We start from the raw sequence: 49,032 nt of genomic DNA, 5'->3' as shown, positions 1-49,032 counted from the left end.
TCGTCTGCGCTGGCTCAGCTTGCCGCCTCGCCGCCGCCCCGTCTGGCGTCCCGATCAGCGCCTCAGCGCCGCCGGTGAGGGGGCTTTTACGGATACCCACCGGGACCCGCAAGCGGTTTTTTCAGATTTTCGGATCTTTTCTTCAGCCGACGCGGCGTCAGCCGTGCGGCGCGGGTTTTGAAGCCCTTGTTTTGCTCAACTTAGGCCCGCCGCACCGCCCGTCCAGGAGGCGGCGCGGCGGGATTGGCTCATTCCTTGATCAGCATCTTGCGGGGAATGTCGCAGAAGACCTCGGGCGCACCGTCGGTGATGGCGATGGATTCCGTGGTCTCATAGCCCCAGCTCTCCATCCACAGGCCGGTCATGAAGTGGAAGGTCATCCCCGGCTGCAGTTCGGTCTTGTCGCCGCGGCGGATCGACATGGTGCGCTCGCCCCAGTCCGGCGGGTAGCTGAGACCGATGGAATAGCCCGCGCGGTTGTCCTTCTCGATGCCGTATTTCTCGAGCGTGCCAAAGAAGGCCTTGGCAATGTCCTCGCAGAGGTTGCCCGCACGCGCAGCTTCGAGACCCGCATCCATCCCCTCGAGCACCGCCTTCTCGGCATCCAGAATCTCCTGCGGCGGTTTGCCGAGGTAGATCGTGCGCGACAGCGGCACGTGATAACGCTGGTAGCAGCCGGCGATCTCGAAAAAGGTCCCCTCCCCCGACTTCATCGGCAGATCGTCCCATGTAAGATGCGGCGCGGCGGCATCGGGGCCCGAGGGCAGCAGCGGCACGATGGCCGGATAGTCGCCGCCAAGGCCGTACCATTCATCATAGCGCAGTCCGGCGTCATAGATCTCGGCCACCAGATCGCATTTGCGGATGCCCACCTCGACCTTGTCGGCGATGCGGTGATGCATGCGCTCGACGATGCGCGCGGCCTGACGCATATATTCGAGTTCCTTTTCCGACTTCACCGCACGCTGCCAGTTGATGAAGCCGGTGATGTCCTTGAGCTTGGCGTCGGGCAGGCCGCTGCTCAGACGCTCATAGGCGCGGGCCGAGAACCAGTAGTTGTCCATCTCGACGCCGATATTGCCCTTGTCCCAGCCCAGTTCCGCGAGCTTCGAGCACAGATACTCCATCGGGTGGCGCTCGGTAGACTGCACATAGTGGTCGGGATAACCGATGACGTATTCGGGCTGCATCCAGACCGTGCGATAAGCGCCATTGGCATCTTGCCCGCGGCCGAACCAGACCGGCGGGCCGTCAGCGCCGACCAGCACGCATTGATGCACATAAAAGGACCAGCCGCCGTAGCCCGCGACCCAAGCCATGTTCGACGGGTCACTGAGGATCAGCAGGTCGAGGCCCTCGCGCTCCATGCGGGCGCGGATTTTCACCAGCCGGGCTTCGTATTCTTCGGTCGTGTAGCGCTCTGGGGTTCTTTGGAGTTCGGGCATTCGGACCTCTTTCGACAATGCGGCGGACGCATCGGTTGCAGTTGCGCGGTCGCGCGTTGGTTCGGACCGGCTCGGCGCTGGCGAGCCCGGTGAGGGCGACCGTCGCCCAGAGGTTTCTCGATGTCCAGCGTTGTGGACCGGGGCGGCTTTGGTCGTGACCGACGACGCCCGACAACTGTGCACCCCGCGCCCCCTGCCCCGGCAAAGATTGACAAAACGCCGGATCGCCGGAACAAGCGAGGGATGGACTCCACCCGCCTCGACACCCGAGATATCGCCATTCTCGCCACGCTCAGCCGCGAAGGCCGCATCGCCAAGACGGAACTGGCGGCGCGGGTGAACCTGTCGCCCACCCCCTGCTGGGAACGGATGAAGCGGCTCGAGAAGGCCGGGCTGATCACCGGCTATCGCGCCGAGATCGACCTCGCCGCGCTTGGGCCGCATGTGCAGGTCTTCGTCACGGTAGAGCTCGACAGCCACCGCGCCGAAAGCTTCCAGCTGTTCGAGCGCACCGTCGCGCGGATGGATGAGATCACCGGCTGTTGGGCCATCGGCGGCGGCTATGACTATCTGATGCAGGTGGTCACGACCGATGTGGCTGCCTTTCAGGACATGATGGACGGGCTGCTGGAAAGCCGCGCCGGGGTGCGGCGCTATTACAGCTATATCGTCACCAAGCCGGTGAAGAGCGATCCGCCCGCGCTCGGGCTGTTGCGCGGCTAGTCCGGCCTTCAGCCAGAGAGTTTCTCTGCCCCAGACCCAAAAGGCAGAGAAAATTTCTTGCCCAACAGGAAACTTCCCGAGAAATTTCTCTGCCTTCGCCCTCATGCTTGTCGCAACAAGGAGGTGCGCAAGCATGAGCGATCTGTCGAACAGACCGACTTTCGGACTTACCGATCCGGGCCTGCTGCCCGGCAGCGGTGATTTTGCAGGCGAGGGCCGCCTCGCGGTCCGGGACCCCGCCACCGGCGCGCTGGTGGCGCAGGTCGCGATCAGCGACGCGCGCGGCGCGCGGCAGGCTGTGGACGCCGCCCATACCGCTTTCGACGGCTGGGCCACCACGTTGCCGCAGGACCGCGCGGCAATCCTTCATCGCTGGCACGCGCTGATCATGGAGGCGAAAGAGGATCTCTCACGCATCATGGTCGCCGAGCAGGGCAAGCCGATCAGCGAGGCGCGGGGCGAGATCGATTACGCCGCCAGCTTCGTGCAGTTCTACGCCGAAGAGGCGCTGCGCCCGAACATCGAGGGCGTCACCAGCCATCTGCCCGACGCCGAGATGGAGCTTTGGCGCGAGCCGGTGGGTGTGGCGGCGCTGATCACCCCGTGGAATTTCCCCTCGGCGATGATCACCCGCAAGGCCGCCGCCGCTCTGGCCGCTGGCTGCACCGTGGTCATCCATCCCTCCGCCGAGACGCCACTGTCGGCGCTGGCGCTGGCGGAACTCGCCCGCCGCGCCGGTTTCCCCGAAGGCGTGGTCAACACCGTGGTCGGCGATGCCGCCGCGATCGTCGGGGAATGGACCTCGGACAAACGGGTGCGGGCGCTTTCGTTCACCGGCTCCACCGAGGTGGGCCGCCTGCTTTACCGCCAGTCGGCGGATACGGTGAAACGGCTGGTGATGGAACTGGGCGGCCACGCGCCCTTCATCGTCTTCAAAAGCGCCGACATCGACCGCGCGGTGACCGAGGCGATCAAGGCCAAATTCGCCACTTCGGGGCAGGACTGTCTCGGCGCCAACCGCTTTTACATCCAGCGGCCCGTCTACGAGGAATTCTGCGCCAAATTCACCAAGGCGGTCGAGGCGCTGACCCTCGGGCGCGGCATGGATGATCCCGACATCGGCCCGCTGATCCACGAACGCGCCATCGACAAGCAGCAGGCGCATGTGGAAGACGCCATCGCCAAGGGCGCAAAGCTGCTCACCGGCGGCGGTGTGGACGAAGACCTCGGCAAGCTCTTCTACAAGCCCACCGTGCTGGCCGACGTGCCGGACGAGGCCGCGATCATGTCCGAGGAAACCTTTGGCCCGGTCGCGCCGCTCACCGCATTTGATGACGAGGCAGAGGTGATCGCCCGCGCCAATGCCACCGAATACGGGCTGGTCGCCTACGTCCACAGCCAAGACCCGCGCCGCATCTACCGCCTGACCCGCGCGCTGCAGTTCGGCATGGTCGCGGTCAACCGCACCAAGGTCACCGGCGCGCCGATCCCCTTCGGCGGCACCAAGCAATCCGGGCTGGGCCGCGAGGGCGCCCGTCAGGGCCTCGAGGCCTTCACCGACATCAAATACGTCTGCCGCGATTGGGGCTGATCCCGCGCGACCAATCCCTGCGGCAACCCGACAGGACATATAAGGAGATGACATGCTGACCAACGACCAACTCGCCAAATGGGACCGCGAGAGCTTTTTCCACCCCTCGACCAACCTCGGCCAGTTCGCGCGCGGCGAAGGCCCGCAGCGCATCGTCACCGGCGGCAGCGGCGTGCATATCACCGACCGCGATGGCAACCAGCTGCTCGACGGCTTTGCCGGGCTCTACTGCGTCAACGTCGGCTATGGCCGCACCGAGATCTCCGAGGCCATCGCCAAACAGGCGCATGAGCTGGCCTATTATCACGCCTACGCAGGCCACGGGTCCGAAGCCTCGATCACCCTGTCGAAGATGGTCATGGACCGCGCGCCCGAGAACATGGCGCGGGTGTATTTCGGCCTCGGCGGCTCGGACGCCAATGAGACCAACATCAAGCTGATCTGGTACTACAACAACATCCTTGGCCGTCCCGAGAAGAAGAAGATCATCTCGCGCTGGCGCGGCTATCATGGCTCGGGGCTGATGACCGGCTCGCTGACTGGGCTGGAACTCTTCCACAAGAAGTTCGACCTGCCGCTGGCGCAGGTGATCCACACCGAGGCACCCTATTATTACCGCCGCCCCGACCTGAACATGACCGAGGCCGACTTCACCGCCCATTGCGTCGCCGAACTCGAAGCGCTGATCGAGCGCGAGGGCGCCGACACCATCGCCGCCTTCATCGGCGAGCCGGTGCTGGGCACCGGCGGCATCGTACCCCCGCCCGAAGGCTACTGGCCCGCGATCCAGAAGGTGCTCGACAAGCACGACATCCTGCTGGTGGTCGACGAGGTGGTGACCGGCTTCGGACGGCTCGGCTCGATGTTCGGCTCCGACCACTACGGCGTGAAGCCCGACCTGATCACCTCCGCCAAGGGCCTCACTTCGGCCTACGCGCCGCTCTCGGCCTCGATCGTCGGGCAGCGCATGTGGGACGTGCTGTGTCAGGGCACCGACGAATATGGCGTACTGGGCCACGGCTGGACCTATTCGGCGCACCCGATCGGCGCGGCGGCGGGCATCGCCAACCTCGAACTGATCGACAAGCTGGGGCTGGTCGACAATGCCGCCAAGACCGGCGCCTATCTGGTGAACACCATGCGAGAGGCCGTGGGCGCGCACGTCAACGTCGGCGAAGTGCGCGGCGAGGGCATGCTCTGCGCGGTGGAACTGGTGGCCGAGCGTGACGGGCGCAAGTTCTTCGACGCCTCCGAGGGCAAGGGCGCCAAGGTCGTCGCCGCGATGCTCGAGCGCGGGGTGATCGCCCGCGCCATGCCGCAGGGCGACATTCTCGGCTTCGCGCCGCCGCTCTGCCTGACCACCGACGAAGCCGACAAGATCGTCTCTGTCACCAAGGACGCCATCACCAGCGTTCTGGGCTGAGCCTGCACCTCACGCGCCGCGCGCCAAACGCGCGCGGTGCCCCCATTCAAGGCGGTCGGGACGCCGCGCCACGATAGCCGATCCGCGCCATGAACCTTTCCATCTCCTGCTGCGGCGGGCGCTTTCCGGTGTAGATTTCCACGTAACTCGGAAAGCGTTCCAGACGTTCCGCCAGCGGCTCTTCCACCCGCATCGAAATATAGCCGACCTGCACGAGATAGATGGTCCGCGCCCGCACGTCGGCATCCTCGGCCCCGTGCCCCCAGCGCTCCAGCATCTCCCGCAGCGCCGCCAGCCGCTCGGCGTCGGCGCGTTGCAGCCGCTCCAGAACCTGCGGATCCTGCTGTGCCCAGGCCCGCACCGCGATCTCGAGCCTCGTGTCGAAAAGAACATCCGACAGGAAGGTGCTGATGACATTCAGCATCGCCTCGGTCTCGGTCGCCGCGTAGTCGCGGCTGGCAGCCACCAGCGCGCCGGTGGTGCTGGCCTCCCAACGATCGAGCAACATGCCCAGCAGCTGTTTTCGGTCTTTGAAGAACCAGTAGAAACTCGTCCGCGACAGCTGCAGCGCATTGGCCAGCGGCAGAATCTTCACCGCATCGACGCCCTTTTCCACAAGCGCCGCATAGGCCGCGTCCAGCCAGACGTCCTGCGATCCGCGCCAGCCGCGGTCGGTCGAAGAATTCTCGGTCATGTCCTGCGCCTTGATGGTCGGTGCCCCCCTTACCTGATCCCCTTGTCTACAAAATATGCACTACTGTCCAGATTTACTCACCGTCGCAATGATCATTGGTGAACTATTTCTTGACAGGTGTGCACATTTTGGAATTCTGGCGCGCAGGCACCCCATCCGCAGAAGGCACCACGCATGTCGAACGATCCGCTTTTGCAGCCCTATCAGCTCAAGCATCTGACGCTGAAAAACCGCATCATGATCACCAGCCACGAGCCCGCCTACCCCGAGGACGGCATGCCCAAGGACCGCTACCGCGCCTACCATGTAGAGCGCGCCAAGGCCGGGGTTGCGCTGACCATGACCGCGGGCTCGGCCTCGGTCTCGCGCGACAGCCCGCCGGTGTTCAACAACGTCCTCGCGTGGAAAGACGAGGTGGTCGGATGGATGAGCAAGCTGGCGCAGGAATGCCACGACGAGGGCTGCGCGGTGATGATCCAGCTCACCCACCTTGGCCGCCGCACCCGCTGGGACAAGGGCGACTGGCTGCCGGTGATCTCGCCCGGGTACGAACGTGAGCCCGCGCATCGCGCCTTCCCCAAGAAGATGGAAGACTGGGATATCGCGCGGGTGATCGAGGATTACGCCGAGGCCGCAGAGCGCATGCAGGCTGCAGGGCTCGACGGCATCGAGCTTGAAGCCTACGGCCACCTGATGGATCAGTTCTGGTCGCCGCTGACCAATGATCTCGAGGCGCCCTACGGCGGCGATCTCGACAACCGTCTGCGCTTTGGCTTCGACGTGCTGCGCGCCATCCGCAAACGCTGCGGCGAGGAGTTCATCGTCGGCGTGCGCTACACCGGCGACGAGTGCCTGCCCGGCGGCACCGGCCGCGAGGAGGGTCTGGCGATCTCGCACAAGCTGAAGGACTCGGGGCTTGTCGATTTCCTCAACGTGGTGCGCGGCCATATCGACACCGATCCGGGCCTCACCGATCTGATCCCCATTCAGGGCATGGCCGGCGCACCGCATCTCGACTTCGCCGGAGAGATCCGCGCCGCGACGAACTTCCCCACCTTCCATGCCGCCAAGATCCCCGATGTCGCCACCGCGCGCCACGCCATCGCCAGCGGCAAGCTCGATATGGTCGGCATGACCCGTGCCCATATGGCCGACCCGCATCTGGTGCGCAAACTCACCCAAGGCCGCGAAGACGACATCCGCCCCTGCGTCGGTGCCAACTATTGCCTCGACCGCATCTATCAGGGCGGCATGGCGCTGTGCCTGCACAATCCCTCGACCGGGCGCGAGATCGAAATGCCCCACGCCATCGCCAAGGCCGAGACACCGAAGCGCGTGACCATCGTCGGCGCCGGACCGGCTGGGATGGAGGCCGCCCGCGTCGCCGCCGAGCGCGGCCACGCGGTGACCGTCTTCGAGGCGGCGGACCAGCCCGGCGGGCAGATCCGCCTCACCGCGCTGCAGGAGCGGCGGCGCGAGATGTCCTCGATCATCGCATGGCGTTTCGAGCAATGCGAAAAGCGCGGGGTATCCTTCCGCTTCAACGCCTTCGCCGATGAAGCTGACGTTCTGGACACGGCACCCGACGAGGTGATCATCGCCACCGGCGGGCTGCCGCATACCGAAGTGCTGACCGGGGGCAACGATCTGGTGGTCTCGGCATGGGACATCCTGTCGGGCGACGTCAAACCCGGCCAGAACGTGCTGGTCTATGACGACGCGGGCGATCACGCGGGGCTACAGGCTGCCGATGTGATCTCTGCCACCGGCGCGCGGGTCGAGATCGTCACCCCCGACCGCGCCTTCGCGCCAGAGGTCATGGCGATGAACCTCGTGCCCTACATGCGCGCGCTGCAGACCCGCGACACCACCTTCACCGTCACGTGGCGGCTGCGCTCGGTGTCCCGCGACGGCAATCAACTGCGCGCCGTTCTGGGCTCGGACTATGGCGATGTGACACGCGAGCGGCAGGTCGATCAGGTTGTGGTCAACCATGGCACCCGCCCGCTCGACGAGCTCTATTTCGCGCTGAAGCCGCTGTCGCGCAATCTCGGCGAGGTCGATTACGAGGCGCTTTCCACCGGCGTCGCGCAGAGCGTCGAGCGCAATCCCGGCGGCGGGTTCCGTCTGTTCCGCATCGGCGATGCCGTGGCCGCGCGCAACACCCACGCGGCGATCTACGACGCGCTGCGGATCACACGAGACCTCTAAGCACGGGCAATTTTTCGCCGCGCCAAAGATTGTCTCTGCGGGTCGATGAGGGGCAGTTCGGATGTCAAATGGCACCCGAGCTGCCCTACGCCGATTGGCCTCACCTCACTTGACCCAAATCAAGGGACCTCCAGGCCGAAACGGTAAGATATCGCTGGAACTTCCTTCATATTCACATTAAAGAATATGAATACTCAGGATCGCCACCTGACCACGAGGGACTGCCATGCGATTTTCCGTCCTACCGATTTTCCTGCTCACCGCCGCCAGCGCCGCGCTGGCCGAGACCGGTGCGCCCCCCGAACCCTTTGTGGCGACCCCCGAGACCATCACCGAATGGAAGCCGGTCTATGGCGAGGTCGAAACGCGCAACGAGCTTCCGGCGCGGGCCCGTATCGCTGGCACGCTGGTGGACCTGTCGGTGACAGAGGGCGATCACGTCGAGACCGGGCAGATCGTCGCCACCATCGAGGATGAGAAACTCGGCGTGCAGATCGACGCGCTCAACGCGCAGGCCGAGGCATTGCGCGCGCAGCTGAGCAATGCGCAGGCCGATCTCGACCGTGGCAAGACCCTGCAGCAAAGCGGCACGATCTCGGCGCAGCGGCTTGATGCACTGCAAACCTCGGTCGATGTGCTGACCAATCAGATCACCGCGACCGAAGCGCAGCGCCGGGTGATCCAGCGGCAGATCGAGGAAGGCGGCGTCACCGCCCCCGAGGCGGGCATCGTGCTGTCGGTTCCGGTCTCGCGCGGTTCTTTCATTGCGCAGGGCGAGACCGTCGCCCTGATCGGCAGCGGCGGCGCCTTCCTGCGGCTGTCCATCCCCGAACGCTTTGCGCAATCGCTGGCGGAGGGTGACAAGATCGAGATGGACAGCGGCGAAGGCACGATTGCCAAGCTCTACCCGCAGATCGAAGGCGGGCGGTTGCAGGCGGATGTGGAAGTGGATGGGCTCGAAGAGCGCTACGTGGGCCTGCGCCTGCCGGTGCGGCTGCCAGTTGGCACGCAAGACGCGATCCTTGTCCCCGAGCGCGCGCTGTCGCGGGGCGGCGGTCTCGACATGGTCACCTTGGAGACGCCCGAGGGACCGGTGCAACGGATCGTGGTGCCGGGCCGCGAGGTGATCCGGGACGGTGCCCCTTGGCGCGAAATCCTGACCGGGCTCGAACCCGGCGAAACGGTGCTTCAGTCCGATGAGTGATCATGACACCGGGCCCAGCGGGGCCCTCGGTCTGGCCGGGCACCTCACCCGCGCCTTCCTGAACTCTCCGCTCACCCCGCTCTTCCTGATCGCCTCGCTGGCGGTGGGGCTGATCGCCCTTGCCGCCCTGCCGCGCGAGGAGGAGCCGCAGATTTCCGTGCCGCTGGTCGACATCCACGTGCAAGCCAACGGGCTGCGCGCTGGCGACGCGGTCAAGCTGGTGACCGAACCTCTCGAGACCGTCGTAAAAGGCATCGACGAGGTCGAACACGTCTATTCCGAGACCCGCGACGATGCGGTCATGGTCACCGCGCGCTTTGACGTCGGCGTCTCGTCCGACACCGCGATCCTGCGGGTGCGCGACCGCATTCTCGCCAATATGGACCGGATCCCGGTGGGCATCCCCGAGCCGCTGATCGTCGGGCGCGGCATCAATGACGTGGCCATCGTGGCGCTCACCCTCTCGCCTGCCGAAGGGCAGACCGTGGTCACCCCCGCCGACCTGACCCGCGTCGCGCGCGAGGTCGAGGCACGGCTGGCGGCGATCGAGGATGTGGGCCTCACCTATGTCATCGGCGGCACCGAACCGCAGCTGCGCGTGAACCCAGACCCGGCGCGGCTGGCGCTATACGGGATCACCCTGCAGCAGCTTTGGGGCAAGATCGAGGGTGCCAACACCTCGCTGCCGCTCGGCACTCTGCGTGAGGGCGGCAGGCAGGTCGGGCTTGTGGTGGGCGAGACGCTGACCACCGCCGCAGAGATCGGCAATCTCGAACTGACCGCCCGCGACGGGCGCACCGTCTATCTGCGCGATGTGGCCGATGTGACGTTAGAGACCGACACCGGCTCGGACTATGTCAGCACCGTCACCCACGGACCGGAGGGCCTTGAGAGTCGCCCCGCGGTGACGCTGGCGCTGGCCAAGCGCGCCGGGGCAAATGCGGTGATTGTGGCCGAGGAAATCCTGCACCGGATCGAGGCGATGGAGGGCGAGATCATCCCCTCCTCCATCGAGGTCGAGATCACCCGCGACTATGGCGAGACCGCCGATGAGAAGGCCAACGAGTTGCTCTTCCACCTCGGGCTGGCAACCATCTCCATCGTCATCCTCGTGCTCTTTGCCATCGGCTGGCGCGAGGCCATCGTGGTGGCCATCGTGATCCCGGTGACGATCCTTCTGACGCTCTTCGCCGCATGGATCATGGGCTATACGCTGAACCGCGTGTCGCTCTTCGCGCTGATCTTTTCGATCGGCATCCTCGTCGATGACGCCATCGTGGTGATCGAGAACATCGCCCGCCACTGGGCGATGAAGCGCGAGGGCCAGAGCCGCTTTGGCGCCACCGTCGCGGCGGTGGCCGAAGTTGGCAACCCGACCATCGTGGCGACGCTGACGGTGGTGGTGGCGCTGCTGCCCATGCTTTTCGTGTCGGGCCTCATGGGCCCCTATATGAGCCCCATTCCCGCCAATGCCTCGGCGGCGATGATCTTTTCCTTCTTCGTCGCGGTGATCATCACGCCGTGGCTGATGCTGAAAATCGCGGGCCGCGCGCCGCTCCATCACGGAGCCGAGCACGGCGCGGCGGGCGGGGCACTAGGACGCATCTATGCCGCCGTCGCGCGCCCGCTGCTGGCGCATAAATCCGTCTCGGCGCTTTTTCTGCTGGTGGTGGCGGTGCTCTCCTTCGGCTCGCTCGCCGCGCTCTACACCCGCGACGTGACGGTCAAGCTGCTGCCCTTCGACAATAAGTCCGAGCTTTCGGTGGTCATCGACCTGCCCGAGGGCAGCGCGCTGGAAACGACGGCTGCCGTGGCGCAGCAAGTGGCGCGCGTGGCGCTGTCCCTGCCCGAGGCGATCTCGGCCCAGACCCATGCGGGCACCGCCTCGGCCTTCAACTTCAACGGGCTGGTGCGGCACTATTACCTGCGGCAGATGCCCGAGATGGGGGACGTGCAGATCAACCTCGCGCCCAAGGCCGAGCGCGACCGCACCAGCCATGAGATCGCGCTCGACCTGCGCGAAAAGCTGACCGCGCTCGACCTGCCCGAGGGCACGGTGCTGAAGACCGTCGAGCCGCCCCCCGGCCCGCCGGTGATCTCGACGCTCATGGCCGAGGTCTATGGCCCCGATGCCGAAACCCGCCGCATGGTCGCCGAGCGCGTGCGCGCCGCCTTCGACGAGATCCCCTATGTGGTCGACGTCGACGACAATTACGGCGTGCAGGCGCCGCGCCGCCGGGTGGTGCTCGATCCTTCGGCGCTGGATTTCTACAAGGTGCAGGAAGCCGACGCATTGGGCACGCTCTCGCTGCTCTACGGCGAGGGAACCGTGGGCTATTCGCACCGCGGCGGCGAGCGTCGGCCCATCCCCATCGTGCTGTCGCGGGACCGCTCCGACCGGGTGATGGATGCCACCGCGCTCTCGACGCCCGTCCCGGCAGACGCCCTGCCCGGCGGGCGCGGCGTGGTGGAACTGGGCGATGTGGTCACCCTGCAGGACGAGCTTACCTCCTACCCGATCTTCCGCCACAACGGCATCGAGACGATCATGGTGATGGGCGAAATGGCGGGAGAGTTCGAGTCGCCGCTCTACGGCATGCTCGCCTCGGCGGATATCTTGGATGGGCTCGACTGGCCCGAGGGTGAACAGCCCGCCATTTCCATGCACGGCCAGCCGCAGGACACTTCCGCCCCGAGCATCCTGTGGGACGGCGAATGGGAGGTCACATGGGTCACCTTCCGCGACATGGGCGCGGCCTTCGCCGTGGCGCTTTTGGGCATCTACATCCTTGTGGTGGCGCAGTTCGGCAGCTTCCGTCTGCCGCTGGTGATCCTGACGCCGGTGCCGCTCACGTTCCTCGGCATCATGTTCGGGCATTGGCTCTTTGGTGCACCCTTCTCGGCGCCGTCGATGATTGGCTTCATCGCGCTGGCGGGGATCATCGTGCGCAACTCGATCCTGCTGGTGGATTTCATCCGCCACGCGGACCCAGAAAGACCGCTCGACGTGGAGACGCTGATCGAGGCGGGCGCGACGCGCTTCAAGCCGATCCTGCTGACCGCGCTGGCAGCGATGATCGGTGCGGCGGTGATCCTGATGGACCCGATCTTTCAGGGGCTCGCGATCTCGCTGCTGCTCGGACTGCTGACCTCTACCGCGCTGACGGTTCTGGTGATCCCGGCGATTTACCGGCTGGCCAAGACCTGACCGGGCATCCTTCGCGGCGCCAATCGCCTGTCACGGCTCACGAAATCGTCAGACCTGAAACTTTCTGCGACGGAACTCCGCGCCCCGCGCGTGGAATACCTCTATGTGACAAGACCAAGAACAAGCGAAAGTTTCAGACATGACGCATAGCCACGACCACGATGACCACGACCTCGGCTTCTCTCACGATCTGCCGCGGATGATCGGGCGCCGCAAACTTCTCAGCATTCTCGGCGGTGTCGGCCTTGCTTCGGCATCCGGTCTGCCTGCGCTGGCGGCGCAATGCGTGGCACTGCCGTGGGAGACCGCTGGCCCCTACCCCGCCGATGGCAGCAACAGCCGCGACGGATCGGTGGTCAACGCGCTGACCCAAGAAGGCGTTATCCGCGAAGACCTGCGCCCCTCGTTCGGCGACATGACCGCCGAGGCCGATGGTCTGCAACTGGATCTGGAGCTGACCTTGGTCGATGCCGACGGCTGCACGCCGCTCGCCGGGCACGCGATCTACGTCTGGCATTGCGACACGACGGGGCTCTACTCGCTCTATGACACGCCCGAGGCGAACTATCTGCGCGGCGTCGGCGTCGCCGATGACGAGGGTAAGGTGAAGTTCACCACCATCGTGCCGGGCTGCTACGACGGGCGCTGGCCGCACATCCACTTCGAGATCTTCGAGTCCCCCGAGGCTGCCGTCAGCGGAGCCGAGCCGGTGCTGACCGCGCAGATCGCCCTGCCGGAAGACGAGGCCGCCAAGATCTACGAGCAAGACGCACGTTATTCCAACGGCACCCGCAACCTTGGCCGGATCACCATCCCCAGCGACAACGTGTTCGGCGACAACACCGATGCCGAGATCGAGCAGCAGACGCTGGCGATGAGCGGCAGCGCTTCGGAGGGCTACACCGGCACGCTGACCATCCCGGTCGGTTTCGACGCCGAGAAAAGCACGATGGCCGCGCCGCCCATGGGCGGCGAAGGTGGCCCCGGCGGTCCCGGCGGACCCGGTGGTGACATGCCGCCGCCGCCCAAGAACTAAGGACAACAAACGAAGGGCCCGGCACTCCTGCCGGGCCCTTTTGCAGTTTTGGGGAGCGCGGTCGCCCCGGCGGCTCAGAGCGTCTCTTTCACCCGGTCCCAAGTGTTGGTGAGATGGCGCGACATCACATCGCCGAGCCGCGCGCCATCGCGCGCTTCCAAGGCGGCGATCATCTCCTCATGCTCGCCCACCGCATCGGCCCAGAACGTCTCGGTGCCATTGCCGACAAAGCGGATGCGTTTGAGCCGTCCCTGAATGTTCTGCTGAATCTCCTGCAGCGTCTCATTGCCCGACAGCGCCGCCAGCCGCGAATGAAACTCCTGATTGAGCTTGTAATACGGCAGCCGATCGCGCTTGCGGTAATGCTCCAGCATCTCTTCGTGCAGCGCGCGCATTCCGGCGATGTCTTCGTCGCTGGCCCGTTCGCAGGCGGTCTGGCCGGCCAGTTTCTCCAGATGGCCCAGCACTTCGAGCATCGAGAACACATCCTGCGGCGACAGCTTGCGCACCGTAGCCCCGCGCGAGGGCTGGATGACGATCAGCCCTTCGGCGGCCAGAGTGCGCAACGCCTCACGAAATGGGGTGCGTGACACCCCCAGTTGTTCGAGCAATTGCACCTCGTCGATCCGGCTTCCCGGCTCGAGATGGCCTTCGATGATCAGGTCCCGGATCCGGTTCGCGACCTGATCGTGAAGGGATTCCTTCTTGATTTGCAATGGCATGGCCGAAGCTGAAGACAGGTCCATGACACCTCCGCAGTGACTGTTTCGCCTAGGTTAGCAAGATTTTCCTTGCCACGCGATACCGTATTGGAACACAAAATATACAAAATACATGTGGAGGAGAATCGAATATGCGAGTGGCATTGGCGATCGGGGATGCCGCCGGGATCGGGCCTGAACTGGCTGCGAAGATCGTGGCGGATGCGCAGGCGAACCTTGGCGATCTGATCGTCATCGGGGATGCACGCCTGCTGGCGAAAGGCGCACAGATCGCCGGGGTGAAGGTTGACCTGCCGATGATCTCCACCGCCGATCTTGCAAAGCCGCTGCCCGAAGGCACGCTGCTGCTCGACCTGCACAATTGCGATCCGGCCACCGTGCCGCCGGGCAAATCCTCGAACGCCGGGGGCCGCGCCTCGCTGCAGAATTTCGCCACGGCGCTGCTGCTGGGCAAGGCCGGGATCGCGGGCGTGGTCGCCTTCACCCCGTTCAACAAACACTCCATGCGCCTCGCCCGTTCCAGCTATGTGGACGAGATCGGCTTTGTCGACGCGGTGATCGAGGCCGAGCAATCGGGCCGCGAGTTCAACGTGCTCGACGAAGTGTGGAACGCCCGGGTGACCTCGCATATCCCGCTGAGCAAGGTGGCAGCCACCATCACCACCGAGCGTGTGGCCAACAGCCTGAAACTCACTGCCGACGTGATGAGTGCCGCGGGCATTCCGAACCCGCGCATCGGCGTCGCGGCGCTCAACCCCCATGCCGGGGACGGCGGAAATTTCGGCCATGAGGATGACGAGGTGATCGCCCCGGCCATCGAAATCGCGAAATCCCAAGGGATTAACGTGACCGGCCCCGTGCCCTCGGATACCGTCTTTGTGCGGGCCATCAAGGGGGGAGAGTTCGACGCGGTGATGACCATGTATCACGATCAGGGACAGATCGCGATGAAGCTGATCGGCTTCGACCGGGGGGTGACGCTGATCGCGGGCTACCCGTTCCCGATCGTGACCCCGGCGCATGGCACCGCCTTCGACATCGCGGGCAAGGGCTGCGCCGACACCGGCGCCACCTTCAATGCAATCGCTCTCGGCCGGAAGCTGGCCGGGCTGCAGCCCCGGCCGCCGGCCACGGAGGAGGACCGCATGCATGCGGCCGGGGCCATCGCGGCGCTCACCGAACCGGAGGTTCTGGCCGGCTGAGCCCACCCCCACCAACAGGACCAAGCACTCAGGGAGGAGACACACTTGGAACTCAAGCATATCGCACTGATCGGAGCCGTCGCAGCGACGCTGCAGGCCGCGCCCGCGCTGGCGCAAACCGAGATCATCTTCGGGATCAGCGCCGCCGACGGCTCGCTGCAGGATCAATCCGCCGAGGAATTTGCCCGCCGCGCCAACGAGAAACTCGGCGACAAAGCGGTGGTGAAGGTCTTTGACAGCTCGCAGCTGGGCAAAGACAAGGACATGCTGCAGAAGATCAAGCTGGGCACGATGCACATCACCCTGCCCAGCTCGACCATGCCCGAGATCGCGCCGGAATACGCGCTGTTCGATCTGCCCTTCCTCGTGGCCGACCGCGCGCACTTGGCGAAGATCGACGAGGCGCTGTTTGACAGCGTGCTGCTGCCCGCCGCCGAAGCCAAGGGCTACAAGCCGCTGGCGATCTGGGAGAACGGCTTTCGGCAGATCACCAACTCCAAGCATCCGGTGACCACGCCTGCCGATCTTCAGGGGCTGAAGATCCGCACGCCGAATTCGAGCTGGCGCGTGGCGATGTTCAAGGAATACGGCGCCAACCCGACGCCGATGCCCTTCTCGGAGCTTTTCGTGGCGCTGCAGACCGGCGTGGTCGACGGGCAGGAAAACCCGATGACCAACATCTACGGCGGCAAGCTCAACGAGGTGCAGGAGTATCTCTCGCTCTCGGGCCACGTCTATTCGCCCGCCTATCCGACGGTCGGCATCAAGGCGTTTGAAAAGCTCGACCCCGAGGTACAGCAGATCATCGAGGAGACCGCCAAGGAAGTCGCCTTCTGGGCGCGCGAGACGGGCGCGGCGCAGGATGAGGAACTCGTGGGCAAGCTCGAAGAGGGTGGCCTCAAGGTCAACAAGACCGACCGCGACGCCTTCGTCGAAGCCTCCAAGCCGATCTACGAAAAGTTCGCCGCCGAAGTCGCAGGCGGACAGGAGATGATCGACAAGGCGCTCTCGCTGGCAAACGGCTCGGGGTCCTGAGCCATCCCGGCGGCGCGGCCCTGACCGCGCCGCCCCATCCCCCCAATTCATACGGAGGCAAACGTGCTGTCCCGTTCCATCCGCTGGCTTGATCGCGCCCTGCAGATCGCCACGATCGCGATGATCGTCGTGCTGGCCCTCGTGGTGCTGCTCGGCGTCGCCTATCGCTACACCGGCCAGTCGCTGATCTGGTACGACGAAGTCGCCGCCGCGCTGCTCGCATGGATCACTTTCACCGGCGCCGCGCTGGCCGTGGTGCGCAACTCGCACATGGGGTTCAACGGGCTGATGTTCGGCCTGCCCGGCCCTGGACGTTTCGTGCTCTTCGGCATTGTCGAGCTGCTGTTCCTGACCATCTGCGCCATCGTCACATGGGCGGGCTGGGCAATCCTCGAGATCTTTGGCGATGAGGTGATGACCACCGTGCGCTTCGTGCCGCGCGCCGTGCTGCAGGGCGTGCTGCCGGTGAGCTTTGCGCTGATGTTCGTCGGGCGGCTCCTGACGCTGCCGCAGCGTCTGCAGGCGGTCCGCGACGGCGTCGATCCCGATACCGCCGAGATCGAGCATGAGATCGCCCGCGCCGAGGCCGAACTGGCACAGGCCCGCGCCCATCCCCCCCATTCCGCGCCCCGGGAGGCCACGCAATGATCGAAGCCGGCATTCTGCTGTTCATGTTCGTGCTGATCGCCGTCGGCATGCCCATCGCCTTCTCGATCCTCGGATCGGCACTCTTGGGCGTCTACCTGCTCAACGGCGAGCTTGGCTTTCTCAACGCCGCGCTGTCGCTCTATGACGGAGCCACCAGCTTTCCGCTGATCGCCATTCCGCTGTTCATCCTCGCAGGCGCGCTGATGAACACGGGCGGCATCTCGACAAGGCTCATCGCCTTCGTCTCGGCGCTGATCGGCTTCGTGCGCGGCGGGCTGGCGATGGTCAACGTCGGCGTGTCGATGTTCTTTGCCGAGATCTCCGGCTCCGCCGTGGCCGATGTGGCCGCGACCGGATCGGTGCTGATCCCGGCGATGAAGGAAAAAGGCTATACCCCGCGCATGGCGGCGGCGATCACCTCCTCCTCGGCCTCGCTGGCGATCATCATCCCGCCGTCGATCCCGATGATCCTTTACGGCGCCATGTCCGACACCTCGGTGGTCAAGCTCTTCGTCGCGGGCATCGTGCCCGGCGTGCTTGGCGGCGGGCTGCTGATGGCGCTCTGCTACTACATGGCCCGGCGCTACGATCTGCCGCGCGACGAGGCCTTCTCGCTGCGCCGCCTCGGCGAGACCGCCAAAGAGGCGTCCTGGGCGCTGATCTTGCCGGTGGTGATCCTGGGCGGCATCTTCGGCGGCGTGGTGACGGCGACCGAAGGCGCGGCGCTGGCGGTGGTGGCGGCGCTGTTCATCGGGGTCTTCATCTACCGCGAGATCGACCTGCGCCATCTCTATCAGGCGCTGGTGGACGGGGTGCTGCAGACCTCTGTGGTGATGTTGATGGTCGCCGCCTCGGCGGTGCTGGGGCTCTACCTGACCGAGACCGAGATGCCGCAGCGGCTGGCCGCAGGCATCACGCAGATCACCACCAACCCGTTTGCCGTGCTGATGATCATCAACCTCTTCCTGCTCTTTGTGGGCATGGTGCTGCATGGCGCGGCGGCGATCATCCTGACGGTGCCGATCTTCATGCCGCTGGTGCATGAGCTCGGGATCAACCCCATCCAGTTCGGTATCCTGCTGACGCTGAACATTGCCCTTGGCCAGCAGACGCCGCCGGTTGCGAGCGTATTGATCACCTCCTGTTCGATCGCGCGCACCGACGTGTGGCGCACCTCCATCACCAACCTGCCCTTCGTGGGGGTTCTGGTGCTGGTGCTGCTGCTCGTCACCTATGTGCCGGCTGTGTCTCTCTCGCTGGTGGATCTGGTCTACGGACAGTGACCGGACCCGCGCGGGCTGGCTCTCCCCGGGGCTGGCCCGCGCGCAAAATGACAACGCCGGCCCTTTGCGGGGCCGGCGCTTTTTCATGGCGGATGGTGAACCATCAGGCCGGGGAATGCAGACCGAAGGCCGCCTCCAGCACCTCGCCCGCTTCGAGGCAGATATCCTCGCGCCACGGCGGGGCCACAAGCTGCACGCCGCAGGGCACGCCTGCCTCGACCCCCGAGCAGATCGAGACCGCCGGAAGCCCCAGAACCGGAATGCCGATCTGCGGCACCTGCGCCTCCCAGAGCCGGGCGATGGCCTCGGGGCCGTTCAGGTCCTCGTCCTGCGCGAAGGGCAGTTCCGACGAGACCGGCATCAGCACGATCGGATAATCGACGAGGAACGCCCGCCACGCCCGGATCAGCCGCGAGCGGCGGGTGAAGAGCGCGCTGAACCCGGCCACATCGATCGCCTTGGCGCGTGCCTCGTAGAAGCTGAGCAGCGCGATGGCACCGGGATCGCCCTCGAGCTTTGCCGCCGCCAGCTTGTCCGAATGCGCGTCCGACAGCCAAAGGTCGATCTGCACGTCCACCGCCTCGCGGATGTCGGGCACCTCGGTCGGTTCATCCACCTGCCAGCCCGCCGCGCGAAGGATCGCGGCGGCGCGTTCGAGATCGGCGATGATGCGCGGATCGGTGTCGATGCCGCCGGGCCGTTTCACCAGCGCGACGCGGCGCGCCAGGCTCGGCCCGATCAGCGGCATCGGCGTGCTCCACGCGTCGTCGGGCGCGTAGCCGGACATTGCCTCGAGCCCCAGCCGCAGATCATCCACCCGCCGTGCAAGCGGCCCTGCGACGGCCATCAACTGCGGGCCGATGGCGCGGTCGGGCCCGGTGTTGTTCTGCGCGGGCACCCGCCCCGGCGTCGGACGCAGCCCCTGCACACCGCAGGCATAGGCGGGGTAGCGGATCGAGCCCGCAATATCGGTGCCATGGGCGATATGCCCCAGCCCCGCCGCGGTCGCCGCCCCGGCCCCGCCGGACGAGCCGCCCGGCGTCAGCGCCGGGTTGTGCGGGTTGCTGGTGGTGCCATGCAGCTTGTTCGAACTGAACCAGCGATACGAGAACGCCGGGCAGTTGGTGCGCCCGATGACGATGGCGTCCTGCGCCCGCATGTTGCGCAGAAAGCCCGCGTCCTCGGTGGCGATCAGATCCTTGGCCAGCGTGGTGCCATTGGTGGTGGCATAGCCCTTCTGATCGGCGATCACCTTCACCGTCACCGGCACACCGGCGAGCGCCCCCACCGTCTCGCCCGCCGCGATGCGCGCATCCAGCGCCTCGGCCTCGCGCATGGCGTCTGCACTGCAGTCCTGCACGATGGCGTTGATCGCCGGGTTCTCGCGCGCCACACGGTCAAGCGAGCTGCGGATCACGTCCTGAGCGCGCATCCGGCCACTGCGGATCGCCGCCGCAAGATTGCGGGCGGAAAGGTCGTTGGGGTCTGTCATGGAAGGGCCTTCGGAAGGTTACAGGGAAGAGAGCCGCTCGCGGATCGACTGCACGACGAAGCGCCGCTCGGGGATGCTGGCCACATGCGGGGTGATGAGCACCTTGGGATGCGCCCAAAGCGGATGCTCCTGTGGCAGCGGCTCGGTCTCGAAGACGTCGAGCGAGGCCCCCGAGAGATGCCCGCTGTCCAGTACCGCCATCAGCTCGTCCTCGACCACCTGACCGCCGCGACCGATCTGCACCAGCGCCGCGCCCTGCGGCAGCTTTTGCAAAAAGCCCGCGTCGATCATCCCGCGTGTGGTGCTTGTCAGCGGCAGCACATTGATCAGGATGTCGGTCTGAGCAAGGAAGTCATCGAGCCCGTCGCCGTGGAAATGCTGCACCCCCGGTTCCGCCGGATCGGGCGCGCGGCGCGAGTACCCCGCCACCGCATAGCCCAGCCCCATCAGCCCCTTGGCGATGGCGCGGCCCATATGGCCAAAGCCGAGCACGCCGACGCGGCGGTAGCTGGGCGAAAGGCCGGTCACGGTGCGCGACCATTTGCCCTGCGCCTGCTGCGCGACGTAGCGGCCCATGTCGCGGTGATGCCAGAGCACGTGGAAGGCGGCAAAGCCCGCCATCTGCAGCGCCTGATCGGCGTCCTCCACCCGGTAGACCGGCACGCTTTCGGGGCGCGACGGGCAAGCCATGATCGCATCGGTGCCCGCCCCCGCCGAGAAGATCGCCTTGAGCCCGCGCATACCCTCGAACACATCGGCGGGCGGGATGAAGGTAAAGACGAAATCCACCTGCGCCGGATCGGTGATATCCTCGCGCCGCATGACGGTCAGCTCGGGCGCATCCTTGGCGAAAATCTCGCTGTAGTGCGGCCAGAGATCGACACCGCCGCTGGTGGTGATGACGCCCCTCATGCGGCGCCCTCGCTGGCCCAGTCGGCGCCCGGCACGGCCGCCAGAAGCTGCCGCGTATACGCTTGCGCCGGATTGAGGAAAATGTCGTGCACGGTTCCGATCTCCACCAGTTTGCCTTTCTGCATCACGGCGATCCTGTCGCAGAGTTGCGCCGCCACCCGCAGGTCGTGGGTGATGAACAGGATCGACAGATCGAAACGCTCGCGCAGATCGCGCAGAAGGTCCAGCACCTGCGCCTGAATAGAGACGTCCAGCGCCGAAACTGCCTCATCGGCGATGATCAATTCGGGGTCCATGGCCAGCGCGCGGGCAATCCCGATACGCTGGCGCTGGCCGCCCGAGAACTCATGCGGAAAGCGGCTGGCGGCATCGGCGCCAAGGCCGACGATCTCGAGCAGTTCCTTCGCCCGCGCCTGCGCCTGCGCTTTCGGCACGCCCTTGGTGATCGGCCCATCGGTCAGCGCGCCCATAATCCGCTGGCGCGGGTTGAGCGAGGCATAGGGATCCTGAAACACCATCTGCACCTTGTGGCGCTGCTTGCGAAGCTCTTCTTCCGACAGGGCCGCCAGATCGGTGCCGCCGACCAGCACCTGCCCGCCGTCCGGCGTGACCAGCCGCACCGCGGTGCGGCCCAGCGTCGACTTGCCAGAGCCGCTCTCGCCGACCAACCCCAGCACCTCGCCGCGCCCGACGGTGAGCGAGACATCGTCCACCGCGCGCACTTCGCGCACCGGGCGGAACATGCCGCCGCCGGTGCGGTAGACCTTGCGCAGTCCTTTGATCTCCAGCGCCGGAACGTCGCGCGGGGCACGGGCGGGCGGCAGCTTGCCGGTAGGGATCGCGTCAAGCAGCCGGCGGGTGTAATCGTGCTGCGGGTCGGTGAGCACCGAGGCGGCGCTGCCGCGTTCGACCACCTTGCCCTCGCGCATGACGATCACCTGATCGGCGATCTCGGCCACCACGCCGAAGTCGTGGGTGATGAACATCACCGCCATCCCGTGCCGCTCGCGCAGGTCGAGGATCAGCTTGAGGATCTGCGCCTGCGTGGTCACATCAAGCGCCGTGGTCGGCTCGTCGGCGATCAGAAGTTTCGGCTCCAGCGCCAGCGCCATGGCGATCATCGCCCGCTGCCGCTGCCCGCCCGAAAGCTGGAACGGATAGGCGCGGATGATCTTCTCGGGGTCCGGCAGGCCGACCTCACGGATCAGGTTCAGCGCCTTCTCGCGCCGCTCCTGCTGGCTGAAGCGGTTGTGCGCGGCAAAGACCTCGGCGATCTGCTCGCCAATACGCATCAACGGGTTGAGCGCGGTCATCGGCTCCTGAAAGATCATCGCGATGCGTTCGCCGCGCAGCGCCTGTTTTTCAGGCTCCGGCAGGCGCAGGATGTCGCGCGCCTCGAACATGGCGCGCCCCGTCTTCACCGTCACGCCCGGCGGCAGCAGCCCCATCAGCGCGTTGGCAGTCATCGACTTGCCCGAACCGCTCTCGCCGACGACGCAGAGGATCTCGCCCTTCTCGATGGCAAAGGAGATATCCTCGACCGCGAAGGCCCGGTCGGCGCCTTGCGGCAGGCCGATGCTGAGGTGTTCGATGGAGAGCGCGCTCATGCCTTGCCCTTCCGGCTGAGGTGGGGGTTGAGGGCGTCGTTCAGACCCTCGCCGATGAGGTTCAGCGCCAGCACCGTGATGACGATGGCGATGCCCGGGAAGAAGCTGAGCCACCACGCGCTGCGGATCACCGTGCGCGCCGCGCCGATCATGTAGCCCCAGCTCATCGCGTTGGGATCACCGAGGCCAAGGAAGGACAGCGAGCTTTCCAGCAGGATCGCCGTGGCGACCATCAGCGAGGCCATGACGATGATCGGCGACACGGTGTTGGGCAGCACCTGCGTCATCAGGATGCGCGGGCGCGACAGGCCCGCCAGCCGTGCGGCATCGACGAACTCGCGCTTGCGCACCGACATGACCTCGGCCCGCACCAGACGCGCCACCGGCGGCCACGACACGATGGCGATGGCGATGGTGATCGAAGCCAATGTGGGCTGGAAGATCGCCACAAGCACGATGGCCAACGCGAAGTTGGGGATGGTCTGGAAGAACTCGGTGAAGCGCATGGCACCCTCGTCCACCCAGTTGCCGTAAAAGCCCGCGAGCGCCCCCAGCGGCACGCCGATCAGCAGCGCCACCAGCGTCGACACAAGGCCCACCAGCAGCGACACCCGCGCGCCATAGGCCAGCTGCGAGGCGACGTCGCGGCCCAGAGTATCGGTGCCCAAGGGAAGCCCATCCATGGTGAAGGGCGCAAGGAAGGGCCGCTGCACCATCTGCCACGGATCGTGGCTGAACAGCAGCGGGGCAAAGATGGCGATGGCGATCACCGCCACCAGAAGCACCACGCCGATCATCGCGCCGATGTTGGAGGAAAACCGTTTCCACATGATCAAAGCCCTCCGTTACGCGCGCGCGCCGATGCGCGGATCGACAAGCCGGTAGACGATGTCGGTCACGATGTTGAACAGGATCACCATGGCCGCCGACACGAGGAAGACGCCGAGGATGGTGTTGTAGTCGCGCGCCGCGAGGCTCTCGAACATCAGCCGCCCGATGCCGGGCCATGCAAAGACGGTCTCGGTCAGCACCGCGCCGCCCACCAGTTGGCCCGCCTGCAGGCCCGCCAGCGTCACCACCGGCAGGATCGCGTTGCGCAGGATGTGGCGGCGGCGGATGGCGGGGCCCGAAAGGCCCTTGGCCTTGGCGGTCTTGACGAAATCGAGCTGGCTCACCTCGAGCATCGAGGCGCGGGTCATGCGCATGTAGACGGCCATGAAGAAAAGGCCCAGCGTCAGCGCTGGCAGCACGAGGTGCTTGGCGATGTCGATCACCCGTGCCATGCCGGTGTAATCCGCCCCCACCGTCTCATAGCCGAAACCGGGCAGCCAGCCGAGCCAGACCGAGAACACCAGCACCGCCATCAGCGCCGCCCAGTAAAGCGGCGTGGCGTAGAACAGCAGCGCCAGCGTGGTCAGCAGGCTGTCGGAGGCTTTGCCCACGCGGGCCGAGGCAGCAACGCCGAAGGCGATGCCCAGCACCAGCGAGATCACGAAGGCGGTCAGCGTCAAGAGCAGCGTCGCGGGCAGGCGCTCGGCGATCAGCTCGGCCACGGGCGCGCCTTGGCGGAAGGAATACCCCAGATCGAGCGTCAGCACGCTGCCGACGTATTTGCCCAGCTGCACGTAGAACGGCTGGTCGAGGCCGAAGCGCTGGCGCAATTGCTCGATCATCTGCTCGTCGGCGGCCCCGGCCTCGCCCGCCAGCACCACCGCCGGATCACCCGGCGCCGCGTGCAGCAGGCAGAAGTTCAGGACCGCGATGGCCAGAAGCGTCACGAAGGCCTTGAAGGCCCGCGACAGGATGACTGTGAATATGCTCATTGGCCCCCGTCGACACAGCGGTCGTCCCGTTGGTTCCTGCCCCCTCTGGCGATCCTGCCGGGGAGCGGTTTGAGGGCGGGCCGCCGGGGCCCGCCCCATTTGCGAGGATTACTCTTCGACCCAGGCGTCGCGGGTGCCGTCGTTGATGCCGATCGCGGTGGTCACCAGATCCTTGACGTCGCAGCGATAGATGGTCGGGAACTCAAGCTCCTGCAGCCATGCCACCGGCACGTCGTCGACGATCTCTTTTTGGATCTCGGCGTAGGCCGCGGCGCGTTCCTCGGGGGTGACCATCGTGGCCGCCGCCGCCCATTTGGCGTCAAGCTCGGGGTTCTCGTAGCCCTCGACGTTGTTCCACGGGCTGCCCTTCTTGATCCGGTCGGCGGTGTAGTTGCGCGACACGCCAAGCGCCGGATCGCCGTACTGATAGAGATAGGTGAAGGCCAGATCGTAGTCCCACTGCGAGGTCTTCTCGTTCCAGCCCGCCACATCGGTGCTGTCGATCTCGGCGTTGATGCCGACCTCGGAGAGGTTCTGACGCACCGCCTCGGCCCAGCGTTGCCACGTCTCGCCATAGGGCAGCGGCAGAATGCGGACCGGCGCGCCGTCATAACCCATCTCCTCGAGCAGCGCTTCGGCTTTCTCGGGGTCGTGGGTGTATTGGGTGACGTCGTCGCTGTAGAAGTTGGTTGCCGAGGCGACCGGGCCGGTGGCGACCTTGCCGAAGCCGTTCCACACCACGTCCTTCACGAACTCGCGGTCCATGGCGTACATCACCGCCTGACGGAAGCGCACGTCAGAGGTCGGCCCTTCGCGGTTGTTCATCCACATCCAAGCCAGCGGCGCGAAGAACTCCCAGCCAGCGCCGGTGGAGCAGACGCCCTCCATCTCGGTCAGGCGCGGCACGTCCCAATTCTCGACCGAGCCGCCGGGCAGCACGTCCACTTCGCCGGTCTCGAAGGCCACGGCGCGGGCGGCGGCATCGGGGATCACGCGGTAGTAAACCTCATCGAGGTAGGGCTTGCCGTCGAGGTAATAGTCCTCGTTCTTCACGAGGTGGATGTAGCTGCCCTTTTCCCATTTCTCGAACTTGAACGGGCCGGTGCCGATGGGCGTCGCGTTCATCTCGTTGGTGGCGTAATCCGTGCCCTCATAGATGTGCTTGGGCACGATCGGCATGGTGCCGACCTCGAAGGCGTTGATGAACGGGCCGAAGGGCTCTTTCAGCTGGAACACCACGGTGGTGTCGTCAGGCGCGGTGATGCTGTCCACATAGGCCAGCGAGGCGCGCAGACGGGCGTGGGTCTCGCGCAGGAAGACATCGGCCGAGAACACCACATCCGCGGCGGTGAAGGGCTCGCCGTCGTGCCAAGTGACGCCGTCATGCAGCTTGAACGTGTAGGTCAGACCGTCGTCCGAGATTTCCCAGCTTTCGGCAAGGCTCGGCTGCGGTTCCAGATCCGAATTGTAGCGCAGCAGGCTCTCGTAGATGTCGCCCGCCACCAGCTGCGTCGGGCCGTTCTGCACGAGGCCGAGCATCAGCCCCGGCGGTTCCGGCTGCACGACGATGTCGAGGCGGCCGCCTTCCTGCTGCGCGGCAAGCGGCGCGGCAAGGGCGGCGGCGATCAGGAAAGTGGTCGCTCTGAGTTTGTTCATGGTGATCCCTGTCGGTTTTGATTGTCTGCTTTTCTTTGAAAGTCAGGCCCCGTTCACTGCCGGGGCGCGCAGTGGCTCAGCCCCGGTAGTCCGGGGCGTGAGCGTCGAGCCGTCGCAGTTGCGCGGCCCATTCCGGATCGGGCTTGCCGCGCTCTTCGACACCGTCATAGGCGCGCTGATATTGGCTGGCAGTATGTTCGGCCACGGCCTCGGGCAGCACATCCGCCGTCAGCCCCATGCCGAGCGCGGCAACCTGCGCCTTGCACGAGCGCTCAAGGTTGAGCGCCAGTTTCACCGCCTCGGCCACCGAACGGCCCAGCAGCAGCGTGCCGTGGTTGCGCAGCAGCATGACCTGCTTTTCGCCAAGGTCGGCGACGATGCGTTCCCGCTCGGCCAGATCCAGCGCGATGCCCTCATAGTCGTGATAGGCGATGCGATTGTGGAACTGCGCCGACCATTGGTTGAGGCTGAGTAGCCCTTCCTTGACCGACGAGACCGCAACGCCCGCCACGGTGTGGGTGTGCAGCACGCAGACCGCATCATGGCGCGCCATATGCACAGCCGAATGAATGGTGAAGCCCGCAGCGTTGACACCAGCCCCATAGGGATCGTCGATCACCGCGCCGGTCTCATCCACCGTGACCAGATTGGCGGCGGTCACCTCGTCGAAGCGCAGACCAAAGGGGTTCAGCAAAAACCGCTTCTCGCCACCGGGCCCATCGGGCAGCCGCGCCGAGATATGGGTGTAAATGCCGTCGTCCATCCCCTCGAGCGCGATCAGCCGGTAGGCGGCGGCAAGGTCGCGGCGAAGGTCCTGCACCTCGGGGGGTGTTGTGCCATCGGGCATGAGAGGCTCCCTAGGATCGCTCACCTCAGAGGCGAGTCATTCTGCTGCATTTACAGACAGACTAAGGGCAGCGCCCCCATCTCGGTCAAGTGAATTGTCGACAATCGTCAAAACGACAATTACTCTGGAGAAAATTCGGGCAGCAGACCCTCAGAGTATCTCGCAGCGTAAAATGGCCAAATCTCCACAAACACCCGGCTTTCAGCCGCTCGACCGCGAAGGACTGGTGCAGCAGGTCTCGACCCTGCTGACCAAGGCCATCGTCACCGGCCAGCTTGCGCCGGGCGCGCGCCTGTCCGAATCCGTCGTCGCGCGCGAGTTGGGCGTCAGCCGCGCCCCGGTGCGCGAGGCGGCACGGCTGCTCGAGAACTCCGGTCTGGTCACCTATCACGCCAATCGCGGCTTCTTCGTGCGCGAGACATCTGCCGAGGCGCTGAGCAACCTCTATGAGCTGCGCATCGTCATCGAGACCGCCGCCGCGATGCGGGTCATCCGCCACGGGCTTTCCGAGACCATAGACCGGCTGGCAGCGCAAATCGACGCGCTGCACGAGGTTGCGCAGCAAGGCGCCGACATGCTGACGCAGGTCGAGGCGGACATGGAATTTCACCGGCTGCTCTGCGCAGGCAGCGGCAACCCGAAATTCCTACATGTGTTTGAACAGATTGCTACCGAGACCGAGTTTTCGATCATGGTCATCGGGCGGCTGTACGACGATCCGCATAAGATCGCGGAAACCCACGAGCCTATCGTGAACGCCCTGCGCCGCGGCGACGAGGCCGGTACCCGCCACGCGATCGGCTATCATATCGGCGTCGCGCAGGATCTGGTGACCGAACAGTTCCGCAGGCTTGAGAGCGGAAGCGCCGAGCCCTGACGGGCCCGGCAGAGAGGCTTACGCCATGCCGAGCGCGGCCTTGTACATCTCGAGCACCGCTTCTTCTTCGGCGATGTCGTCCTGATCGCGCTTGCGCAGCGCGATGACCTTGCGCATGACCTTGGTGTCATAGCCGCGGCCTTTCGCCTCGGCCATCACCTCTTTCTGCTGGTCGGCGATTTCCTTTTTTTCCATCTCGAGCCGTTCGAAACGCTCGATGAACTGCTTGAGCTCGCCCGCTGCGACGCCATAGGCGCCGGAATCATTGTCCTGCATCACATCATCTCCTGCCGGTATCGGGCGATTGACTACCCCCCCTACCCGCGCCCATCAAGGGGTTGCGGCGCGGGGGGCGATGCAGTACCCGGCGCCGCATCTCAATGCGCATCACATTCAGGGGATTTGCGGCATGGAATGGCTGATCTGGACCGGCGCTGCGGTCTCTCTCGCGGGGCTGCTTGGCCTTTTCTGGTGCATCTTCCGCGTCTGGAGCGCGAAACGCGCCGGGATGGACGACGAGGCGCTGCGCGCGGTGATGCGCAAGATCGTGCCGATCAACATGGGCGCATTGCTGCTGTCGGTCTTCGGCCTCGTGATGGTCCTGATCGGGGTTATGCTCGGCTGAGCCAGCGCCCCGCGGTCGGCGCGCCTGCGCCCGCCGCCACATCCCAATCACCGCCCGCGGCGGCCAGCGCCTGCCATGCGGGATGCGGCGCCCAGATCTCGCGGTCCGGATGCATCATCTCCGCCAGTGCCTTGCGCAGCGCAGCCGCGCCAAGCTCGGAAGCCGCATGCATCGGACCGCCGCGCCAGCGCGGTAGGTCCAGCACCTGCAGCGCCACGAGGTCGATGTCCGAGGCGCAGCGCGCCATCCCGGTCTCGAGCATTCGCGCGCCTTCATTGGCAAGCGCCGCCAGCAGCAAAGCGCGCAGTCGCGCCGCAGGCATGGGATCCGCCGCGGGCCGTTTCTCGTTCAGAAGCGCCTCTACCGCCGCGCTGGCATGCGGCTTTCCCGCCGCGTCCCAATCGTAAAAGCCCGCATCGCCGCTGCGCCCCGGTCGGCCCGCGCCTGCCAGAACGCTGGCCCAATTTGCCGCGTCCGGCCCGCGCTGCTGCGCGCCGAGCCGGTCGAGCCCCATTTGATCGCGCCGCACGAAGGGGCCGCGCCGCCAGCCCCAGACCCTGCAGGCCGCGTCGATGGCGTCGGGGCTCTGCCCGAGATCGACCAGCGCATCCGCCGCACGGCACAACACGTCAAAGAGACGTCCGCCGAGGCTCTCGCCACCGGATTGCACACGCAGCGCGAGCTTCCCGAGACGCAGCGCCAGCGCCTCGACCTCGGCCAGACGATCGGCGCGCGCGCCGGGGCCCGCGATGACCTCGACCAGCCGGGGGGCGACCGGCGTCGGCGCGAACCGCAGGCCAATGCCATCCACCCGCGCGGGATAGGCGATGACGCGGATGGCGTCTTCGGGGATCGGCACGGCGCGCTGCCCCGGCCCCGCAAGCAGCACGATCCGCGCCGCAGCAGCCATCTCAGCGGGCGCGCCGACCCGCAGCCGCTCCAGCGGCGAAGTCTCGTCGTCACCGTCGGTCTGCGGGCCAAGCCGGTCGCGCAGCGCGATCACCCCGGCGTGCAGCGCCTCGGGCGTATCGCAGCCCCAGTCGACCTCTTCCCCGGCGGCGAGCAGTCCCTGCACCATGGGCACCGCGAGCGGCCCGTCGCCCAGCACCGCCACATGTCCGCGGCGCGCTAGGCCACGCGGCACAGCCTCGAAAGCCGAGCGCTCGGCAGCAGCACAGGCACGCAGCGCGCGCCCCGCTTCGGAGGCGCGGCAATCCTCATAAGCGTCCGCTTCGAAGGCGAGACCGGAGGCGAAGGGCAAAAGCTGCGCCGCTTCCACGGCGGCGACGATCTCGCGACGCGCGGGGTTTGGGTCTTTGGCCGTCTCGGCCCGGCGCGCGGCGACGGCGCGCTGATACTCTGCCGGATCGGCGAACCCCTCGCGCCTTGCGGCGGACGGGCGTGGACCCAGCCCCTCGGCGCGCAGTTCAGCGCAGAAGGCGCGAACCTCCTCGTCGAGCGGGCCTTGCGCAAGACGGTCAAGCAGCGCCGCCTGCGGCGCCGCATCGAGCAGAACCGCCTTGCCAGAGAGCAGCAGATCAAGCGCCGGTCCGGCGCCAAGCAGCCGCGGAAGGCGCTGCGTCGCGCCCGCGGCGGGCGGCAGCCCGAGCAGGTGATTGGTGAGGCCAAAGCGGGTACCGGGAGAGGCAACGCGGTAATGCGCGGCCAGCGCAAGCTCGGCCCCCGTGCCAAGCGCCGCACCCTGCAGCGCCGCGATCACCGGCTTGCTGCAGCGCTCGATACGCAGGCAAAGGTCAGCGGCGCCCGGCAGTGCGCGCGTTTGCGGGGCGAGCTCCTCCAGCTCGGACGGCAGCTCGCCCTTGGAAAAGCAGCCATCCGCCCCGTGCAGCACGATGCAGGCCACGGCGGCATCCGCCTCCGCCCGCTCAAGCGCGGCATCTAGCGCGGCGCACAGAGACGCGGTCAGACGGTTTCCGTCCCGGCCCGAAAGACCAAGCCAAGCGATCCCGTCCTCGATCTGCTCGTCGATCCCTTCAAGCGTCGCCGCGCCGTCCATCCCCGCCATCTGCCTGCCCTTCCCGACCGGGCGCAGCCGCGCCCCCTGCCCGTTGCTCCTGCCATCTCGGCATCACAGCGAGCTAGTGGGTTCCAGCAGGTACGGCAAGCAAAGAAATGGGACGCTCGCCTTACGGTAGCGCGGGGCGGCGGGGGCCGCCCGTCAGATCGGCATATTGTCGAAACGCGCCTCGATTTCGGCGTCTTCCTCGCTGCGCAGAAGCTCGCGCAGATGCGCTGGCATGTGCTGGCCACGCGCATGCAACTCTTCGGCGAGCCGCTGAAGCTCGGCCACCAGCGCCGCGTGTTCGGCCCCGGAAACCTCGCCCAATGCGACGTCAATCGCGTCGATCCGCCGCTTCAATCTGTCGTCCATGCGATGTGTCTCGGTCATGTGCCTTCTCCTCCATGTCCCAGCCCTGGTCCCAGCCTTGGTCCCACCCCGGCTGCGCGTCACGATAATCACGGCAGGCCGCCCAGAGCGGGCGTCGGCAATGCGTGCCTAAGAGCCGCCAGATGCCAATGGTCCCACGGCAGTCCGACAGCCGAGCCTGTGCGTGAATCATGCACCTTAAGCGTGAGCTTCACCATGATATGGGTCAATCGCAACGAATCCTTGAATACACATTCAGGTTTATCTATATGAGTTTCAAATCGGAGGATCAGACCATGATGTCACCTGAAGTTTCCGCCTTTTTCGACGAGGCCACCAACACCATCTCTTATGTCGTGCGCGACCCGTCGGGCACCGCCTGCGCGGTCGTCGACAGCGTGCTGGACTTCGATTACGCCTCCGGCCGCACCGACACCCGTTCCGCCGATGCGATCATCGCCTTCGTGAAGGAGAAGGGTTATAAGGTCGAATGGCTGTTCGAAAGCCATGTCCACGCCGACCACCTTTCCGCCGCGCCCTATATCCAGCGCGAGCTTGGCGGCAAAATCGGCATCGGCGAGCGCATCACCGTGGTGCAGGACACCTTCGGCAAAGTCTTCAACGAAGGCACCGAGTTCCAGCGCGACGGCTCGCAGTTCGACCGGCTCTTTGAAGAGGGCGACAGCTTTCACATCGGCCAGCTGCGCGGAGACGTGCTGCACACGCCGGGCCATACCCCGGCCTGCCTGACCTATGTGATCGGCGATGCCGCTTTCGTCGGCGACACGCTGTTCATGCCCGACTTCGGCACCGCCCGCTGTGACTTCCCCGGCGGCTCGTCCGAGACGCTCTTCGCCTCGATCCAGAAGATTCTAGCGCTGCCCGACGACACCCGCATCTTCGTGGGCCATGACTATAAGGCACCGGGCCGCGACGAATACGCGTGGGAGACCACCGTGGGCGAGCAGAAGGCGCTGAACATCCACGTGGGTGCTGGCAAATCGGCCGAGGAGTTCGTGCAGATGCGCGATGCGCGCGACGCCACGCTGGCGATGCCGAAACTGATCATCCCGTCGCTGCAGGTGAACATGCGCGCCGGGCAAATGCCGCCCGCAGACGAAAAGGGCGACGTCTTTCTGAAAGTCCCGGTCAACAAACTCTGACCGGACGCCTCATTTCCGCTCACGGACGGGGCGCGTGCCTCCGCAGACCTGCGGAGGCACGACACATTGTGCAGTGCAGGGCCGCACCAAGGCGGCCGAACGACAAGGAAACGCGCGAATGCAACCAGATTGGATTTGGGGCCTCATCGGCGGCCTGCTGATCGGCACCGGCGGGGCGGTCTATCTGCTCGTCAACGGCCGCATCATGGGAGCCTCGGGGATCATCGGCGGGCTGGTGGACGGATCTGCCGGTTCGACGAAATGGGAAAAGCTGAGCTTCATCGTCGGCGTCATTCTGCTGCCGATCCTGCTGCTGCCGCTCTATGGCACGGTCGACACCCATATCACCGACAACATCCCGGTGCTGGTCGCCGCAGGCCTACTGGTCGGCGTCGGCACGCGGCTGGCCAATGGCTGCACCTCCGGCCACGGGGTCTGCGGCATGTCGCGGCTCTCGGTGCGCGGCTTCGTCGCCACCTGCTGCTACATTCTCGCCGGCGGCGTCGGCGTGGTCCTGTTCCGCCACATCCTTGGAGTGATCTGACATGGGCAATTCCTCTGCAGCCCGCCTTTTCTTTGCTCTCGTCGCCGGGGGCCTCTTCGGCGCAGGTCTTTTCATCTCGGGCATGACCGACACCGCGAAGGTGCAGGGCTGGCTCGACGTCTTCGGCGCATGGGACCCGACGCTGGCCTTCGTGATGGGCGGCGCGATGATCCCCATGGCGCTGGCATGGCTCTTTGCCCGCAAGCGCACGATCTCGGCGCTCGGCACACCGCTGCCGCCCAAGCCGAGCACGCAGATCGACCGCAAGCTGGTCATCGGCTCGCTGCTGTTCGGTGTGGGCTGGGGCCTTGCGGGCCTGTGCCCGGGTCCGTCCATCGCCTCGCTGAGCTATGGCGGCACGGGTCTGTATATTTTCGTGGCAGCGATGCTCACCGGCATGGTCGCGGCGCCGTTGCTGCGCAGGAGACTCGACAAGCCGGTGGCGGCGGAATAATCCCAAGGCCATGGATCTGAACCGCATCACCCCCCGCTACACCGTCTCGCCGCAGATCGCGGTGGAGGATGTCCCCGCCCTCGCAGAAGCAGGGTTCAAACTGGTCATCTGCAACCGCCCCGACGCCGAGGTGCCGCCCGAACTGCAGGCCGAGACCATCGGCGCGGCGGTAACGGCAGCCGGCATGGAGTTCGCCGTGCTTCCCGTCACCCATGACGGGCTGACGCTGGATCTGATCACCCAGCAGGCCGAGCTGATCGAGAACGCAGACGGCCCGGTCTTCGCCTACTGCCGCTCGGGCACCCGCTGCGCCACCGTCTGGGCCATGGGTCAGGCTGGCAAACAGCCGGCGGATGACATCCTGCTGGCGACCGCCAAGGCGGGCTATTCGCTGGACGGGCTGCGCCCCACGCTGGCCGCCATCGCCGAGCGCGGCGGCGCCTAAGCCGCCAGCCCCACCCTCGAACGCACGACATGCGCTGCCCCTCTCGGGCGGCGCATGTTTGCATTTGCCTAAGCGATCTTTGTCTGAGCGCGCTTCCGCGGCGCGGCCGCGCCCGTGGGATCGGCTATTCCCTCCTGCGCCGCCCGCAGGTTAGGCTGCGGCAAAACAAGACCGGCAGACAACGCCACAGGCAGCGAGGGCACCCCATGAACGGCACGAGCAGCACGAACCACCGATGACGAGGGTCGGCATACAGCGCAGCGCCAAGCTGCCGGACGATTTGCGCGTCGCCCGCTCGCTCAGCGCGCCGCACCTCGGGCCGCGGCTGCTGTTCTTCAGCGGGGGCAGCGCGCTCAACCAGATCTCGCGCGCGCTGAAAAGCTACACCTACAACTCGGCGCATCTCATCACCCCGTTCGACAGCGGCGGCAGCAGTCAGGTGCTGCGCGAGGCCTTCGACATGCCCGCCGTCGGCGACCTGCGCAGCCGCCTGATGGCGCTGGCCGACGAGAGCGATCTGGGCCAGCCCGACATTTTCCGCCTGTTCAGCCACCGCCTGCCCAAGAACGGCGACGCCGAGGCGTTGCGGCAGGAGGTGGCGGCGCTGGTCGCGGGCAAGCATCCTCTGTTGAAAGCCATCTCCACGCCGATGGGGTTGCTGATCCAAGATTTCCTGAACGCCTTCCACGCCGCCGCGCCGACAGATTTCGACTATCGCAACGCCAGCATCGGCAACCTCATCCTTGCGGGCGGCTACCTCGGCCATGGGCGGCTTCTCGAGCCGGTGCTGTTCCTGATGTCGAAGATGGTGGATGTGCGCGGCACGGTGCGCGGGGTCGTCGATTGCAACCTGCACCTTGGAGTCGAACTGGCGGACGGGCGCAAGATTTTTGGCCAACGCGAGATCAGCGGCAAGGAAGCCCCGCCCATCGACACGCCGATTGCGCGCCTGTTTCTGAGCGAGCATGGCTGCGAGGTGCCCGCCGATTCGGTGCCGCTGCCCAAACGCAACCGCAAGCTCATCCGCCGCGCCGATCTCATCTGCTATCCGCCCGGCAGCCTGTTTTCTTCGGTGATCGCCAACCTGCTGCCCGCGGGCGTGGGGCGGACCATAGCGGCGAGCGAGGTGCCCAAGGTCTATGTCCCCAGTCTTGGACATGACCCGGAAGCGCTGGGGCTGAGCCTCGCCGACCGCGTGGCCGCGATCCTAGCGCCGCTGCGCGCTGATGCCGGGATGGACACGCCCGCGACGCGGCTGATGACCCATGTGCTGTGTGACAGCGCCGAAGACCCGAGCGCCTGCGCCGAGGTCAGCCAAAGGCACGGCATTCCGTGCCACCGCCTGCCGCTGCGCGGCGACGAGCCCGACCGCTACGACCGCAGCAAAGTCTGCGCGGCGCTGGTCTCGATGGTCTGACAGCGCGGATTGCGCGGGAGGCGCAGCCGCCCCCCACAACCGCTCTGCCAGATCAGCGGTAGCGCTTCTCAGTCACCTCGAAGGCACCAAGCTCTAGATCGCGGCAGAACATCTCGTGGTCCCGGCGCAGACGCTCGACCGCCTCTTCGGCAAAGCAAAGCATGTCGTCGATGAACAGCTCCCCCGGCTCCATCGCCTGCAGGATTGCCGGTTCGATGTCATAGTCGAGTTGCCCCAGATCGTCCGAGCGCGCATGCGCCTGCGCCAGCACGTAGCCGCAGGCATGAGCGTAGCGCTTCCATTCCTTCTTCGAGAAATCGTCGAGATCGGCGTCATTGCGGAACGGCGCGCGCTCGCGCGACATAAAACTTTCGCCCTCAATCTCGACGTTGCCGTAGAAGACGTCGCCCTGCGCCAGATGCACCGATTGACCGTGGGCGATGCGGTCACCCTGATCCCCGGCGTTGAAGTCATGCGCCGGAACCAGCCCCTCTAGCGCCGAGCGGCGGGCCTTCTTGAACTCGATGATGATGTCGTCGGTGGCATTCTCCGACGGCCCCTCGAGCAGAACGTAGAACCGCGGCAGACCCAGCGATGCCGTGCCCTGTCCGTGACGCATCGCCACGTCCTTCACCTTCAGCGGACCGTGCCGACCGCCCGGCTCGATGCCGTTTTGCTTGGCCAGCTTGTCGACCAGCTTCTGGAACTCGTCGCGGCGGCTCGACACCGGGGTCAGCTCGTCATTGGCGCGAAAACCGAGGCCGGTCTCTTCGAGATAACGCCCCTTCAGCCAGTCCTCGCGCGAACGGCGCACCTTCTTGAACAGCGGGCGGATGATGTCCGGGCAATTGTCCTCGCGCATCTCGCTCTGCTGCTCGGTGTTGTGCTCGGCAAAGAACTCCATGCCCTCTCGATAGCCCTCGAGGAATTTCTTGGCGATCTTGCGCTGCTTCTTGCGCCCCAGATCGCCCTCCTCTTCCGCCGCGATCAGAAAGCCCACGGCGCCACGTTTGAGGTCCCACACGAAGGGCGCATAGATCACATCGTCAAAATCGTTCACACCGAAGATCGGCACATTGTCGGCATTCGGCATGACCCCGAAATTGTCGGGATGCACGTCGCCGAGGCACAGCACGGTCGGCATCCGCGCATCATCCCCCGCCATGTCGCGGTGGAACAGCAGCGAGGTGCCCCGGAAAAACGAGAAGAAGCTGTCCGCCAGCACGTTGAACTTCTCCTCGGCGCCCGCCGCTTTCTGGTCGATGCGCACGGCGTGATCCTCGATGATCGTGCTGCGCACATGCAGACGCCGCGCCTGACCGGAAAGGTCGCGCGGACGGAAAACCACCGCCTCATCGTCCACACGCCGCGCCAGCGCCGCATAGTCCTGCGTGCGGCGCTGCATCGTGGTGACCGGCGCATTGGCGCCTGCGTCTGCCATCTTGGTGTTGCCGGTCTCGCCGCGCGGCTGCGATTTGCGGCTCTTGGACTGCGTGGTCTTGGACTGGGGGCGTTTGCTTTTCTGCGCGGTGCTCATCTCGGTCCTTTCGAATATCTGGCCATATCTGGGTTGCCTTCCCAACCGACGCAGCGACGCAGAGGTTCCCCCCAAAGCGTGTCGCGACAGGTCAGAGCCGAGGCTGCGTCTCCACGCAGGCGCTAAAGATGCATATCGAATGTATGATAAACTTCCGCGAGTTTCGGCTACGCTGCTCCCGTTATCCGAGCTGAATTGTTTTTCGAATCAAGTGTTTTGAACGCGCGCCAACGCGGCCCTTCGCGGCACACGCAGGCAGGCTCGCCCGCGCATCCACGGATGGCTCTGGACAGTTGGCGTGCCGATCCGCCGCAGGTGACCGATATGGGGATCCATCGCATGACGCCGCGTTTCAACGGCCTCCGGGCAGCCGAAACCCTGCGCCGCGATGTCCTGACCACAGCCAGCGGCTTTTCCTTCGCGCATCCGCGCGACCCATCCTCGGCGCCTTCGCGCGCCACCACCGAGGAGACCTACTCATGAGACATTTCCCAAGTATCGCCGCCGCCCTGCTCTTGGCCGCACCCGCGCTGGCGCAGGAAACCACCGGCGAGGCCATGGCCGAAGGCGGCAATGCGCTGGTCGGGCTGATCATCACGCTGATCATCGGCGCGGTGATCGGCTGGATCGCCAGCATCATCATGAAGGGCGGCAGCTCCGGGCTGGGGATGAACATCATTCTCGGCATCGGCGGCGCCTTGCTGGCCGGGTTCATCTTCCCGCTGCTGGGGATTTCCTTCGGCGCTGGTTTGATCCCGACGATCATCGCCGGTGTCATCGGTGCGATCATCCTGATCCTCATCGTCCGCCTGCTGCGCGGCGCGACCTGAGGCCACGCAGCGGCCAGTTACCCTCAGAAGACCGTTTTCAGACCAAAGGGAGAGACCCATGACCATTTTCGCGACGCCCGCCCGTGCCATGTTCGGCCTCGCTGCGCTTGCCGCACTTGCCGCCTGCGGTGGATCGGAACCCTCCGAGCCGAACACCCGCCCGGCCACCGATGCCGAGGCGGCCTGCCTGCGCGACGTGGCCGAGATGGCCGGAACCACCGACGTCACGCTGATGGGCAACTCCCTGACCGCCGACGGAATCCTCGTGCAGATCGGCGTCGGCCCGGACCGCGCAAAATGGTCGTGCCTCGCGCGCTCCGACGGCAGCACCAGCGAGATCATGTCGACCACCGACGAAGGCGCGATGTAGGGCGATCGGACGCCTGCCATGCGCGCTGTGCTGACCGGGCTGATCTGGGGGATGCTGCTGGCCTATGCAGCGGCGCTCGCCCTGTTTCTGCTCGGTCAGTTCGGGCTGATGGGCGTCGAGAGAGACCCGCTGTCCGGTGTCTTTCTGATCCCGCTCGGCCTGCCGTGGAACCGCATGATCGACGTCTTCCCGCAGCCCAGTTGGCCTTGGCTCGCGGCACTGGCGCCGCTGCTCAACATCGCCCTGCTGATCGCCTTGCGCGCACTTCTGCCCCGCCCCTCCCAAGCCCGGAAATAGCTGTTTGCCCCGCATGCCTTCTCGCCCCCTCCGCCCCGTGCCACAGCGCGGGATCAACGGCCCCGCCCGCACCGACAAACGCACGCCGCCGCTGCTGACCCGGCGCGGGCTGCTCTGCCTTGCCGCGCTCTCGGTCAGCCCCGCCGCTCGCGCCCAGCAACTGCCGCTGGAGATCGCGCGCATGATGCCCGGCGAGTTCACATGGCATCCAGAACGCGCGCCGCAAGGGGCGGTCGCCGTGATCATTTCGCTTCCCGAGCAGAGGGTGCATGTCTACCGCAACGGCGTGCGCATCGCGGTCTCGACCTGCACCACCGGGATGGAGGGCCATGAGACGCCCACCGGCGTGTTCACCATCCTGCAAAAGGACGTCGACCACCATTCGTCGATCTACAACAACGCCCCCATGCCCAATATGCAGCGCCTCACCTGGGACGGGATCGCGCTGCACGCGGGCAACCTGCCGGGCTATCCTGCGTCGCACGGCTGCGTGCGTCTGCCCTACGCGTTTTCCAAGCTGCTCTTCGGCATCACCCATCTCGGCACGCCGGTGATCGTCTCGGGCCACAGCAGCGACCCGTGGGAGCTCATTCATCCGGGGTTCGTGCTGGCGCGGCTCAGTCAGGCCGAGCTTGATGGCGCGGTGCGCGAGCTTGATGTGCGGCAGCGGCCCTCCGACTGGCCCGATGAATGGGACGAGGCCGAGCCCTATCCGATCACCACCGCGCTCGTCACCTCGCCCGACCGGCGCATCACCCTGCTGCGCGACGGGCGCGAGGTACTGACCGAAAGCTTTCTGCTCGACGACGACCGCCCCCTCGGCGAGCACGTACTGGTGCTGAGCGCCGCCGAGGCGGGCAAGTTGCGCTGGCTCGGCGTCACCCATCAGCCCGACCCAGAGCGCCCGCTGCAGCCCGAGACCAGCATCCTCGACCGGCTGATCCTCAACTCCGCCACCCGCGAGCGGCTGCTGACCTTCGCCCATCCGGGCCTGACGTTGGTGATCTCGGATATCGCCGCCAGCCCCGACCGCCGCTCCGAGCGCGGCTTCGTGATCATGCAAAGCGGCCTGCTCCGCTCGCCGCAACCGCAGGAGGCGCCGCGGCCATGACCCCCGCCCTCCTTTTGCGCGCGCTGATGGTCCTGCTGCTGCTCACCGAGATGGCGCAGGCGCAATCGACGCCGCAGAGCGCCCTCGTCTATGTCACCAGCCAGAGCAGCCTGCGGATGCGCGGCGGCCCCTCGACCGAGGCTTCGGTGATCGCCGAGTTGGACCCCGGCGCGCTCTTGCGCAATCTCGGCTGCGTTGAGGCGCCTGAGCCTTGGTGCCAGATCCAGAGCCTCGACGGGGCGCGCGCGGGCTGGGTTGCGGCAGACTATCTCGCGCCATTTGCCGGGGCCGATCCCGCCGCCCTCAGCAGCCCGGCGGTGCCCGCGACGGAACTGCGCGACCTCGATCTGCGCCCCGGACTGATTTATGGCACATTGGCCGCGGGCGGCATCCTCGATCTCGTCACCAGTGCGCCCGCCGATGAGGCCGTCACCCTGACGCTCGACGCACCCGGCAATATCGCCCTCGCGGCCTTCGTCCGCCCGGCGACCCTGCTGGCGCGCGGCGACGCGGGAACGCCCGTCACGCTGGTGATGCCCGAAGGCGGCGATCTGCTGATCCGCCTTGCCGACCGCAGCGGCGCGGGCGGCGACTGGCAGCTTCTCCTCGCCTTCGACTGATCCCGTTCATCTCGTCATACGCGCACGCAAGGGTTGACGGCCCCACCGCGCTCCGAAAGGATCACATCAAACGCTTTGCGCCGCCCAAGTCGTTTTCCGTCATATATTTTTCACTTCGGGATCGCCCATGATGCCCCTGCTTCGCGCCGTCCTTCTCCGCTCGCTGACCCTGTGCCTGCTCACTCTTCTGGCCGGTGCCGCCGCAGCGCAGGAGTATCTTGGATCCGAACGCTGCATCACCTGCCACGAGGCGGCAGGCGCGGCATGGGACGGCTCGCACCACGCGCTGGCGTGGACAGCGCCGACGACGGACAACATCAGCGCCAATTTCGACGGCACCGAGTTTACCCTTGGCGACATGCAGGCGCGCTTCAGCCTCACGGCCGATGGCACCCCCCATGTCAGCGTCACAGAACGCGATGGGGTGACCACCGAATATGACGTGCATTCGGTGATCGGCGTGGAGCCGCTGCAGCAATATATCCTCGAGACAGAGCCCGGCCGCCTGCAAAGCTTCGATGTCGTCTGGGACACCGAGAAAGGCGGCTGGTTCCATCTCTACCCCGAACAGAACTACGCGCCCGACGATGGGCTGCATTGGACCGGCCCCTACAAGACGTGGAACAGCCGCTGCGCCGCCTGCCACGCCACCGGCTTCGAGGCGGGCTATGATCCGCAGAGCCGCAGCTTCGCCTCGACGCAGCTCGAGATCGGCGTCGGCTGCGAGGCCTGCCACGGCCCCGGCTCGGCGCATGTCACCTGGGCCGAGACCTATGAGACCACCCAAAAAGCGCCGCCCCCGGCCTATGGCTTCACCGTCGACATGTCGCAGCCCGCGCAGATGATCGAGCAATGCGCCAGCTGCCATTCCCGCCGCGAGCCCTTTACCGAAGGCAACCCGCTGCCCGGCACGCCCTATCACGACAGCTACAACCTCTCGCTGCTGCGCGAGGGTGCCTATGAGGCGGACGGGCAGATCCTCGACGAGGTCTATGTCTACGGCTCGTTCCTGCAATCGAAGATGTACGCCGAAGGGGTCAGCTGCTCGAATTGCCACCTGCCGCATGAGGCCGAGCTGATCGCCGAGGGCAACGCCGTCTGCACCCAATGCCACAGCCCGGCGGGCAACCCCGAGTTCCCCTCGCTGCCGCTCAAGGTCTTCGACGGGCCCGAGCACACGCATCATCCCGAAGGCTCGGCAGGCGCGCAGTGCAAGACCTGCCACATGACCGAGCGCGTCTATATGGGCAACGACTGGCGGGCGGATCACTCCTTCCGCATCCCGCGCCCGGACCTCAGCACCGAGACCGATGCGCCCGACGCCTGCACCACCTGCCACGAAGACCAAAGCCCCGAATGGGCGGCGGCCAAGCTCGAAGAGTGGTTCCCAGAAAGCACCCACCGCGGCCCGCACTACGGCCAGATCCTCGCCCATGGCCGCCGCGATCCCGCCCGTGCCGCGCCCGAATTGCGCAGCCTGTCGCAGGACACCGATATGGCTGGCATCGTGCGGGCGACGGCGCTCTATCTGCTGGAACAGGCGGGCGATCCCTCCGAGGTGGCGGCGCTGGAGTCACTGCTGCAGGACCCCGATCCGCTGGTGCGCAGCGCCGCGGTGCGGCTGCAGCGCGTGGCCCCCGCCATGGAACGCGCGCCGCGCATCATGCAATCGCTCTCGGACCCGTCGCGCTCGGTCCGCATGGCCGCCGCGCAATCGATGCTGGATGCGCAAATCGCCCATATGCCGGGGCATTACGAACGGGCGCTGCGCAGCGCCTTTGCCGAATGGCAGGCCTCCATGGCCAGCCGTCTCGATTTCCCGGAAACCCACCTGCAAATGGGCGGCATGGCGCTGGTGATGCGCAATATGCCCGCCGCCGCCAACGCCTTTGCCGAGGCGACGCGCCTCGACCCGCAGCTCAGCGATGCCTGGATCATGCAGATACGCATCGCCTTCGCCACGGGCGACGAAGCGCAGGGACGTGCCCTGCTTGGCGAAGCGCTGGAGCAGGTTCCGGACAATATGACCCTGCAGATGATGAACGCCGAGCTGACCGGCCAGCAGATGGATCTGCTGCCGCCGCCCTCAGCGGACTAGCGCCGCCACCGCCTCCGCCAAGGGCGTCTCGCCATCGGTCAGCTCAAAGATCTCGCGCCGGATCTGCGGCGTGTCGATCAGCCGCGCCAGCACCGCCGCCACCGTGCCGCGCTTGACCGAGCCATAGGGGATCGCGGGCGACAGCCGCACGCCGCCGCCCTCCTCTTCGTGCAGCAGCGTGCCCGGACGCAGGATCACCCAGTCGAGATCGCTGGCCACAAGCGCGGCATCCGCCTCCTTCTTGGTCTTCATGTAAAATTCGAAGTTCGGGTTCGGATCCTTGCCGCGCCCCGCCTCGGGCATGGCGGAGACGAGGTAGACCCGGGCGATGCCTATCGCCTTCGCCGCGGCGATCATCTTCAGCGGCCCCTGCCCGTCGATCTCAGCGGTTCGCTCGAGCCCGCTGCCCGCAGCCCCGGCGGAGAAGACGATGACATGATGCCCCTTGGCCGCCGCCGTCATCTCTGCCGCGCCCATCGCCATCAGATCGCCCTGCAGCGGCGTGGCGCCCGCGGCGCGAAGCTCCGCTGCCTGCTCGGGCTTGCGGTGCAGCGCGGTGACCTCATGCCCTGCCGCGATGAGCCGCGGAAGAAGCCGATGGCCGACGCCGCCGGTGGCGCCAATGAGAAGAATGCGGGACATGAGAGGGACCTTTCCGTTTCGTCCCTCAAAACTGGTCCCCAAAACGGATTTCGCAAGAGCGAAGGGGCGACCCGCCCCCGGATCGCCCCCGGATTGCGCCCGGATCGCACCCAGGCCGCCCCCGCTTCTTCTCTTTAAAAATACGCCCGCCGGAGGCGGTCCCGCCGCTGCCGCAGGCGCAGCACAGGTTCAGCGCGCCAGCCAGCCGCCATCCACGTTCAGCACCGCGCCGGTCACATAGCGCGCCGCGCGCGAGCACAGATAGGCCGCGGTGCCGCCGATGTCCTCGGGATCGCCCCAGCGCCCGGCGGGGATGCGCGCGAGGATCGCCTCGGACCGCTCCGGATCGGCGCGCAGCGCGGCGGTGTTGTTCGTCGCAATATAGCCCGGCGCGATGGCGTTGACGGTGATCCCATGCGGCGCCCATTCGTTGGCGAGGATCTTGGTGATCCCGGCCACACCGTGTTTCGACGCGGTATAGGCAGGCACCCGGATGCCACCCTGAAACGACAGCAGTGAGGCGATGTTGACCACCGCGCCCTCTTCCCCCTTGGCGATAAGCTCGCGCCCGAAAGCCTGACAGGTGAAGAACAGCGCCTTCATATTGGTGTCGACCACCGCGTCCCAGTCGTCTTCGGAATAGTCGGTGCTGTCGGCGCGGCGGATGATCCCGGCGTTGTTGACCAGCAACGAATAGCCCGCATCCGTGAACACATCCCGCGCCGCCATCGGGTCGGCGAAGTCGAGCAGCAGCGACTCCGCTGAGCCGCCCGCCGCCTCGATGAGCGCGACGGTTTCGTCGCAGGCCCGCCGTCCGACGCAGGTCACCGACGCCCCCTGCCCGGCCAGCGCCACCGCGATGGCCTGCCCGATGCCGGTGTTGGCGCCGGTCACCAGCGCGCGCTTGCCCTCCAGCGAAAACAACCCGGCCATCAGCGCAGGTCCTTGGGCTGGATGAAGTCCATGTCGGTGTAATCGACGTTGTCGCCCGCCATGGCCCAGATGAAGGTATATTTGCCGATGCCCGCGCCCGAATGGATCGACCAGCTTGGGCTCACCACGCCTTCCTCGTTGGCGATGAACAGGTGGCGCGTCTCATCGGGCTCGCCCATGAGGTGCAGCACGCGGCTTTCCTCGTCCATGTCCCAGTAAAGATAGGCCTCCATGCGGCGGTCGTGGATGTGGCTGGGAATGGTGTTCCAGACCGAGCCCTCCTCCAGCGAGGTATAGCCAAGGATCAACTGGCAGCTTTCCATCACCTGCGGATGGATGAATTGCTTGATGGTGCGCTTGTTCGAAGTTTCGGGCGCGCCCATGGTCACCTCGACGCAATCGGCGAGGGTGATCAGCTTGGAGGGATAGGTCTTATGCGCCGGGCAGGAGGTGATGTAGAACCGCCCAGCCCCCGAAAAGCTGACCGCGCCCGTGCCCATGCCCAGATACAGCACATCGCCGCGGCCCATCTCGTAGGTCTGCCCGCCCGCCTCGACGGTGCCCGCCTCGCCGATGTTGACGATGCCCATCTCGCGGCGATCGAGGAAGTTCGGCGTCTTGGTTTCCTCCACCACGTCCAGCGTCAGCGTGCCGCTGCCGGGCACCGCACCACCCATGACGAAGCGGTCGTAGTGGGTGTAGACGAGACGGATCTCGCCCTCCCGGAACATGCCCTGCGCAAGGAAATGCTCGCGCAGCTCCTCGGTCCACATGTCGCGGGCTTGCGTCGGGTGGACGGCGTGGCGGGTTTCGACGGTCAGCATTGGCTTTCTCCCAAAAGGACTCCCGGCGCGGCAGGCTGCGTGGCCCGCTGGCGCCCCTCGCGCGCAAGGAAGCACGTCTGCGCCTCGCCTTCAAGATGTTATCATACAAGATGACGGATACATCTGATCTCCGCTCATTCACTGCACGCTTACGGGCGAAGCCCACACGCCTTGATGCGCCAAATTGGCCCAGATACAGCACATATTGCGGCAGGCGCGGCAGCAGACACCAAAACAGACGCAGCGCCCTTGCCATCTGTGGCGCCCCGCCGTGGACAGGCCCACAGAAACCTGTCATATATGTAGAACCTCAAAGGCAACCGGAAAGACAACGACGTGACCGAGCAGAAAGTCAAAACGGCCCGCCCCTCGCGCGGCAGCGGCAAGACGCTCGTGGAACAGGTGCGCGACCAACTGCGCGCGCAGATCGAGTCCGGCCAATACGCCCCCGGCAGCCGCCTGCCGAGCGAGGCGAAACTGACCGAGGAGTTCGACGTCAGCCGCACCGTGGTGCGCGAGGCCGTCGCCTCGCTGCGCTACGACGGGCTGGTCGAGCCGCGTCAGGGCGCCGGGGTCTTCGTGCTGGACGCGCGGCCCGAGATGGAATTACCGTTCCAGAACATCGACTTCGTGCGCATCTCTTCGATGATCGAGATGCTCGAGCTGCGCACCGCGGTCGAGGTCGAAGCCGCCGGGCTTGCCGCCCTGCGCCGCTCGCCCGCGCAGGATGAGCAGATTCTGCAGGCGCTCTCGGCCTTGCGCGCCAAGGCCGCCGCCGGAGAGCCCACCTCGCTGGCGGATTTCGAACTGCATCTTGCCATCGCCGATGCGACCAACAATCCGCGGTTTCGCGATTTTCTGTCGATGATCGGGGCCAGCGTGATCCCGCGCCATGCGCTCAGCGACAGCAGCGACGCCGCAACCGCCACCTATCTCAAGGCGATCGACGCCGAGCATGAGGCCATCGTGAGCGCCATTCTCGACGGCAACGAGGATGCGGCGCGGCTTGCCATGCGGCTCCACCTCAAGGGCGCGCAGTCGCGCTATCGCAACCTGCTGCGCAAGACCGGGCAGTGAGTCCCGCACCCAAGGACCTCAATATGAGCACATTTCCCGTCGTTTTCCCCGATACCGGCGTCGCCCGGCAAGTGCTGGCCGACAGCCCCGAACTGATGGTCGTCTCCTTTCGCTTCGAGAAAGGCGCGCAGGGCGCGCTGCATCACCATCCGCACGTGCAATCCACCTATTGCGAGAGCGGGCGCTTCACCTTCTTTCTCGGCGACGAAAGCTTTGAGGTGAAGCCGGGCGACAGTTTCGTCATCCCCTCGGGCGCCAAGCACGGCTGCGAATGCCATGAGGCCGGGCGGCTGATCGACTGCTTCACCCCGCGCCGGGACGATTTTCTTTAACCTCGACAACGCTGCGCCGTGACCCGAGTGAGCGCCTGCCCGTGGGGTGGCGCTGCACCCTTGGGCAGATGCGGTTTATCCTGGCCAAATCCGGACGACATGCGAAGGATGCGCGAGGATGACAAAGCGCCAGCCCGCAGGGACGGGCAGGCGCTCGCCCGGCGGCCTTCGGCCTTGACGCCGGGCCAACCCTACCCCTCCTCCAGCGCCCGCGCCTGATCGGCCTCATCCATGCCCATCACCTGCCCGTCCTGCGCGCGCTTCACCCGCTGCTGGTGGCCGCGCGGGCTGATGCCCATCTGCCGCTTGAACGCCCGGCTGAAGTAATAGGGATCGCCGTAGCCGATCTCGCCCGCCACCTGCGAGGGGCTCATGCCGCGCTCGAGCAGCGACATCGCCCGCTCCATCCGGCAGTACTCCTGATACTGGCGCGGCGTGCGGCCCAGGCGGTCGCGAAAGGCGCGGTGGAAATAATCGGCATTGTAGGGCGCGTCCTTCACCGCCTGCGCCGCCACCTCGGGATCGAGCGGCGCGGTCGAGATCTGCGCCGCCGCCTTCATCACCGCCAGATCAATCGCCGCCGCCCCGTCCAGCGGCACCGCCCCACCGTGGCGCCAGCCAAGGAAGGCGTCGTCGATGAAGGCGATCAGGAACACCATGAAGAGATGATGCTGCATCAGCGTCACCGAATTGGGTGGCGCGCTTTCGCGGTAACTGCGAATAAGCGGCGCCAGCTCATCCCAGCGCGACAGCCTTACCTTCCGCCGCAGATCCATCTGCGCGACAAGATCGGTGTCGCCGTAGATGCCAAGGGTGAAATGCTGCGCCAGCCCGGTGTAAAGCCCCTCTCCCTCGTTCCAACCGGTGAACCCCTCGCCCCGCCGCAGCAGCATCGCCTCCCCCGGCTCCAGCGTGACCCGCGCGCCGCCGATGAGGTAATCCCCCCGCCCCTCCAGCGCGATCACCAGATCCTCGACCGGGTTTTCCTTCTCGATCCGCCACAGCGACGAATGCTGCATGCGGATCGCCGAGCGGGTGAGCGTCAGGGTCAGCGCCGTCGGCGGCACGCGGTCGAGAATTGAACCTCCGATTTCATCCATCTTTTTCGCCATCCTGGTGAATTCAATCCGGCCTCGCCTTCTGCCAGTAATTCATCATACAACTGTGGAGGACCGCCTGTCACCCGCCAGCCCTGAGGAGAGGGCCAGCTGACGCTACGGGACCGGCGATTTCCGCGCAGTTTGGGAGGACACATGCTTATTTCGCCGAAGTCGGCTGCCGTTTCGGTGGGCCGCGGCAAAGGAGGCCGCTCATGACGCGCAAGCGCGCTCTGGGGCTTGGCTACCTTTCGCCCTACATCATCGGACTTCTGGTCTTCACGATGATCCCCTTCGGGGCATCGCTCTATCTCAGCTTCACCGACTACAACCTCATGTCGGCGCCAAGATGGACGGGACTGGAGAATTACATCGATCTCTTCACCAAAGACCGGACGTTCCGCCGCTCGCTCTCGGTGACGCTGATCTATGTGTTCACCACAGTGCCGCTGAAGCTCGCCTTCGCGCTCTTCATCGCGTACATCCTCAACTATAAGCTGAAGTTCATCAACTTCTTCCGCACCGCCTTCTACGTGCCCTCGATCCTTGGCGGGTCGATCGCCATCGCGGTGCTCTGGCGCTACATTTTCGCCTCCGAAGGGCTGGTGAACATGATGCTGACCGGCCTCGGCTTCGAGGCGGTGAACTGGTTCGGCGATCCGCAGAACGCGCTGTTCACCATCACCCTGCTGCGCTGCTGGCAGTTCGGCTCGGCCATGGTGATCTTCCTTGCCGCGCTGCAGTCGATCGACAAATCGCTCTACGAGGCCGCCGAGATCGACGGGGCCAGCAAGGCGCATTGCTTCATCTTCATCACCATCCCGCTGATCACCCCGGTGATTTTCTTCAACCTGATCATGCAGATGGTCCAAGCGTTCCAAGAGTTCAACGGCCCCTACATCATCACCCAAGGCGGCCCGCTGAAGTCCACATACCTCTTGCCGATGTACATCTACGACGAGGCCTTCCGCCGCTTTGACATGGGCTATGCCTCGGCCATCGCCTGGGTGCTCTTCGTGATCATCATGGTGCTCACCCTCGCGGCCTTCTGGTCCTCGAAGAAGTGGGTCTACTACGCCGGCGACAAGCGGAGCTGAACATGACCGATATTTCACACGCCTCCGATGTCCTCTCTGCCGGTGCCGACGGCCTTGCAGAGGCCCGCGCCGCCAACGCCCGGCAGGTCCGCAACGCCAAGATCTCGGCCGCGCTGCGCTACATCATCCTCTTCGGGGTGGGGCTAATGATGCTCTACCCGCTGATCTGGCTCGTTGGCGCGTCCTTCAAGACCAACGCCGAGATCTTCGCCAACCCCGGCTTCATCCCGCAAGAGCCCACCACCGAGGGCTACGTGAAGGGCTGGGAGACCTCTACCCCCTACACCTTCGGGCGGTTCTTCCTGAATTCCTTCCTGATCATCCTGCCCAAGGTGATCGGCACGGCGATCAGCTGCACGATGGTGGCCTATGGCTTCGCCCGCTTTGACTTCCCGCTCAAGAAGCTGCTCTTCGGCTCGGTCATCGCGATCCTGCTGCTGCCCAACGTGGTGACCCGCATCCCGCAGTACCTGCTGTTCCGCGATCTCGGCTGGCTCGACAGCTTCCTGCCGCTCTGGGTGCCCTCTGCTTTTGCCGGTGACGCCTTCTTCGTCTTCATGCTGGTGCAATTCCTGCGCGCCATCCCCGGCGACATGGAAGAGGCGGCGCGGGTCGACGGCGCGAACTCTTGGCAGACCCTGGTGTTCATCGTCGTGCCGATGCTGGCCCCGGCCCTCATCTCGGTGTGTCTGTTCCAGTTCATGTGGACGATGAACGACTTCCTCGGCCCGCTCATTTACATCAGCTCGGTCGACAAATACCCGGTCAGCCTTGCGCTGAAACTCTCGATCGACACGACCGAAGCGTTCGAATGGAACCGCATCCTCGCGATGTCCGTGCTCACCATCACGCCCGCGCTCATCGTGTTCTTCATGGCTCAGAAATACTTCATCGAAGGCATCTCTGCCGGTGGGGTGAAAGGATAATCCAATGGCACGTCTGCAACTCAACAAGCTCGAAAAGGTCTATGGCGGAGCCTTCAAGGCGGTGCATGGGATCGACCTCGACGTGGAAGAAGGCGAGTTCATGGTGCTGGTCGGCCCCTCGGGCTGCGCCAAATCCACCACGCTGCGGATGATCGCGGGGCTGGAGGAAGTGACCAGCGGCGAGATCCGCATCGGCGACCGCATCGTCAACGCCCTGCCCCCCGGCAAGCGCCGCATCGCCATGGTGTTCCAGAACTACGCGCTTTACCCGCATATGAAGGTGCGCTCCAACCTCGCCTTCGGCCTGCGCCTTGCGCATGTCCCGAAGGCTGAGCGCGAGGCCGCCGTGCAGGAGGTCGCCCGCATCCTCGAAATCGAGCCGCTGCTCGACCGGCTGCCAAAGCAGCTGTCGGGCGGTCAGGCGCAGCGCGTGGCGCTTGGCCGGGCGCTGATCAAAAAGCCCGAGGTGTTCCTCTTCGACGAGCCGCTCTCGAACCTCGACGCCAAGCTGCGTATGCGCCGTTTCCGCCCCATTGATTTGGGACGTTTTTGCCGTGTGACGTCT

At 65.9% G+C, this 49,032-nt stretch carries 49 protein-coding genes; 31 read left to right on the top strand and 18 right to left on the bottom strand.

What is annotated here, in order from left to right; translation table 11 throughout:
• The coding region (locus G0A00_RS26435) for a hypothetical protein (RefSeq protein ID WP_203595491.1) at positions 1-181 on the top strand (181 nt) is incomplete at its 5' end.
• Positions 182-248: 67 nt separating this feature from the next.
• On the opposite strand, the gene doeA is transcribed toward G0A00_RS26435, so the two are convergent.
• The gene (gene doeA / locus G0A00_RS23115) at positions 249-1,445 is read right to left on the bottom strand and encodes an ectoine hydrolase DoeA (RefSeq protein ID WP_164184619.1); all 1,197 of its coding nucleotides are present in this window, start codon (positions 1,443-1,445) and stop codon (positions 249-251) included.
• A 243-nt stretch (positions 1,446-1,688) separates the two neighbouring features.
• Here doeA and G0A00_RS23110 point away from each other — a divergent pair, with 243 nt between their 5' ends.
• The 3 genes from G0A00_RS23110 to G0A00_RS23100 all read left to right on the top strand — a co-directional run bounded on the left by G0A00_RS23110 (position 1,689) and on the right by G0A00_RS23100 (position 5,182).
• The gene (locus G0A00_RS23110) at positions 1,689-2,168 is read left to right on the top strand and encodes an Lrp/AsnC family transcriptional regulator (protein ID WP_066109633.1); all 480 of its coding nucleotides are present in this window, start codon (positions 1,689-1,691) and stop codon (positions 2,166-2,168) included.
• A 133-nt stretch (positions 2,169-2,301) separates the two neighbouring features.
• The gene (locus G0A00_RS23105) at positions 2,302-3,759 is read left to right on the top strand and encodes an NAD-dependent succinate-semialdehyde dehydrogenase (protein WP_164184618.1); all 1,458 of its coding nucleotides are present in this window, start codon (positions 2,302-2,304) and stop codon (positions 3,757-3,759) included.
• A gap of 52 nt (positions 3,760-3,811) precedes the next feature.
• Entirely contained in the window at positions 3,812-5,182 is a 1,371-nt protein-coding gene (locus G0A00_RS23100; protein ID WP_164184617.1) for an aspartate aminotransferase family protein, read from the top strand.
• A gap of 46 nt (positions 5,183-5,228) precedes the next feature.
• On the opposite strand, the gene G0A00_RS23095 is transcribed toward G0A00_RS23100, so the two are convergent.
• A complete protein-coding gene (locus tag G0A00_RS23095; RefSeq protein ID WP_164184616.1) occupies positions 5,229-5,876 on the bottom strand; it encodes a TetR/AcrR family transcriptional regulator in 648 nt (215 codons plus the stop codon).
• A 174-nt stretch (positions 5,877-6,050) separates the two neighbouring features.
• On the opposite strand from G0A00_RS23095, the gene hpbA reads away from it, so the two are divergent.
• The 4 genes from hpbA (at position 6,051) to G0A00_RS23075 (ending at position 13,535) form a co-directional block, all read left to right on the top strand.
• Complete coding sequence (hpbA, locus tag G0A00_RS23090) at positions 6,051-8,087, top strand: N-methyl-L-proline N-demethylase HpbA (RefSeq protein ID WP_164184615.1); 2,037 nt, start codon at positions 6,051-6,053, stop codon at positions 8,085-8,087.
• A 226-nt stretch (positions 8,088-8,313) separates the two neighbouring features.
• Entirely contained in the window at positions 8,314-9,291 is a 978-nt protein-coding gene (locus tag G0A00_RS23085; RefSeq protein WP_164184614.1) for an efflux RND transporter periplasmic adaptor subunit, read from the top strand.
• Entirely contained in the window at positions 9,284-12,499 is a 3,216-nt protein-coding gene (locus G0A00_RS23080; RefSeq protein ID WP_164184613.1) for an efflux RND transporter permease subunit, read from the top strand. Before G0A00_RS23085 ends, G0A00_RS23080 begins: the two co-directional genes overlap by 8 nt.
• A 139-nt stretch (positions 12,500-12,638) precedes the next feature.
• Positions 12,639-13,535, top strand: coding sequence for a hypothetical protein (locus G0A00_RS23075; protein ID WP_164184612.1), 897 nt, complete (start codon positions 12,639-12,641; stop codon positions 13,533-13,535).
• Positions 13,536-13,609: 74 nt separating this feature from the next.
• Here G0A00_RS23075 and G0A00_RS23070 read toward each other — a convergent pair whose 3' ends face one another.
• The gene (locus G0A00_RS23070) at positions 13,610-14,281 is read right to left on the bottom strand and encodes a GntR family transcriptional regulator (protein WP_164184611.1); all 672 of its coding nucleotides are present in this window, start codon (positions 14,279-14,281) and stop codon (positions 13,610-13,612) included.
• 107 nt (positions 14,282-14,388) lie between these two features.
• Between G0A00_RS23070 and G0A00_RS23065 the strand changes: the two genes are divergently transcribed.
• The 4 genes from G0A00_RS23065 to G0A00_RS23050 all read left to right on the top strand — a co-directional run bounded on the left by G0A00_RS23065 (position 14,389) and on the right by G0A00_RS23050 (position 18,425).
• A complete protein-coding gene (locus G0A00_RS23065; protein WP_164184610.1) occupies positions 14,389-15,459 on the top strand; it encodes a 4-hydroxythreonine-4-phosphate dehydrogenase PdxA in 1,071 nt (356 codons plus the stop codon).
• Between the two features lie 45 nt (positions 15,460-15,504).
• Positions 15,505-16,494, top strand: coding sequence for a TRAP transporter substrate-binding protein (locus G0A00_RS23060; RefSeq protein WP_164184609.1), 990 nt, complete (start codon positions 15,505-15,507; stop codon positions 16,492-16,494).
• A gap of 63 nt (positions 16,495-16,557) precedes the next feature.
• A complete protein-coding gene (locus G0A00_RS23055; RefSeq protein WP_203595490.1) occupies positions 16,558-17,142 on the top strand; it encodes a TRAP transporter small permease in 585 nt (194 codons plus the stop codon).
• Positions 17,139-18,425, top strand: coding sequence for a TRAP transporter large permease (locus tag G0A00_RS23050; protein ID WP_164184608.1), 1,287 nt, complete (start codon positions 17,139-17,141; stop codon positions 18,423-18,425). The genes G0A00_RS23055 and G0A00_RS23050 overlap by 4 nt, the downstream gene beginning before the upstream one ends.
• A gap of 103 nt (positions 18,426-18,528) precedes the next feature.
• Here G0A00_RS23050 and G0A00_RS23045 read toward each other — a convergent pair whose 3' ends face one another.
• The 7 genes from G0A00_RS23045 to G0A00_RS23015 all read right to left on the bottom strand — a co-directional run bounded on the left by G0A00_RS23045 (position 18,529) and on the right by G0A00_RS23015 (position 26,762).
• Positions 18,529-19,917: an amidase family protein gene (locus G0A00_RS23045; RefSeq protein ID WP_164184607.1), complete on the bottom strand. Its 1,389-nt coding sequence runs from the start codon at positions 19,915-19,917 to the stop codon at positions 18,529-18,531.
• 18 nt (positions 19,918-19,935) lie between these two features.
• On the bottom strand, positions 19,936-20,829 hold the full coding sequence (locus G0A00_RS23040) for a glyoxylate/hydroxypyruvate reductase A (protein WP_164184606.1): 894 nt from the start codon (positions 20,827-20,829) through the stop codon (positions 19,936-19,938).
• The gene (locus tag G0A00_RS23035; protein ID WP_164184605.1) at positions 20,826-22,436 is read right to left on the bottom strand and encodes an ABC transporter ATP-binding protein; all 1,611 of its coding nucleotides are present in this window, start codon (positions 22,434-22,436) and stop codon (positions 20,826-20,828) included. The genes G0A00_RS23040 and G0A00_RS23035 overlap by 4 nt, the downstream gene beginning before the upstream one ends.
• Positions 22,433-23,266, bottom strand: coding sequence for an ABC transporter permease (locus G0A00_RS23030; RefSeq protein WP_083191368.1), 834 nt, complete (start codon positions 23,264-23,266; stop codon positions 22,433-22,435). Before G0A00_RS23030 ends, G0A00_RS23035 begins: the two co-directional genes overlap by 4 nt.
• 15 nt (positions 23,267-23,281) lie before the next feature.
• Positions 23,282-24,259 (bottom strand): ABC transporter permease, encoded by a 978-nt coding sequence (locus G0A00_RS23025; protein ID WP_164184604.1) that lies wholly within the window; start codon positions 24,257-24,259, stop codon positions 23,282-23,284.
• 108 nt (positions 24,260-24,367) lie between these two features.
• On the bottom strand, positions 24,368-25,915 hold the full coding sequence (locus G0A00_RS23020) for an ABC transporter substrate-binding protein (RefSeq protein ID WP_164184603.1): 1,548 nt from the start codon (positions 25,913-25,915) through the stop codon (positions 24,368-24,370).
• A gap of 76 nt (positions 25,916-25,991) precedes the next feature.
• The gene (locus tag G0A00_RS23015) at positions 25,992-26,762 is read right to left on the bottom strand and encodes a class II aldolase/adducin family protein (protein ID WP_066109580.1); all 771 of its coding nucleotides are present in this window, start codon (positions 26,760-26,762) and stop codon (positions 25,992-25,994) included.
• A gap of 172 nt (positions 26,763-26,934) precedes the next feature.
• Here G0A00_RS23015 and G0A00_RS23010 point away from each other — a divergent pair, with 172 nt between their 5' ends.
• Complete coding sequence (locus G0A00_RS23010; RefSeq protein ID WP_066109577.1) at positions 26,935-27,639, top strand: GntR family transcriptional regulator; 705 nt, start codon at positions 26,935-26,937, stop codon at positions 27,637-27,639.
• An 18-nt stretch (positions 27,640-27,657) separates the two neighbouring features.
• Here G0A00_RS23010 and G0A00_RS23005 read toward each other — a convergent pair whose 3' ends face one another.
• Positions 27,658-27,915, bottom strand: a complete 258-nt coding sequence (locus G0A00_RS23005; RefSeq protein WP_066109573.1) for a DUF2312 domain-containing protein — start codon at positions 27,913-27,915, stop codon at positions 27,658-27,660.
• Between the two features lie 133 nt (positions 27,916-28,048).
• On the opposite strand from G0A00_RS23005, the gene G0A00_RS23000 reads away from it, so the two are divergent.
• Positions 28,049-28,264: a hypothetical protein gene (locus tag G0A00_RS23000; RefSeq protein WP_066110463.1), complete on the top strand. Its 216-nt coding sequence runs from the start codon at positions 28,049-28,051 to the stop codon at positions 28,262-28,264.
• Here the strand turns inward: G0A00_RS23000 and G0A00_RS22995 are convergent.
• Positions 28,251-30,290, bottom strand: a complete 2,040-nt coding sequence (locus G0A00_RS22995; RefSeq protein ID WP_164184602.1) for an enoyl-CoA hydratase/isomerase family protein — start codon at positions 30,288-30,290, stop codon at positions 28,251-28,253. The genes G0A00_RS23000 and G0A00_RS22995 overlap by 14 nt on opposite strands.
• 153 nt (positions 30,291-30,443) lie before the next feature.
• Positions 30,444-30,674 carry a hypothetical protein gene (locus G0A00_RS22990; protein WP_083191366.1) on the bottom strand — a complete coding sequence of 77 codons (231 nt, stop codon included), beginning with the start codon at positions 30,672-30,674 and terminating at the stop codon, positions 30,444-30,446.
• A 278-nt stretch (positions 30,675-30,952) separates the two neighbouring features.
• Here G0A00_RS22990 and G0A00_RS22985 point away from each other — a divergent pair, with 278 nt between their 5' ends.
• The 5 genes from G0A00_RS22985 (at position 30,953) to G0A00_RS22965 (ending at position 34,676) form a co-directional block, all read left to right on the top strand.
• Positions 30,953-31,816: an MBL fold metallo-hydrolase gene (locus tag G0A00_RS22985; RefSeq protein ID WP_164184621.1), complete on the top strand. Its 864-nt coding sequence runs from the start codon at positions 30,953-30,955 to the stop codon at positions 31,814-31,816.
• Positions 31,817-31,934: 118 nt separating this feature from the next.
• On the top strand, positions 31,935-32,360 hold the full coding sequence (locus G0A00_RS22980; protein WP_066109565.1) for a YeeE/YedE family protein: 426 nt from the start codon (positions 31,935-31,937) through the stop codon (positions 32,358-32,360).
• 1 nt (position 32,361) lies between these two features.
• Entirely contained in the window at positions 32,362-32,814 is a 453-nt protein-coding gene (locus G0A00_RS22975; RefSeq protein ID WP_164184601.1) for a YeeE/YedE family protein, read from the top strand.
• 10 nt (positions 32,815-32,824) lie between these two features.
• On the top strand, positions 32,825-33,259 hold the full coding sequence (locus G0A00_RS22970; RefSeq protein WP_164184600.1) for a TIGR01244 family sulfur transferase: 435 nt from the start codon (positions 32,825-32,827) through the stop codon (positions 33,257-33,259).
• A 235-nt stretch (positions 33,260-33,494) separates the two neighbouring features.
• Positions 33,495-34,676, top strand: coding sequence for a GAK system CofD-like protein (locus tag G0A00_RS22965; protein WP_164184599.1), 1,182 nt, complete (start codon positions 33,495-33,497; stop codon positions 34,674-34,676).
• 52 nt (positions 34,677-34,728) lie between these two features.
• Here G0A00_RS22965 and G0A00_RS22960 read toward each other — a convergent pair whose 3' ends face one another.
• Positions 34,729-36,213 (bottom strand): DUF2252 domain-containing protein, encoded by a 1,485-nt coding sequence (locus tag G0A00_RS22960; protein WP_164184598.1) that lies wholly within the window; start codon positions 36,211-36,213, stop codon positions 34,729-34,731.
• A gap of 279 nt (positions 36,214-36,492) precedes the next feature.
• Between G0A00_RS22960 and G0A00_RS22955 the strand changes: the two genes are divergently transcribed.
• From G0A00_RS22955 to G0A00_RS22925, 7 genes are all read left to right on the top strand, one after another.
• Positions 36,493-36,696: a hypothetical protein gene (locus tag G0A00_RS22955; RefSeq protein WP_164184597.1), complete on the top strand. Its 204-nt coding sequence runs from the start codon at positions 36,493-36,495 to the stop codon at positions 36,694-36,696.
• On the top strand, positions 36,693-37,043 hold the full coding sequence (locus tag G0A00_RS22950; RefSeq protein WP_235953285.1) for a GlsB/YeaQ/YmgE family stress response membrane protein: 351 nt from the start codon (positions 36,693-36,695) through the stop codon (positions 37,041-37,043). The genes G0A00_RS22955 and G0A00_RS22950 overlap by 4 nt, the downstream gene beginning before the upstream one ends.
• 58 nt (positions 37,044-37,101) lie before the next feature.
• On the top strand, positions 37,102-37,413 hold the full coding sequence (locus G0A00_RS22945; RefSeq protein WP_164184596.1) for a hypothetical protein: 312 nt from the start codon (positions 37,102-37,104) through the stop codon (positions 37,411-37,413).
• Between the two features lie 18 nt (positions 37,414-37,431).
• Positions 37,432-37,710 carry a hypothetical protein gene (locus G0A00_RS22940; RefSeq protein WP_164184595.1) on the top strand — a complete coding sequence of 93 codons (279 nt, stop codon included), beginning with the start codon at positions 37,432-37,434 and terminating at the stop codon, positions 37,708-37,710.
• A gap of 13 nt (positions 37,711-37,723) precedes the next feature.
• On the top strand, positions 37,724-38,821 hold the full coding sequence (locus G0A00_RS22935) for a L,D-transpeptidase (protein ID WP_164184594.1): 1,098 nt from the start codon (positions 37,724-37,726) through the stop codon (positions 38,819-38,821).
• The gene (locus G0A00_RS22930) at positions 38,818-39,441 is read left to right on the top strand and encodes an SH3 domain-containing protein (protein WP_164184593.1); all 624 of its coding nucleotides are present in this window, start codon (positions 38,818-38,820) and stop codon (positions 39,439-39,441) included. The genes G0A00_RS22935 and G0A00_RS22930 overlap by 4 nt, the downstream gene beginning before the upstream one ends.
• A 127-nt stretch (positions 39,442-39,568) precedes the next feature.
• Complete coding sequence (locus G0A00_RS22925) at positions 39,569-41,539, top strand: multiheme c-type cytochrome (RefSeq protein WP_164184592.1); 1,971 nt, start codon at positions 39,569-39,571, stop codon at positions 41,537-41,539.
• Here the strand turns inward: G0A00_RS22925 and G0A00_RS22920 are convergent.
• The 3 genes from G0A00_RS22920 to kduI all read right to left on the bottom strand — a co-directional run bounded on the left by G0A00_RS22920 (position 41,528) and on the right by kduI (position 43,938).
• Complete coding sequence (locus G0A00_RS22920) at positions 41,528-42,181, bottom strand: NAD(P)H-binding protein (protein WP_164184591.1); 654 nt, start codon at positions 42,179-42,181, stop codon at positions 41,528-41,530. The two genes, G0A00_RS22925 and G0A00_RS22920, sit on opposite strands and share 12 nt — an antisense overlap.
• Positions 42,182-42,370: 189 nt before the next feature.
• Positions 42,371-43,114, bottom strand: a complete 744-nt coding sequence (kduD, locus tag G0A00_RS22915) for a 2-dehydro-3-deoxy-D-gluconate 5-dehydrogenase KduD (RefSeq protein WP_164184590.1) — start codon at positions 43,112-43,114, stop codon at positions 42,371-42,373.
• Positions 43,114-43,938 carry a 5-dehydro-4-deoxy-D-glucuronate isomerase gene (gene kduI / locus G0A00_RS22910; protein ID WP_164184589.1) on the bottom strand — a complete coding sequence of 275 codons (825 nt, stop codon included), beginning with the start codon at positions 43,936-43,938 and terminating at the stop codon, positions 43,114-43,116. The genes kduD and kduI overlap by 1 nt, the downstream gene beginning before the upstream one ends.
• 336 nt (positions 43,939-44,274) lie before the next feature.
• Here kduI and G0A00_RS26915 point away from each other — a divergent pair, with 336 nt between their 5' ends.
• Together G0A00_RS26915 and G0A00_RS22900 are read left to right on the top strand one after the other, a co-directional pair.
• On the top strand, positions 44,275-45,015 hold the full coding sequence (locus G0A00_RS26915) for a FadR/GntR family transcriptional regulator (RefSeq protein WP_368667739.1): 741 nt from the start codon (positions 44,275-44,277) through the stop codon (positions 45,013-45,015).
• Between the two features lie 23 nt (positions 45,016-45,038).
• Positions 45,039-45,347 carry a cupin domain-containing protein gene (locus G0A00_RS22900; RefSeq protein WP_066110457.1) on the top strand — a complete coding sequence of 103 codons (309 nt, stop codon included), beginning with the start codon at positions 45,039-45,041 and terminating at the stop codon, positions 45,345-45,347.
• Positions 45,348-45,538: 191 nt separating this feature from the next.
• Here G0A00_RS22900 and G0A00_RS22895 read toward each other — a convergent pair whose 3' ends face one another.
• On the bottom strand, positions 45,539-46,447 hold the full coding sequence (locus G0A00_RS22895) for an AraC family transcriptional regulator (RefSeq protein WP_164184588.1): 909 nt from the start codon (positions 46,445-46,447) through the stop codon (positions 45,539-45,541).
• 212 nt (positions 46,448-46,659) lie between these two features.
• Here G0A00_RS22895 and G0A00_RS22890 point away from each other — a divergent pair, with 212 nt between their 5' ends.
• The 3 genes from G0A00_RS22890 to G0A00_RS22880 form a co-directional block, all read left to right on the top strand.
• Entirely contained in the window at positions 46,660-47,541 is an 882-nt protein-coding gene (locus tag G0A00_RS22890; protein WP_066109530.1) for a carbohydrate ABC transporter permease, read from the top strand.
• Positions 47,542-47,543: 2 nt separating this feature from the next.
• Positions 47,544-48,467 (top strand): carbohydrate ABC transporter permease, encoded by a 924-nt coding sequence (locus G0A00_RS22885; RefSeq protein WP_164184587.1) that lies wholly within the window; start codon positions 47,544-47,546, stop codon positions 48,465-48,467.
• A 4-nt stretch (positions 48,468-48,471) separates the two neighbouring features.
• On the top strand, positions 48,472-49,032 hold a 561-nt coding region (locus G0A00_RS22880), incomplete at its 3' end, for an ABC transporter ATP-binding protein (protein ID WP_164184586.1).

Origin of the sequence: Salipiger sp. PrR002 (assembly GCF_010500775.1) — a bacterium.
Classification (GTDB): domain Bacteria; phylum Pseudomonadota; class Alphaproteobacteria; order Rhodobacterales; family Rhodobacteraceae; genus Salipiger.
Note: the sequence above shows the minus strand (reverse complement) of the source record. Positions and strands in the feature narration are given on the sequence as shown.

Bases quoted from the DNA above. Each gene is read 5' to 3' on its own strand.
- doeA (WP_164184619.1), bottom strand. From the start codon at position 1,445: ATGCCCGAACTCCAAAGAACCCCAGAGCGCTACACGACCGAAGAATAC.
- G0A00_RS23110 (WP_066109633.1), top strand. From the start codon at position 1,689: ATGGACTCCACCCGCCTCGACACCCGAGATATCGCCATTCTCGCCACG.
- G0A00_RS23105 (WP_164184618.1), top strand. From the start codon at position 2,302: ATGAGCGATCTGTCGAACAGACCGACTTTCGGACTTACCGATCCGGGC.
- G0A00_RS23100 (WP_164184617.1), top strand. From the start codon at position 3,812: ATGCTGACCAACGACCAACTCGCCAAATGGGACCGCGAGAGCTTTTTC.
- G0A00_RS23095 (WP_164184616.1), bottom strand. From the start codon at position 5,876: ATGACCGAGAATTCTTCGACCGACCGCGGCTGGCGCGGATCGCAGGAC.
- hpbA (WP_164184615.1), top strand. From the start codon at position 6,051: ATGTCGAACGATCCGCTTTTGCAGCCCTATCAGCTCAAGCATCTGACG.
- G0A00_RS23085 (WP_164184614.1), top strand. From the start codon at position 8,314: ATGCGATTTTCCGTCCTACCGATTTTCCTGCTCACCGCCGCCAGCGCC.
- G0A00_RS23080 (WP_164184613.1), top strand. From the start codon at position 9,284: ATGAGTGATCATGACACCGGGCCCAGCGGGGCCCTCGGTCTGGCCGGG.
- G0A00_RS23075 (WP_164184612.1), top strand. From the start codon at position 12,639: ATGACGCATAGCCACGACCACGATGACCACGACCTCGGCTTCTCTCAC.
- G0A00_RS23070 (WP_164184611.1), bottom strand. From the start codon at position 14,281: ATGGACCTGTCTTCAGCTTCGGCCATGCCATTGCAAATCAAGAAGGAA.
- G0A00_RS23065 (WP_164184610.1), top strand. From the start codon at position 14,389: ATGCGAGTGGCATTGGCGATCGGGGATGCCGCCGGGATCGGGCCTGAA.
- G0A00_RS23050 (WP_164184608.1), top strand. From the start codon at position 17,139: ATGATCGAAGCCGGCATTCTGCTGTTCATGTTCGTGCTGATCGCCGTC.
- G0A00_RS23045 (WP_164184607.1), bottom strand. From the start codon at position 19,917: ATGACAGACCCCAACGACCTTTCCGCCCGCAATCTTGCGGCGGCGATC.
- G0A00_RS23040 (WP_164184606.1), bottom strand. From the start codon at position 20,829: ATGAGGGGCGTCATCACCACCAGCGGCGGTGTCGATCTCTGGCCGCAC.
- G0A00_RS23035 (WP_164184605.1), bottom strand. From the start codon at position 22,436: ATGAGCGCGCTCTCCATCGAACACCTCAGCATCGGCCTGCCGCAAGGC.
- G0A00_RS23030 (WP_083191368.1), bottom strand. From the start codon at position 23,266: ATGTGGAAACGGTTTTCCTCCAACATCGGCGCGATGATCGGCGTGGTG.
- G0A00_RS23025 (WP_164184604.1), bottom strand. From the start codon at position 24,259: ATGAGCATATTCACAGTCATCCTGTCGCGGGCCTTCAAGGCCTTCGTG.
- G0A00_RS23020 (WP_164184603.1), bottom strand. From the start codon at position 25,915: ATGAACAAACTCAGAGCGACCACTTTCCTGATCGCCGCCGCCCTTGCC.
- G0A00_RS23015 (WP_066109580.1), bottom strand. From the start codon at position 26,762: ATGCCCGATGGCACAACACCCCCCGAGGTGCAGGACCTTCGCCGCGAC.
- G0A00_RS23010 (WP_066109577.1), top strand. From the start codon at position 26,935: ATGGCCAAATCTCCACAAACACCCGGCTTTCAGCCGCTCGACCGCGAA.
- G0A00_RS23005 (WP_066109573.1), bottom strand. From the start codon at position 27,915: ATGCAGGACAATGATTCCGGCGCCTATGGCGTCGCAGCGGGCGAGCTC.
- G0A00_RS23000 (WP_066110463.1), top strand. From the start codon at position 28,049: ATGGAATGGCTGATCTGGACCGGCGCTGCGGTCTCTCTCGCGGGGCTG.
- G0A00_RS22995 (WP_164184602.1), bottom strand. From the start codon at position 30,290: ATGGCGGGGATGGACGGCGCGGCGACGCTTGAAGGGATCGACGAGCAG.
- G0A00_RS22990 (WP_083191366.1), bottom strand. From the start codon at position 30,674: ATGACCGAGACACATCGCATGGACGACAGATTGAAGCGGCGGATCGAC.
- G0A00_RS22985 (WP_164184621.1), top strand. From the start codon at position 30,953: ATGTCACCTGAAGTTTCCGCCTTTTTCGACGAGGCCACCAACACCATC.
- G0A00_RS22980 (WP_066109565.1), top strand. From the start codon at position 31,935: ATGCAACCAGATTGGATTTGGGGCCTCATCGGCGGCCTGCTGATCGGC.
- G0A00_RS22975 (WP_164184601.1), top strand. From the start codon at position 32,362: ATGGGCAATTCCTCTGCAGCCCGCCTTTTCTTTGCTCTCGTCGCCGGG.
- G0A00_RS22970 (WP_164184600.1), top strand. From the start codon at position 32,825: ATGGATCTGAACCGCATCACCCCCCGCTACACCGTCTCGCCGCAGATC.
- G0A00_RS22965 (WP_164184599.1), top strand. From the start codon at position 33,495: ATGACGAGGGTCGGCATACAGCGCAGCGCCAAGCTGCCGGACGATTTG.
- G0A00_RS22960 (WP_164184598.1), bottom strand. From the start codon at position 36,213: ATGAGCACCGCGCAGAAAAGCAAACGCCCCCAGTCCAAGACCACGCAG.
- G0A00_RS22955 (WP_164184597.1), top strand. From the start codon at position 36,493: ATGGCTCTGGACAGTTGGCGTGCCGATCCGCCGCAGGTGACCGATATG.
- G0A00_RS22950 (WP_235953285.1), top strand. From the start codon at position 36,693: ATGAGACATTTCCCAAGTATCGCCGCCGCCCTGCTCTTGGCCGCACCC.
- G0A00_RS22945 (WP_164184596.1), top strand. From the start codon at position 37,102: ATGACCATTTTCGCGACGCCCGCCCGTGCCATGTTCGGCCTCGCTGCG.
- G0A00_RS22940 (WP_164184595.1), top strand. From the start codon at position 37,432: ATGCGCGCTGTGCTGACCGGGCTGATCTGGGGGATGCTGCTGGCCTAT.
- G0A00_RS22935 (WP_164184594.1), top strand. From the start codon at position 37,724: ATGCCTTCTCGCCCCCTCCGCCCCGTGCCACAGCGCGGGATCAACGGC.
- G0A00_RS22930 (WP_164184593.1), top strand. From the start codon at position 38,818: ATGACCCCCGCCCTCCTTTTGCGCGCGCTGATGGTCCTGCTGCTGCTC.
- G0A00_RS22925 (WP_164184592.1), top strand. From the start codon at position 39,569: ATGATGCCCCTGCTTCGCGCCGTCCTTCTCCGCTCGCTGACCCTGTGC.
- G0A00_RS22920 (WP_164184591.1), bottom strand. From the start codon at position 42,181: ATGTCCCGCATTCTTCTCATTGGCGCCACCGGCGGCGTCGGCCATCGG.
- kduD (WP_164184590.1), bottom strand. From the start codon at position 43,114: ATGGCCGGGTTGTTTTCGCTGGAGGGCAAGCGCGCGCTGGTGACCGGC.
- kduI (WP_164184589.1), bottom strand. From the start codon at position 43,938: ATGCTGACCGTCGAAACCCGCCACGCCGTCCACCCGACGCAAGCCCGC.
- G0A00_RS22900 (WP_066110457.1), top strand. From the start codon at position 45,039: ATGAGCACATTTCCCGTCGTTTTCCCCGATACCGGCGTCGCCCGGCAA.
- G0A00_RS22895 (WP_164184588.1), bottom strand. From the start codon at position 46,447: ATGGATGAAATCGGAGGTTCAATTCTCGACCGCGTGCCGCCGACGGCG.
- G0A00_RS22890 (WP_066109530.1), top strand. From the start codon at position 46,660: ATGACGCGCAAGCGCGCTCTGGGGCTTGGCTACCTTTCGCCCTACATC.
- G0A00_RS22885 (WP_164184587.1), top strand. From the start codon at position 47,544: ATGACCGATATTTCACACGCCTCCGATGTCCTCTCTGCCGGTGCCGAC.